Below are 57,671 nucleotides of genomic sequence, written 5' to 3'. Positions count from 1 at the left end.
GTGTCATACCCCTCTCCATAAAAGCTATATAGTAAAGCGGCAAGTGCCTGGTATTCTTCAAGCTGAAAGTTCGCGCCGATTTCTTTCTCGATCTCTTCCGCTATTGACCGAGACTGTAGCATGAGTGTGATAAGGTGTCGTTCGGCTGCTTCATGAGCATCAAACATTTTTTTCGCACTAGCTACCGTACGCGATTGAATCTCTTTATATGCTTCTTTTCTGACCGTTTTTTCTTTTTTCGCCATAAGCTCTGAAAGCTCATGCTTTAAAACCTCTGGCGAAACAGAAAAATCATCGCTAAGTTGCTTTATATAAAAGTCTCTTTCTAAAGCTTTTGGCAACTTGGCAATCTCTTTTAACATCTGTTCCATATAAAGAAGCCGGTCAGCTTCCGTTGATACATTTTTGCCACGCTTAAGGAACGATGACTTAAACGCCATCAGAGTCTGATGTCTGTTTATCACATCATGGACGAAGCGATCAGCACCCTGCTCCCGAATGTAATCATCAGGATCATAGCCTTCTGGCAAGTTAGCAACAACAACTTCAAGACCTGCTTTTTGCAATATCTCTGCATTTTTCCAGGTTGCTTGCATACCAGCATTATCAGAGTCATAGCATAATATAACACGGTCTACGTTTCTGCGTAACATTTTAGCCTGAGATTCTGTTAGAGCCGTTCCTAAAGCACCCACACCATAATCTATACCCGCTCTATGGGCGGATATAACGTCGATATACCCTTCAAATAGTACAGCTTCATTCTTCTTTTTCATCTTTGGTCTAGCACCGTGGAAGTAATAGAGTAGATTCCCTTTATTAAACACTTCAGAATCTGGACTATTTAAATACTTCGGTTCACTATCAGGATCTAAAATCCTGCCTCCAAAGGCGATTACTTTACCCTGCTTATCCCATATAGGGAACATGATCCGATCACGGAAGCGATCAAATGGCTTTCCATCTGATTCGCGCAGACCGACTAAGCCACAGTTAGCCATGTCCTCCGCCTTTAATCCTCTCTTTAACAAAAAATCTGATAAAAAGGACCATGAATCTGGACTATACCCTATTTGAAACTCATCAATCATTGTTTTAGTAAACCCACGTTTACGCAGGTACTCACGAGCTTTTTTCCCCTCAGGTGAGCTCGTTAAAATGTGATGATATAGCTTCGCTGCTAAATCATGCCCGTCATACCAATGCTTCCATTCATCAGATACTTCTGATTTGTTAACAGGAATCGACAATTCAGGTAATGTAACATTTGTTTTAGGGGCGAGCTTTTGTACAGCTTCAATAAAAGAAAGTCCGTCATACTCCATGACAAAAGAAAAAGCGTTCCCTCCTGCACCACAACCAAAACAGTGATAAAGTTGTTTATCCTGCGAAACGGAGAAAGAAGGCGTTTTTTCACCATGGAATGGGCAAAGACCGATAAAATTTCTACCTTGCTTTTTTAACTGTACATATTCGCTTATGACATCGACTATATCTAAAGAGGAACGAATCTCTTCGATTGTTTCTTCTGGTATACGTTCACTCAATGGATGTCACCAGCCTTCATTCAAACTGAGATAGCTGAGAGGCAAAAAAATCTTTTTGCTCGTCCGTCAGCTTTTTAGGACCTTTTGTATAACGTCCAGCTCTTCTCTCTTTGGCCGATTCATGTCGGCGCTCCAAGTGGAAGTCGATCGTATCATTTGTAAGGAAGACACCTCGGCTAGTTAAGACTTTTGCCTTTTTGCCTATTACCATTGTGGCTAAGCCGTAATCATCTGTTACGACTAAATCACTTGCCTGGACGCGATTGGCGATCGCCAAATCACTTGCCTCCTTATCTGCATCAACGATTACTGTTTCGATTGTGTCAGGGAATGGTTCTCTTCTGATGTGATTATAAGAGTGAATAAAGCAGAGATTAAATCCGTGTTTTTTTGAGACAGAAAGAATCTCTTTTACGACAGGACAAGCATCTGCATCGACATAAATCTTTGTTTTTTTCATCTCCATTACCTTACATTCTACATCTAACGCTAGAATCCTTCCTATTTTACAAAAAGTAAGCGAAATGTTCTACATTTAATATCATTGCCAAAAAAATAATAAAAACTCTTGACAAACGCAATTTTATTTGTTCTAATCCGAATTCTTTCAATAAATGTACTATTTATTTCGGAAATAGAAGCTTCTTGCGCGAGCAAAAGTGAAAGTCACAATATTTTATTATAAAGGTTAATTAACGATTTGACTATCTTTTTTTCAGTAAAATGACTGCCGTTACAGAATAACGACAGTCATTTCTTTATAATTACCTTTACCTTGCTACAATTAATTGATTAATAATGTTCGCTGTTTCCTCTACTGCACGTGTTGACACATCAATGACATGACAGTCAATCCGCTTCATAATCGTATCAGAGTATCGTAATTCCTCCTCAATACGATCAATCGTGGCATAGTTCGCTTCTGCTTTTAACCCCAATGCCTTTAAGCGTTCTGCACGAATTCCATTCAGCTTTTCCGGGCTAATTGTCAGCCCAATTATTTTTTCTTTAGGAATCGTGAATAACTCCGCAGGTGGTTCGACTTCAGGAACTAAAGGAACATTAGCTACTTTTAATCGCTTATGAGCTAAATATTGGGAGAGCGGTGTTTTAGACGTTCTTGATACGCCAACTAACACAACGTCCGCTCTTAAAATACCGCGCGGATCTCGACCATCATCGTACTTCACTGCAAATTCAATTGCTTCTACTTTACGAAAATAATCTTCGTCAAGCATATGGATTAGCCCAGATTCGTTTTTAGGTTGCTGTTCGAGCTTTCCAGCTAATAACTGAATCATCGGAGATAAAATATCATACGTTTTAATCCCTAGCTCTTCTGTACGCTTTTGCAGATGTTCTTTAATTTCAGGCAATACTAAGGTAAATGCGATGACAGCATCATTTTCGACCGCTGCTGTACAAACCTCATCAACCGTACCGATATCTTCCACGTAAGGAATGCGCCTAATTAGCGTGGAATCCTCATCGAACTGACTCACAGCAGCCTTTACTACAAGCTCTGCCGTTTCCCCAACAGAGTCAGAGATAACATAAACGATTAAGCGTTCTTTTTTTGCCATGAAAGAAGCCTCCCCTATTTAATCGTGTAGCTCATCTTTTGCTAAATGTACAAAAGCCTTTGTAATATTTGTTTTTGTGATTCGTCCTATTACTTCATGAACAGTTTGATCATTAACCGTACGTTCACGAACGACAGGGACACCATCAATTTGTTTACTAATAAGCTTATGGGCCACCTCAAGAATCGGGTCTTCTTGTTTGCATGTTGTTATATTAGGCATTCTTGTCATGATAATACTAACTGGAACAGACTCTAAATCCTGCTTGCCCATACTAGCTCGTAGTAAATCTTTTCGTGAGACGATTCCAATTAAAATACTATCCTGTTTAACAACAAAGAGCGTGCCGACATCTTCTAAAAACATCGTGCAAATGGCGTCATAAACAGACGCAGAGTCATTGATCACAACTGGTATGGATTGGAACTCTTGAACAGTAAGCTTTTTCATATGTTCATTAAACAGCGTACCGCCTGTTTTACCAGTGTAATAATAGCCGACTCGAGGTCGTGCATCTAAAAATCCTGACATCGTTAATATAGCTAAATCAGGTCGAAGCGTAGCCCGAGTAAGCTCCAACTGCTCTGCAATTTGCTCCCCAGTAATAGGGCCATCCGCTTTTACAATCTCAACGATCCGTTCTTGGCGCTTTGTTAGCTCCATTGCGCTGTTCACCGCCTTTTTCTATTCGGCTTACTCAGCATGAAAGACAAGGTGTGAAAATGCTGCAACAGCCTGAACTGTTTTAGCAAGCTCACTCATTTGAGCTAGTCGATTTTGACGAAGAGTTTCGTCCTCTGCCATAACCATCGTATGGTCAAAGTAATCGTTAATTGTAGGTACAAGACTCTTAAGCAATTTATAGGCATCTGCAACATTCGCCTGAAGCATAGATGCATGTACCTTCTCTTTTACCTCTACTGTCTTTTCATAAAGAGCTTTCTCATAATCCGTCTCAAATTGAGAAGGATTTACTTCCGTGTCATGACTTGCTTTCTTTGAAATATTTACAACGCGAGTATATGCCTCTACGTCTTTTTTGAATGAATCCTCTGTTAAAACACTCATGAGGAAGCTTGCTTTTGCGACGACTATATCTGGTCGTTCTAGCTTCGTCTCTAAAGCTGCCTCTGCTACATCATAACGCACCCCTAAGTCTTTTAATAGATTTTTGTATCGCAACGTAAAGAATTCAACGAGATCCTGCTTTACTTCCTCCTTAGAACGAGTGAGTAGGTTTGACTCATCCGCCACATCAATCACATTTTCTAAAAATGCAAGCAAGTCGAACGTCCAATTGTGCGCAAGATAAATAGTTAAGATCGCAGCTGTTTGACGTCGTAGGCCATGTGGATCCTGAGACCCTGTTGGAATACTCCCAATACCAAAGCTTGTGACCAGCGTGTCCACTTTATCCGCCACACTTACGAATGCTCCTGCGACTGTTTGTGGCGGATTATCGCCGGATTGCTTCGGTAGATAGTGCTCTCTAATCGCCTTCGCTACCGCTTCGTCCTCGCCAGAATGACGCGCATAAAATTCTCCCATTTCTCCTTCAAGCTCTGGGAATTCAGAGACCATATGTGTGACTAAATCCGCTTTAGAAAGGACAGTCGCTCGCTTTGCTACCTTAATTGTTGCTTCGTCTGCCTTCGTTACTGCTGTTAATCTATCTACAATTGTTCCCATACGAGCAACTTTATCTGCGATCGTTCCTAGTTCTTTGTGATACACAATCGTATCAAGCTTAGGTAAACGAGATTCGAGCGTATGCTTTTTATCTTCTTTGAAGAAAAACTCAGCATCTGCTAAGCGAGCACGAAGTACTTTTTCATTTCCTTTTTGTACGTTTTCGATATGTCTGTGATCCCCGTTTCTTACCGTGATGAAATGAGGAAGTAGATTCCCATCAGCATCTTTAACCGGGAAATAGCGCTGATGCTCTCTCATAGAGGTGATCAGGACTTTATCTGGTACTTGTAAAAAGCTTTCATCGAAGTTACCGGATAATGCCGTTGGATATTCCACAAGCTGCGTAACTTCTTCTAAAAGATCCTCATCAATTGGGACAATCCAGTTGTTCGTTTCAGAAATATCTTTAATTTGAGACACAATCGCATCCTTACGTTTCGTTGCATCTGCTAAAACATGCTCTTTTAACAGAACTTCCTCATACTCATCTGCATGAGTAAATGTCACGTCCTGCCCTAAAAACCGATGGCCTTTTGAATGGTTCGATGTTTCCACACCAGCAATTTCAAAAGGAATGATTTCTTGATCAAACAACGCAACAATCCATTTAATTGGACGTACAAAGCGGATATCTTTATCTCCCCACTTCATATTTTTAGGGAAGGGGATACTAAGAATGACTTTTTTCAGTTCAGGAAGTAGCGTCATGACGGATTCACCGTGAATAAACTTCTTCACAAACACATAGTCAACGCCCTTCACTTCCGTCATATAAAGATCGTCCTCTGTCGCTCCCTGTCCACGTGCAAAGCCAAGGGCTGCTTTCGTCCAGTTACCATCAGCATCAACTGCGATCTTTTTAGCCGGTCCTTTTGCCTCTGTCTCAACATCTGCCTGCTTCTCAGGTACTCCCTTAACTTGAATCGTCAAACGTCTAGGTGTCGAAAAAGTAGAGACTGTCTCAAATGGCAGTCTATGATCCGTCAACCATTTCTCCGTACGTGTTTGTAGCTCATTGATCGCGTTTGCTACGAATCTAGCTGGCATTTCTTCAAGTCCAATTTCAAGTAAGATTGTTTTAGTCATGAGCCTGCTCCTCCTTCTTTAACATTGGGAATCCAAGTTCTTCTCTTGTCTCATAGTATTTTTTCGCGCAGTTACGAGCTAAGTTACGCACTCGTCCAATGTAACCAGTCCGCTCAGTCACAGAAATGGCCCCTTGTGCATCTAGCATATTAAACACGTGGGAGCATTTTAACACGTAGTCGTAAGACGGGATAACAAGATCCTTCTCAAGTGCACGCGTTGCTTCTTTTTCATATGTCGCAAATAAATCAAATAGCATATCTCTATCTGCTACTTCAAATGTATAAGTAGATTGTTCAAATTCATTTTGCTTAAAGATATCACCGTACGTAAATCCATCTACCCACTCAAGGTCATAGACGTTCTCTTTGTCTTGAATGTAGGAAGCTAAACGCTCCAGACCATACGTAATTTCAACGGAGACCGGACTTGCATCAAGGCCACCAACCTGCTGAAAGTACGTAAACTGCGTAATCTCCATCCCATCAAGCCATACTTCCCAGCCGAGTCCCCAGGCAGCAAGTGTCGGAGCTTCCCAGTTATCTTCCACAAAGCGGATATCGTGCTCTTCTGGATTAATGCCAAGCTTCTTTAAACTCTCTAAATATAACTCCTGAATATTATCTGGAGATGGCTTCATGATTACTTGGAACTGGTGATGTTGATAAAGACGGTTTGGGTTTTCTCCGTACCGACCGTCTACTGGTCGGCGCGATGGCTCTACGTAAGCAACGTTCCAGGGCTCTGGTCCGATACTGCGTAAGAATGTCATCGGATTCATTGTTCCAGCACCCTTCTCCACATCATAAGGTTGCAAGAGGATACAGTTTTGCTCTCCCCAAAATTCTTGTAGCGTTAAAATCATACTTTGTACGTTCATAGCGTTCCCTCCGTATATAAATTTTAATTGCAGGTACAAAAACGAAAAAACTCTCGTCTCTATACCTCGACATGAGATATAGGGACGAGAGTTACCCGCGGTTCCACCCTATTTGCGCAAGCTGCGCCACTTTAAACGTCTATTGCTCCAAAGCGCCTTCCTTTTCTCCGTATCACTCGGCTCTCACCTTCCCGAGTTCGCTTTTGATCGGTCTGAAAAGTACTCTTCTTTATCTTCGCAACTAGTATCTATTCTCAAATAGTACGTAAAAAACTATTCCGTGTCAACGGAAGCTTGATTCATTTTCTCCATTTGATCTAAAAATCGCTTCGATTTCGCATATACACCAACGTATTCTTGGTAATACATCGTCAATGCTTCCTTCAATTCTCTTTTCGTTTGTTCCTTAAGTGTGATCGATCCAATCCGAGTTGGATTAAGCTGTTGGAACAAACGAAGAAGCTTCATTGTTTGTGGACTTACTCGTAAATGGTAGGAATCCTCGTGTAAACAGCGCCTGCATAATGCGCCTGCATAACGGATCGAAAATTGAAAAGGCTCCTCCACACTCTGGCATCTAGCACATTCGTGTAAAATTGGAGGAGAGCCAGTTAAAGAAAGTAGTTTCGTTTCAACTAAACGCACGAGTACTTCTGCATCTACACCTTCATTTATGTGATGTAACACTTGATAAAGTAGCTCATATAAATACGGACTTTTTTCTCTGTCTTCTGTTAATTTATCGAGTAATTCCACTATATAGGCGCTATATGCCGTAAGCATTAAGTCACTTCTAATTCCTCTAAAGGAATCGATAATGTCCGCAGTTGTTAACGTTCCAATTCCTTTTGATTGTTGATAGACAAAAACTCCTTGAATAAAAAGCTGAGAGCTTGCTGCAAAGCGACTTTTTGGTCGTTTAGCACCTCGCGCCATAACAGGAACCTTACCAAATTCTCTCGTATATATGGTAAGAATTTTATTTGTCTCTCCGTAATCCGTCGTGCGTATTACAATTCCTTCGACTTTTTGAATCATAATACCGATTCGCCTCCTGGAATTGTCCAGCCTCAATATAGAGTAAATAGGCATCAATATTTCCAGTTAATGAAAATAACAGCCAAAACATAATAATAGCCCCTTTCAAGAGTACATGCGTATATAAATAGCATCACCTTTAAAGGAGCCAATATGCCTTGCAATATTTAGCTACTATGAGAATGGATCAATACTCCTCTTGATCATACCCAAAATCACGTAAGTATTTAGGTTTATTTCTCCAGTCCTTTTCAACCTTTACCCAAAGCTCTAAGTAGATTTTGGATCCTAACAGTCGTTCAATATCTTCTCTTGCAAGCTTTCCTAATTGGCGTAGCATAGCACCCTGCTTCCCAATAATTATACCCTTTTGAGAGCTACGCTCAACAACAATAACTGCACCTACGTAAACCGTATCAGACGATTCTCTACGTTTAATCTGTTCAATTTCAACAGCAATAGAGTGCGGGACTTCTTCACGAGTGTGATGAAGTACTTTTTCTCTAATCATCTCTGCCATCAAAAATCGCTCTGGATGATCCGTTACTTGATCAGCAGGGTAAAATTGTGGACCCTCTTCTAGCTTCTCAAAAACTTGATCGACAAGAGTTGGAACGTTATTTCCCTCAAGAGCAGATACTGGGATAACTTCTGCAAACGGCAAGTCGTTTTGGTAACTAGCGATAAGTGGTAATAATTCATCGGGATGCACTTGATCAATTTTATTTACGATTAAATAAACAGGTGTATCAAGGTTTTTTAATCGTTCCATAATGAATTGATCGCCTGCGCCCTTTCCTTCCTTCGCATCTACTAAGAATAAGACGATATCCACTTCACGGAGTGTTGTTGTAGCAACTTTTGTCATGAAGTCCCCTAGTCTGTGCTTAGGCTTGTGTATCCCTGGTGTATCGATAAAAACAACCTGTCCACGTTCTTCTGTATAAACACCTTGAACACGGTTACGGGTTGTTTGTGGTTTATCACTCATAATGGCAATCTTTTGACCTAAAAGGCGATTTAACAGTGTTGATTTCCCTACGTTAGGTCGTCCCACTAAAGCAACAAAACCAGATTTAAAAGCTTGATCAGTCATGTAGATCCCCCTTGGAAAATGCTCCAGGCAATAGCTCGCCAACAGAAGTTTGACTGATATCTCCTCGAAGATTTGTTAAATACACGATGGTCTCTGGCTGTAGTAACTCAGACATCACTTGTCTACAAGCCCCACAAGGTGAGACTGGACCTTCCGTATCAGCTACAACTGCTAATGCATCAAATTCAGTGACACCTTCAGAAACCGCTTTAAAAATTGCTGTACGCTCTGCACAGTTACACATGCTATATGCGGCATTCTCAATATTACAGCCTCCGTAAACTTTACCGTCTTTACTTAGTAATGCAGCGCCAACTTTAAAGGTAGAGTATGGTACATAAGCTCGTTCTCGAGCTTGTTTTGCTTCGTTAATTAATGCTTCTTGGTTCATCTTTTGCACAACCTTTCCCGTTATAAGTGAAATAGTTCTAGTAGTCTTGGGAGAAATATCATACCCCCTACAACAGCGGCTGTCAATGCAAATACTAGCACAGCTCCTGCGGCGGCATCTTTTATAATTTTAGCACGTTCATCAAATGTTTGGATAACTAAATCAACCATGTGTTCAAGTGCTGTGTTTATTAGCTCTAAACAGAGAACTGCGCCTACAGCAATTACTAAGATAGCTTGTTCAAAAAACGGCACATCTAAGACTTGAGCAAGCACCATTACTAGAACAGCAATTACCGTATGAATTCGAAAGTTTTGTTCATGCTTCCACGTATGACGAATTCCCTCAGCTGCATACCGAAAGCTTTTTCTAAGCCGCTTCCAAGATACAAATGGTCGGCTATTTTTTGAGGCCATGCTGCTCCAATACTTCCTCTTGACGAGCGGTCATTTTGTCCTCGTCCTCTTTTGTATCGTGGAGATAGCCGAGTAAATGTAGGAATCCGTGAACAGCAAGAAAGCTCAATTCTCGTTCAAATGAATGCTCATATTCAGTTGCTTGATCGCGTGTTTTGTCAATGGAAATAATAATATCCCCTAACATATTAGGAAGATCTTCATGCTGAATATCTTCCTCCCCCTCATTTAATGCAAAGGACAACACATCAGTTGGTCGATCAATATTACGATAATCACGATTTAACTCATGAATTCTCTCGTTCGATACAAAAGTAATCGAAACTTCCGATTCATCTGGTTGTTCTTCCATTTCAAAAGCTGTATGAACGACGTTTGTCACAAGCTCTAATTGTTTTTCAGTAAGCGTATTTGTCTCATCAACTAAATCAATTGTATAGGTCATTTTGCTAACCCCTTTACTTTTTTTATGTCTTCTTCATCAGGGTAATCAATTCTTGAGTGGAAAGTCCCTTTAAGTGTTTCGCACATAGACTTCGAAGCAATATGAAGCTCCCTTAATGTTAAATCACACTCATCGAATTGCCCGTCCTCAAGTCGATCATTAATAATCTTTTTAACCAGCGATTCAATTTTCTCCATTGTTGGTTGTTGCATGGCACGGACGGCTGCCTCTACGCTATCCGCCACTCCGACAATAGCACTCTCTTTAGAACGCGCTTTCGGACCAGGGTATCTAAACTCTTCTTCTTTTACATCATCACCATTTTCTTTTGCTTTATAATAAAAGAACTTAAGTAATGTTGTACCATGATGCTGTTCTGCTATATCAATTAATTCTTTCGGGATCTTTTCCTGGCGTAGCATTTCTGCTCCATCGTAAGGGTGCGCGATAATAATATTTTTACTTAAATGAGGAGATAGCTTATCATGTGGGTTCTCCATTTTCATTTGATTTTCGATAAAAAATTGAGGACGCCTCGTTTTACCAATATCATGATAGTACGCTCCCACTCGCGCTAAAAGACCATTTGCACCAATAGCTTCACAAGCACTCTCGGCTAAATTAGCTACTACTACGCTATGGTGATATGTTCCCGGCGCTTCTAGTAAGATCTTACGTAAAAGTTTGTTGTTAGGATTAGAAAGCTCAATAAGGCGAGACGTGGATAACACTCCGAATCCAGCTTCTAAGAAAGGTAAAATACCAGACACTAGGATAACGGCGATTAACCCACCAGCTGCCGCAAACCCAATGTGTAACCCTATATCAATCATTCCAAATGGCACATTTTTTAGTAAAATCAAAGCACCAGCAATTAGTACACTTGTAATAGAGACAAGGGCTCCTGTTTTGAGTAAATTTACCATTCTCGTTGATTTATTCAAGAAAAAGACCCCTGCTAATCCACTAAAGAAAACAAAAATCCCAAATGAATAATCCATCATTCCTGTAGATTGCTCATTAAACATGATAGCGGCAGCAATGGAGAAGATAAACGATGTAAATATAGCCACTCGTGATTGTAGGAGTATGGTAATAAGCATAGTCCCGACAGCTACAGGCGCAATATAGGTGATACCTGCAATATCCAGTGCATATAAATAGCTAACTAATCGAAGTAATACGAGCGTGATCATATAAATGATAATGTACATAAGTAAATGCGTATTGTTAGAACGTAAAGACGTTTGCGCGTCATTCATATAATAGGCAAGCATAACAACAAGTAAAAAGATAATTAACGCTAAACCGAGTAATGGGTAAAGCGGAGATACTTCTTCAGTTAAGCCTACTAGGGTCAACTGTTCATATATTTCTCCAGTTATGACTTGCCCTTCTTCTACAAGAATTTGTCCCTCTCGAATAACCGCTGGTTCAACCGCCTCAACTGCTTCTTCGCGAGCCTCCACTGTCGCCTGCTCATCAAAGAGGAAATTAGCGGTAATCCCGTACCTCGCAACATCCACCATCGCGTTCTCAAGTAAATATCTCGTCGTTGTAATGCGAACATTTTCTTCTACTTGATTTTTTGCTTCTTCTACAGAATCAATGCTAATTTCCTCATTCATCAATTCAAAAACAGCGCTCGTTGCGGTATCTTGCGCTACTTCTAAATCACTGGCTGAAGCCGCTAGAAGTGTATAAAGAGTTGTTTCAGACAGCTGATCAACGGCTTCCATGGGAAGTCGTTCATTTAATGCTGCTAACTGATCCTCTGCAGAGTATTCTTCGTTGGAGTCTGTCTGATCGGCTAGGCTTTCCTGCTCACGAACGTCTGCTTGAATCACTCTTACTGACTGGAAGATATCATTAATTCTCTCGATTTGATTTTCTGCAAATCGTGGTCTGACGGTGTAGACGGGTGACACATTATTTGATGCCTCCTGCTGAAGTCTCTCCGTTTCAGCGCGGTTTTCGACTGTAACTGGGGAGCGAATGTCCTCAGGTGCTACGCCTCCAGATTCAATTTCAAGAGATTGAGGAATCACGTTTGAGACTAATAAAGCGTATGTAAAAACGGCAAATAATATAAATAGGAATAACCGAATATAACGGTGTTCTTTTAGTTTTTTCCACCATGCCTGTTGATCGATGGATGATCGCTTCGTAACCACCTATAATCCCCCTTTCCTATCACGTGATGAACAACAAGCGTGAATAAGGATTTCCTTACTCACGCTTCATAAATGATACTATTCGTTGTTATCGGCCTTTTGATCAGCCTTATCATACGCTTCAATAATGCGTTGAACGAGGGTATGACGCACGACGTCAGCAGCCTCTAAATAAATAAATGGGATACCTTCAACTCGCTTCAAAATAGTAGACGCTGTTCTAAGACCTGACATTTTGCCTCTAGGAAGGTCGATTTGAGTTAAGTCCCCTGTTACGACCATTTTTGAGCCAAAGCCAAGACGCGTTAAGAACATTTTCATTTGTTCTGGTGTCGTGTTTTGTGCTTCGTCAAGAATGACAAAAGAATCATCCAATGTACGGCCTCGCATGTAGGCAAGTGGCGCTATTTCAATCGTTCCGCGTTCCATAAGCCTCGTTGTGTTCTCAACTCCGAGAACATCGTGCAGCGCATCATAGAGCGGGCGTAAATAAGGATCTACCTTCTCCTTTAAATCCCCAGGTAAGAATCCTAAGCTCTCACCGGCTTCAACAGCTGGTCTAGTAAGAACGATTTTTTTTACATTGCCTTCTTTTAATGCATGTACAGCTAGGACCACTGCTAAATACGTTTTACCAGTCCCGGCAGGACCAATCCCAAACACAATATCCTTTTTACGAATTGCGGAGACATAGTGACGTTGTCCCAACGTCTTAGCTAGGATAGGTTTGCCTTTAACCGTTGTTGTGATTTTATCTTCATAAAGCTCCGTCATTTCGCTTAATAAGTCGCGCTCGACAAGTTGAGCAGCGTAAACGACGTCTCTCTCGTGAATGTGGATCCCTTTACGAATTAACTGCAACAGCACTTCTAAAACGCGCTGTACTTTATCTGCAGTCTCATCATCACCGGTAATTACTACTTCCTGACCTCTCGTAAGTAAAGTAGTCGATAGTTTTTCTTCTAATCGTTTTAAATGTCGATCGTTTGGACCAAATAGAGCTTGTACTTCATTTGCGTCTTGTACAGGTAATGCAATCGTTCGTTTATTATCTGCCAATCGTCTCATTCTCCTTGATAACGGATCTTTTTTTTGCTATCGAATCGTTAACCGTATAGTGAATTACTACCTTAACTTTACCATTCTCCATAGATTCGTGCAAAACTTTTTCCTGTAAGATCTCCCCACTATCAGTCAAGGTCTCTTGGAGCTGATCCTTAGCAGCACTTTTGGCTTCTTGAACAGCTTCTTCCTGTGCATACTCTACTTGCGTTTTTGTAAGCTCATAGTAATGATTTGTGTGAAAAGCAATAGTGAGACCTTTATCAAGAAGCTTTTTTGATTGCCGCTCTTTATATCCACCTGGCTCATTAAAAAATAATGGTATCGTATAGGAGCCAAGCTGGATCGCATACCGTGTGTTTTTCGGTCCTACAACCGTTTCATAATCATGAATAAGTGGTTGTTCCACTTTTGCAATTTCCCAAAATTCACCGATTACTTCCCCTTCAGCAGCAACTAACTGTTTATCTTCTTCTCGCCCTATATAACCTGATATCAGGATGTCATTTTTTCGGACAAACTGATCGACTCTCACTGCTGCTGTCCCAGTACCTGCGACAATCCTTTTAATGACAGCATCTCTCGTTGCGGTGAGATGTCCTAAACGTTTTTCTTCAACCTGATTTTCTTGCCTTTTTTCGATAATACGAAATGAATAAGTCGTACCAATTTTTTCTCCTCCTATAAAAGCTATTTGATCCAATTCCGCTAACGCAAAGGTCTGTAGCTCTTCCATAGATGGATGTCTCACAATAAAAGAATGCTGTTTTAAGCCCTTTTCCTCCAGAAGCTCTAGCACTTGATGGCGCAAGGCGACATTCCCACCTTCCACTTCAACCGACCAAGTAAGACTCATTAATATGTAAAGAGTCAAAGCGAATCCCACACTTCCTAATAAGGCAAATATATTAAGTTGTGAGAGTGAATGCATCATTCCAACATAGCCGTGTATACGTGCATTCGCTCCCTGATCGGTTAATAACTCCATCAAATGGTCTATATCACGGATGTGCACATGACATGTTATAGCGGTACCAGACGTTTTGACTACCGTTATACGAATTCTATGGTGTTGACAAAGTCGAACGAACGCTGCCGTATTTATTTGCTCCACATACACTTTCTTATAAAGGCTAATCATCTTGGTCCCCCTGAATCCGAACTGCTACATTCGTTATTTTCCCCTCCATCATGAGCTCTTCTTTTAAGATGGTTTTTAACACAAATTGCTCGCCATCAATAACAATTCTCCCAAACTGACTTTTAACAATCAGTCTTTGATCACTAAAAAATAGGACCTCTGAAAAATTTTCTAAATAAATATGGAGATGTCCAATTAACGTCACCTTAGGAAGGTGAAGTGCAATATCAGGAGGGATTTCCATGACGTCGGTTAGCATATGTTGAAGCATATTTCTCATTTTTTTCATATGCACGACCTCCTCTTCAGGGAAAGTATATGTAAAGGCATAAAAAAAGAGACGACATAGTTTCATGTCGTCTCTTCAGCATTTAATTATCTGTGTCTACGTGCTTTCGGTTTTCCTAATACCTCAGACCAAATAACACCCTTAATTGCATCTTCTTTAGTAATATTTTTGAAGTCTAAATCAATTTTTGACTTAGAAGCAGATAGATCCTTTTTATAAATAGGAGAATCCATTATATTATCTTGTTTAGCCGCCTCAGACTTACGCTGTTGCACCTGTTCATAGCGACGCTGTAACTCATCATTAGCCTTCGAGAGGGACGCCGTAGCTTCCTTACTCTCGGAAGAACTCTTTGATGGAGCTGGTTGCTCTTTTTTACTGCGTTCTTCCGGAGGATAAAAAATATCTCTCCAGTCAGCTTGCTCCGCTTCGCTAGGATTGCGTTCTTCAGAGTCAATAGTAGCTGTTTCGTCTGGTGAGAGGTCAGGCTGCTGACGTGCTTCATCAGCAGTGCCCCTCTTACGAAACGTACTAAACAAGAAAGCGATAATCAAGAAGAGAATAAAGGGATTTCCAAGAACTAATTCTATTAACCCTTCCACGATCGTTGCTCCCTTCTATAGTGGATTAACGACGGGGTTTTGTTGATGTTTGATCCTGTGTTTCTTCTCCATCGTCAGTCGCTTTACCAATTGATTCACGCATATCAGTATCCGCTTTTACGTTGTTAAAGTTCATGTAATCCATGACACCTAAATTACCTGAACGAAGAGCTTCAGACATAGCTAGAGGTACTTCTGCCTCTGCTTCAACTACCTTCGCGCGCATTTCTTCAACGCGGGCCTTCATCTCTTGCTCTTGTGCAACGGCCATCGCACGACGCTCTTCCGCTTTCGCCTGAGCGATCTTCTTGTCTGCTTCTGCTTGGTCCGTTTGAAGACCGGCACCGATGTTTTTACCGATGTCAATGTCCGCAATATCAATAGAAAGAATTTCAAACGCTGTACCAGCGTCTAACCCTTTCTTTAAAACGGTTTGCGAAATCATATCTGGGTTCTCAAGAACTTCTTTATGATTTCTTGCTGAACCGATTGTCGATACAATACCTTCACCAACACGAGCGATGACTGTTTCTTCACCAGCACCACCGACTAAGCGATCGATATTCGCACGTACCGTGATACGAGCTTTTGCTTTTACTTCAATTCCGTCCATCGCAACACCGGCGATGAATGGTGTTTCAATAACCTTAGGGTTTACACTCATTTGTACTGCTTCAAGTACATCACGACCTGCTAAGTCAATCGCCGCACATCGTTCAAACGTTAAATCAATGTTAGCACGTTGTGCTGCAATAAGTGCATTTACTACTCGGTCAACGTTACCACCGGCTAGATAGTGACCCTCTAGCTTGTCAGTAGACATATCTAAACCTGCTTTTACTGCTTTAATTTGTGGGTTTACTACACGATGAGGAATAACTCGACGTAGTCGCATACCGACTAGTTGAAAGATTCCTACTTTAACTCCTGCTGCCCACGCGGAAATCCATAGTCCTACTGGTACAAATGTAAATAGTACAAGTACCGCTATGACGATAACCCCGATCAAAATAAATACCGAAATATCTGGCATGTTTCTTCCTCCTTTTTAATTAGGCTATTCGGCCGATTCAACTCGCACTACAATACGAGATCCTACAGCTGAAATTACCTTTACTTTCTTCCCTTGTTCAATATATCCTCCCTCTGAAACAACGTCAAGTCGTTCATCACCAATTAAAGCTGTTCCAGATGGTCGAAGCACAGTTAAAGTTTGACCTGTTAAGCCAACTAATTCAACACGATGTTCATTTGATACGTAGCCAAGCTCAGTAGATGTTGCATCCTGTAAAATCATCTTTTTCATTGGACCGATTCGGTCTACATATTTCATCACAGTGAAAAATGCAACTAATGAAATTACGCCTGCAATTAGGACAGAATACAAAATAACCGTCGTATCAAAAGAGCTCATTACAAGACTCCCAATTATCGCTCCAAGTCCTAAAGCACCGAATATGCCAAAGCTTGGAGAAAACACTTCTAAAACAAGCAATGCTGCTCCGACAACAAATAAAATCAGTCCTTCAAAGCCAGCAAATCCAGCAACTAAATGACCATAAAAGAAAAGTAATAGTGAAGAAATCCCCATAATTCCAGGTATTCCAAACCCTGGTGAGTACAACTCCAGTATTAGCCCTAAACTTCCGATTGATAACAATATCGGAATAACGATAGGACTTGTTACAAATCTCGCAATTTGCTCTGCAAGACTAACCTCAAATTCCTGAATAGTTGCTCCTTCTAAATTTAAGTAAGCTAGTACATCATCTCGACTATCTGCAATAGCTTCCGCATAATTAACTGATATTGCTTCAGAGGCTGTTAACGTTAATAATTCTCCCTCCTCCGCACCTAACTCTGGTAGATCAATTCTCGGATCTGCCATTGCTAGCGCATATATCGGATCACGATCCCGAAGCTCCGCAGCAGCTCTCATGTTAGCAAGCCAAGCTGATTGCGCTTTATCATCTGCCGCATTACCTGAACCATCGATCACTTGCGCAGAGCCCATCCTCGTACTTGGAGCCATTAGAATTTCGTCTGCGTTTAGGGCAATATAAGCTCCTGCAGACATAGCTTCCTCTACAACGTAAGCTGTAGTAGGAATAGAGGATTCCCTTACGGTTCGAGCAATCTCACCAGCAGCATCCACTCTACCACCTGGTGTATTTAACTCAAAAACAATATGATCGACGCCTTCTTCCTCTGCTGTTTGAACAGCTCGATTCATAAAGGCTTCAAGTCCCCGTTCAACTGTTTGCTCAACCGGTACAAAATAAACCGTCTTTGATGCATTACTTTCATTAGCTGAAACGATGACAGCACTAAAGGCAACAGCGAGAAGAGTCGCAAAAAAAAGTATTCTGAACACTTTCAACGGCCTCACGCCCCTTTTCTAAAAAGCCTTAATACATGTACGATTGAGCTCAAATAAGGTTTCAACTATTTAAAAAGTTTAAAAATCCTATAGTAAGCAATTGCGTACAAGTATTAGCATGTACATTAAGTGTAAAAAACATAAGGAGTCACTGTCTAGTTATACGATTCCTCAACATGTAAAAATTACACCTTTAACAAGTTTTCTGCGATCCCTTTCGCGCTATTTAGCGCTCCTCTTCTTAAAAAGATTATAAGAGCTTCTCTTAAAGAAATAAAGGATCCATGGAAGTTGGCTACTATTTCAAAAATAAATAAAGAGACGTCACTTACTCACGTCTCTTTTAACTATTATTCGTTTTTCATTTTGATTCTTTCTTTCGTCTCTTTTGTACCTACCTCATATATAAAGGCGAAAAGGCGTTGTGTTTCATCACCGAGCTCTTCTTTATCTTTTTCATCTCGCGTTTCATCGAACGGGTGGACAAAAATATGCTCTGGCATCACGTCTCCGTCCTGTACATTAGCAACTAAATCACGGAGAACCTCTTCCTCTGCTCGTGTTACTTCTACATCATAATAAATCGCTTGTTCATCTAGTTTTGTATCCACAAGCTCTAAGTGTGTACCGGCTGTCCACTTCACGTATCTTAATGTTTTATCACTCATTTATTATTCCTCCTTTGCGTCTCCCTTTCCCATTCCCTCTGCGAGAAAAAATATGCATGAATTTGTACAAACGGAACGCAAAGAGTCCACAGCTCAAAATGAACTGTGGACTCTGATTAATTAACGTCTTATCGTTTTATGATAATGCCTGCTCGACTCTCTTTTTAACGGCGGTTCCGTCTGCGCGCCCTTTTACCTTAGGCATAATGGCACCCATAACCTTCCCCATATCCGCTTTAGACGTAGCTCCAACCTCTGTCACTGTCTCAGCAACGATGGCATCAAGCTCCGCTTCGTCAAGCTGCGCTGGCATATATTCGGACAGAATTGATACTTCTGCTTTCGTCTTTTCGACAAGATCTTGGCGTTCTGCTTGCTCAAATTCATGGAGGGACTCGCGACGCTGTTTCATTTCACGGTTTAATACAGTTAGAACCTCATCCTCTGAGAGCTCTGACCCTTTATTAATTGCTTCGTTTTGTAAAGTAGACTTTACACCACGAATAACCGATAGGCGTTGCTTGTCTTTTTTGCGCATTGCGTCCTTCATATCTTGATTAAGCTGATCAAGAATGTGCAAAGCCATAGTAAACCCTCTCCTTAGAACTTACGCTTACGAGCCGCTTCAGACTTCTTCTTACGCTTGATACTTGGCTTTTCGTAATGCTTACGCTTTTTAACCTCTGCCATCGTACCTTCTTTAGAAATTGTTTTCTTAAAGCGACGAAGAGCAGCATCGATGGATTCGTTTTTACGTACACGTGTTTCTGCCATTCTATATCCCTCCCTCCGAACAACCAATGAAAACATGTCAGAGGACATGTCATGTATGATTATAAAGGAATAGCGGTCTATGGTCAATATATCTTTCCATATTCCTACTACAGTTTTCCTTTTTCTCATCTGTTCTGCTATTGAATTAGCTAGTACGATTATTGAACGACGGCTTCGTCCCTCATCACTCGCACAAAGGACCCTTCGTTATATGGGTACCCTGCCTTATCGATTTTTACTTTGACGATTTCTCCAATCAAAGCATCATCGTCCGTCAGAAGCTTCACCTTCATATAATTATCTGTATAGCCAATTAGGTACGCGTCATTTTCTTTATCACGCTCTTCTGGGATCATTTCAAGCACTTCCCCTTCATAGCGTGACGCGTATTCTTTCGCTAATTGATTTGATAAAGCAATAAGCTTGTGAACGCGATTATTCTTCACTGCATCATCTACTTGATCTTCCATCCTAGCAGCTGGAGTACCAGTACGCTTTGAATAAGGGAAAACGTGTAGCTCTGAATAGCCAATTTCACGAATAAATTCGTACGTTTCATTAAACTCTTCTTCCGTTTCGCCAGGGAATCCAACAATAACGTCAGATGTGACAGCGAGTCCTGGTAGCGCCTTTTTAAGACGGTCTACTCGCTCTTTATAAAACGCAGTCGTATACTTACGGCGCATGCGTTTTAGTACTGTATCAGAACCAGACTGCAATGGTACGTGTAAATGACGTACGATCTTTTCTGATTGATCAATGGCCTCAATAACCTCGTCTGTAATTTGACTTCCCTCAATAGATGAAATGCGAATACGCTTTAATCCTTCTACTTTTTCTAATTCAATGAGAAGTTTAGCGAGGCTATAGTCTTTCATATCCTCTCCGTATCCACCAGTATGAATGCCAGTTAAAACGATTTCTTTGTAGCCTGCAGCAACAAGCTGATTAGCTTGCTTGATCACTTCAATTGGATCACGTGAACGTAGAAGGCCTCTCGCCCAAGGAATAATGCAGAATGTACAAAAGTTGTTACAGCCTTCTTGAATTTTTAACGAAGCGCGTGTTCGATCAGTAAATGACGGTACATCAAGCTCTTCGTAGACGCGTGATTTCATGATGTTCCCTACACCGTTGATCGGTTCACGCTCTTTTTGAAATTGTTCAATATAAGGAATCATTTTATGACGATCCTGTGTGCCTACAACAATATCTACTCCTGGTATCGCCATGATTTCTGCAGGAGAAGTTTGAGCGTAACACCCTGTCACACAAACAACCGCATCTGGATTCTTTCTTATTGCACGTCTAATAACCTGACGACTTTTCTTATCGCCTGTATTTGTAACTGTGCATGTGTTAATGACATAAACGTCTGATGTTTGTTCATAATCTACTTTTTCATAACCATCCTGCTTAAATAGTTGCCAGATAGCCTCTGTCTCATAATGGTTAACCTTACATCCAAGTGTATGGAACGCAACCGTACGCATTAGTTCTTCACCCCGATAGTTCTATTTGATAAGAAATTGCTGAGAGACCGTAAAGCGGAGCAGTTTCACTCCGAAGAATTCTTGGACCTAGTCCACAGCGAATCGCCTTTACCTCTTCAAGCTTTTTGACCTCTGCATCTGTTAATCCGCCTTCCGGACCGCAAACGAGCAGCACACGATCTCCAGGTGAAAGCTTTTGGAGAACCGCTTTAAATGAGCTTCTCTCATCCTCTTTTGCAGCTTCTTCATAGGCTACTATAACATGAGTAAAGTCGGATGCAGATGTTAAAAGCTCCTGCCAACTCACAAACGTGACATTAGGCACACGCTGTCTGTGCGACTGCTCACTCGCTTCTTTCGCTATTCTCTGCCAACGCTCGACTTTTTTATCCGCCTTCTTCGCATCAAGCTTTGCGACAGATCGCGTTGCTTCGAATGGAAGAAATGAAAAAGCGCCGAGCTCGGTAGCCTTTTGAATCGTTAGCTCCAACTTATCACCTTTAGGAAGTCCTTGTGCGATTGTTACGTCTACTGGCAGTTCAGACGATCGCTCCTCCTGATAAAGTACTCTTCCTCTCACTTCATCTGGTGCTACATCGAGCGCAACAATATAGCAGCTCCCATCTTCATTACAGCAAATAACCTCGTCATCATTCTTCATACGCATGACACGAGCAATATGCTTTGTTGATTCGTCATCCATCTTAACATAGCCATTCGTAAAATGATCATTTGGCAAAAAATATCGTTGCATTGGATCCTCCTACTCTGGCTTAGAAGCCACTATCGCAATCCAGTCTTCCATCTCCGTGATTTCGTCAATGACAAAACCTGCCTCAAGAAGAGAGTTTTTGACTAAATCTCTTTTCGCTTGGATAATTCCTGATGTAATAAGCTTTCCATTTGGTTTAACAAACGAAAATGCATCCTCTGTCATAGTAACAATCACTTCTGCTAAAATGTTTGCTACTATAACATCATACTCACCAGACAGCGTATCTAATAAATTACCCTGCGTAACCGATACCGTGTCAGTAGCGTGATTAAACGCTACATTTTGAGTAGCAGATTCAACAGCAACTTCATCTAAGTCGAGTGCTTCGACCTTATCAACACCTAATTTGGCCGCCGCAATTGCAAGTACGCCAGAACCGGTACCTACATCTGCAATACGATCTCCGTTCTTCGTGTGTCGCTCTAGCGCCTGAATACATAAAACCGTCGTAGGATGCGTACCAGTTCCAAATGCCATACCAGGATCGAGCTCAATAACAAGCTCTTTATCATGCACGGGCTTATAGTCTTCCCAAGAAGGAGAAATCGTAATAGTCTCCGAGACTTTTACTGGCTTGTAGTATTTTTTCCACGCAGTTGCCCACTCTTCTTCATTCACTTCACTAACTGTCAATGTGTTAGCACCAATATCAATATTGTAGGTAAGGAGCTGATTAATGGCCTGTTTGATTTCTTCCACAGACTCGTTTAAAAAACTATTAACAGGAAGATATGCTTTTAAAATAACACCTTCTTCAGGATAGTCCTCGGTTGATAAATCATAAATTTCTCCAAATTTATCTTCGAAGTCACGCAGAATATCATCCTTATCTTCAATAACGACACCTCCCGCTCCAGCTTCGTGCAGGATGTGACTAATCGGTTCTACTGCTTCTTGTGTCGTATGAATGCGAATTTCAGACCATTTCATGTGTCCATCTCCCTACCTGCTCATTATTCTCCAAAACTCTTAAACGCTCGTTTTACTTTAGCGAAAAAATTGTCGCTTTGCTCATCAGGCGCTTCATTCCCACTTACTTCTGCAAATTCACGTAAAATATCTTTTTGTTTGTCACTTAACTTCTTCGGCGTGATTACTTTTACTTCAATGTGCTGATCACCTTGTCCCATACCACGCACGTTTGGAGCACCTTTACCGCGAAGTCTAAAATGCGTACCCGTTTGCGTTCCGGCAGGAATTTTAAGCTTAATCTTTCCTTCTAGTGTAGGCACTTCCACTTCATCGCCAAGAGCTGATTGCACAAACGTAATTGGCATCTCACAGAAGATATCGTCACCATCGCGCTTAAAGAACTCATGAGACTTCACGTTAAAGACAACATAAAGGTCACCGGCTGGTCCACCATTAGCACCTGGTTCTCCTTGACCAGCTACACGGATTTGTTGGCCAGTGTCTACTCCCGCAGGAATTTTAATATGGATCTTTTTACGCTTTTTCACTTTTCCAGAGCCACCACATGTACGACATTTATCTTTGATTTCTTTTCCTGTACCCTCACAGTGATTACATACACGACGGTTTACAACACGACCAAACGGCGTGTTTTGTTCCACATTAAGTTGACCTGCACCACCACAATGACGACAAGTTTCAGGCGTCGTTCCTGGCTTAGCACCACTACCGTGACATGTTTCACAGTCTTCTTCTCTAGGAATTTCAATATCTGTTTCTTTCCCAAAGATCGCTTCTTTAAATTCAAGTGTCATCGTGTACTGTAAATCTGAGCCTTGACGTGGTGCATTCGGATCTCTTCTGCGACCACCGCCACCTCCACCAAAGAACATATCAAAAATATCGCTAAAGCCACCAAAGTCCTGTCCGCCAGCGCCACCAAATCCTTGATTTGGATCTGTATGACCAAACTGATCGTAGTGAGCGCGCTTATTACCATCGCTTAATGTATCATAAGCTTCTTTCACTTCTTTAAATTTCGTTTCCGCATCAGCTGCTTTATTAACATCTGGGTGGTACTCACGTGCAAGCTTTCTATATGCTTTTTTTATCTCTGCATCTGAGGCACCTTTACTAACCCCAAGTACTTCATAAAAGTCTCGTTTACTCATGTTTAAACCACTCCCGAATTTTCTCCATAACGATTATGTTATCACTCACACGTTGCCGAGTAAAGCAGGCATTTCGCTTCTTTTGACTTAGAAAAACCCACCAGGGGGAGCACCCTCTGGTGGGCGAGTAGAGAATTACTCTTTCTTTTCGTCGTTTACTTCCTCGTATTCAGCATCTACAACATTGTCGTCCTGCTCTTCTGTATTTCCAGCTTGGTCAGCGCCTTCAGCCTGCTGCTGTGCTGCTGCCTGCTCATAAAGCTTTGTCGTAAGCTCTGTAACAACTTCTTGGAGCTTGTCCTTCGCTGTTTTAATTGCTTCAGAGTCTGTACCTTCAAGCGCCGTTTTCACTTCATCCTTCGCTTGCTCTGCACGCTCTTTATCTGCTGGATCAACGTTTTCACCTAGGTCTTTTAGTGTCTTTTCCGTTTGGAAAACAAGCTGATCTGCTTCATTACGTAGATCTACTTCTTCACGACGCTTCTTGTCTGCTTCCGCATTTGCTTCTGCATCCTTGATCATTTGCTCGACTTCATCATCAGATAGACCTGAGCTTGACGTGATTGTAATAGACTGCTCTTTATTTGTGCCAAGGTCCTTCGCACGTACGTTCACAATTCCGTTAGCATCTAAATCAAAGGATACTTCGATTTGTGGCACGCCACGTGGTGCTGGAGGAATGTCCGTTAGTTGGAAGCGACCAAGTGTTTTGTTGTCCGCTGCCATTTCACGCTCCCCTTGTAATACGTGAATGTCTACAGATGGCTGATTGTCTGCTGCTGTAGAGAACACTTGAGACTTAGATGTTGGAATTGTCGTATTACGCTCGATTAGCTTCGTCATAACGCCACCCATCGTCTCAATACCTAGTGATAGAGGTGTTACATCAAGAAGGACAACGTCTTTCACATCACCAGTTAAGACACCAGCTTGGATCGCCGCACCAAGTGCTACAACTTCATCCGGGTTTACGCCTTTGTGAGAGTCCTTACCAGTTACTTTCTTGATTGCTTCTTGTACAGCTGGGATACGTGTAGATCCACCAACAAGAACAACTTTATCCACTTCACTAGCAGATAAACCAGCGTCTTGAAGCGCTTGACGAGTTGGTCCCATTGTACGCTCTACTAAATCGGATGATAAATCTTCAAACTTTGCACGCGATAGAGATAGCTCTAAGTGCTTCGGTCCACTAGCATCCGCTGTGATGAATGGTAAGCTAATTTGCGTTTGAGAAACACCAGAAAGGTCCTTCTTCGCTTTTTCAGCTGCATCCTTTAGACGCTGAGAAGCCATTTTATCTTGACTTAAGTCAATACCATTTTCTTTTTTGAATTCTTCTACAAGGTAATCAATAATTACTTGGTCAAAGTCGTCCCCACCAAGCTTATTGTCACCTGAAGTAGATTTAACTTCAAAGAATCCATCTCCAAGCTCAAGGATAGATACGTCAAACGTACCGCCACCTAGGTCATAAACAAGGATTGTTTGATCTTCTTCTTTTTCAAGACCATAAGCTAAAGCTGCTGCGGTAGGCTCGTTTACAATACGTTCTACTTCAAGACCTGCAATTTTACCAGCATCTTTCGTTGCTTGGCGTTGAGAATCGTTGAAGTATGCAGGTACAGTAATAACTGCCTTCGTCACCGTTTCACCTAAGTAAGCTTCCGCATCTGCTTTTAGCTTTTGTAACGTGATAGCAGAAATTTCTTGAGGAGTATAGTTCTTTCCTTCCGCTTCTACTTTATAGTCAGTACCCATGTGGCGCTTGATAGAAGTGATTGTGTTAGGATTTGTAATCATTTGACGCTTTGCTACTTCCCCAACTTGACGCTCTCCATCTTTGAATGACACAACAGATGGTGTTGTACGGGCTCCTTCTGCGTTTGGAATAACGACAGCTTCGCCACCCTCCATTACAGCTACACAAGAGTTTGTTGTACCTAAGTCAATACCAATTACTTTACTCATGTCAAAATCCTCCTAGATCTTAATCAATTAGATTTATGAACTAACTTTAACCATTGCAGGTCGAATAACTTTATCTTGCAAAATATATCCTTTTTGAAGCTCTTCGATTATCGTATTTGATTCATGCTCATCAGATTCCACTTGCATCACTGCTTGATGCTTGTGTGGATCAAAAGCTTCTCCTACCGTTTCCATCTGTTCGACGCCTTCATTCTTGAGTGCTTCAATCAGTTGTTTATGCACCATTTCCATACCTTTTAGTAGGCTTTTTGCATCTTCTGATTCGACTTCTACAGACAGAGCGCGTTCAAAGTTATCAACTGCTGGAATTAGACTCTCAGCAAGTGATTGAGATCTATATTTAGCCGCCGCTTCTTTTTCCTGCTTCGTTCGACGGCGGAAATTATCATAGTCAGCTTGTGTACGAAGTAGTTTATTCGTCGCTTCCTCCACTTTTGCTTCTAGCTCCTCGATTTCTGAAGGCTGTGACACTTCTTCTGCATCCGTTTCTACAAATTCTGCTTCTTCTTCTAGTACAACGTCTTGATCTTCAGTAGCTTCTTCTTCATGAACGTGATCTTTTTCGTTTGTCAATTCCTTCACCTCCCTTATTCACTTTGCTTCATGTCTGTTAGTAGCTTTGTTAAATCTTTTGAAAAATAATCCATTAAACTAATGATGCGCGGATACTCCATTCTTGTCGGACCAAGTATACCTATCGTACCCATGTGCGTTCCATCAAGCGAGTAAGTGGCCGTTACTACCGTACATTGATCAAAAGGCTCAAAGTGATTCTCATGACCAATACGGACAGTAAGCCCTGCTCCATCCGACTTGAACAGCTTCGATACGAGAGCGTCCTCTTCAAAAATGTTTAAAATATCTCGCACACGCTCCACATCATTAAACTCAGGCTGAGAAAGAATATTCGTCTTTCCGCCGTAGTACACCTTATCCTGTTGCTGCGACTCGAAAACATGATGAAAAACATCTAGCATCATGTTGTATTGAGAAACATATTTTTTCATCACCTGTTTCACTTCGCTATCAAGCTTCTTTTGTAGCATATAAATGGGTACACCAGCAAGTCGTTCATTTAATATATTGACGACTCTCTCTAAGTCTCCACCATTTATTTTACTAGGGAAGTGAACCGTTTGATTTTCAACGTAACCTGTGTCGGTAACGATAATAGCAACGGCCTGGGTATCAGAGATCGGGATGAGCTGAAGTTGCTTTAATTTAGACTCAAACACCTCTGGACCAAGAACGATGGATGTGTAGCTTGTAAGCTGCGACAAAAGCTTTGCAGACTGCGAAATAAGCATCTCAGACTCCTGATATTTCTCTTGCATAAGAGCTCTAATATCAAGTGTCTCTCTTTTCGCTACGTTTTTTGGACGTAATAAATGATCGACGTAATATCGATACCCTTTTTGTGAAGGGATTCGGCCCGCAGAACTATGAGGCTTATCTAAAAAACCTAGCTCTTCCAAATCGGACATCTCATTACGTATCGTAGCAGGACTATAGCTAATGTCCTCTCTCTTAGATACGGTACGAGAGCCGACTGGTTCCGCATGTGTTACATAATCATCTACGATTGCTTTTAAGATTAGCAACTGACGCTCTGTTAACATGTGAATCCCCTCCTGTTAGCACTCGATTAAGATGAGTGCTAAATCTATAATATAAGTTACCAAAGAGGACTCCCTATTGTCAACGAAAGAGGCACAATTAATCCTCTTCCGTTAACAAAAATTGTTCAAACACTTCGTTGCCAAGTAACATCCCTTTTTCTGTGAGCAATAAATAGTCCCCATCAAGGTCCAGTAGTCCTTTTTCCCGTAATGATGATACTACTGTAGGGAAAACATCCTCCACGTCTTTATTAAATCGCTTTTTAAACTCCGTCACGGATATTCCTTTCCGTTTTCTAAGCCCCATAAACATTTGCTCTTCCATTCTTTCCACCTGAGACACAGGATGTTCATCTAAGTATGGAAGCTCGCTTGCTTTAAGAGCCTTCATATACTTCGGAAGAGGGCCATGATTCATTCTTCTTATGCCATAAACATAACTATGTGCACCTGCTCCAATTCCGTAATACTCATTGTTATCCCAATACGTTAAGTTATGAATACTCTCCTTGCCTGTTTTAGCAAAGTTACTAATTTCATATTGGGAAAAGTGGTTTTTACCTAAAAATTCTTTTAAGTAGTCGTACATATCCGCTTCAAGCTCTTGTGGTAGTAAGGGTAGCCTACCTTTTTGCCAAAGCTGATAAAAGACAGTCTTAGGCTCCACTTTAAGTGAATAAGCACTCACGTGAGCGACAGGGAGCTCTACAAGTTTACTTAACGTATCTTTCCACTGCTCCATTGTTTGATTCGGCAGTCCAAACATTAAATCGACCGATAAATTGGTTATTCCTGCTTGTATACTCATCTGGACAGTTTCCCCAACATCTGTTGGTTTATGATCGCGGTTAATCGTTTGTAAAAGCATCGGATCAAACGTTTGTGCCCCGATTGATAATCGGTTCACACCGACCGCTTTTAACATATTCAGCTTCTCCTGATCCGCACTTCCAGGGTTCACCTCTACCGTCCACTCTACTTCATCGTGAAGGGTAAACGTTGATTTAATTCCTTTTAATAGCTTTTCAAGAGTAGGTGTATCAAGAGAGGTTGGGGTTCCTCCGCCTACATAAATTGTTCTTATCGCATGCTTTTGAGGGTACTTCTCTACCGTCATTTGCATTTCTTGAATAGCTAAATCCACATACTCCTCGACCGGCTGATTTTTTAAGAAAAATTTATTGAAGTCACAGTAGTGACAAATCTGTTCACAAAATGGCACATGTACATATAACGAAGATGGCATAATAGCTCCTTTCATAGTTAACACAAAACAAGGAAGAGAGGGTGAGCCAAACGAACGCGTTTGGTCACCCTCTCTGATAGGTCGCCTGAGAGCGACTACTTACTTCTCATCATTCATGCTAAGAACGGACATGAAGGCTTCTTGAGGAACATCTACGTTACCAACGCTCTTCATTCGCTTCTTACCTTCTTTTTGCTTCTCAAGAAGCTTTCGCTTACGAGAGATATCTCCACCATAGCATTTTGCAAGTACGTTTTTACGCATTGCTTTAATCGTTGATCTAGCAAGAATTTTATTCCCAATACTAGCTTGGATAGGTACTTCAAACTGCTGTCTTGGAATAAGTTCTTTAAGTTTTTCAACGATGATCTTTCCACGCTCGTAGGCAGAATCACGGTGTACAATTATTGATAGCGCATCAATTTTCTCTGCATTTAAAAGAATGTCCATTTTAACTAGAGAGCTAACTTTATATCCAATTAACTCGTAATCAAATGACGCATACCCTTTAGTATTCGACTTTAATGTATCAAAGAAGTCATAGACGATTTCAGAAAGAGGGATCTCATAGACGATATTGACACGATTCTCATCTAGATACTTCATATCTACGTAATCTCCACGCTTCTTTTGACAAAGCTCCATGACAGATCCTACATAATCGTTTGGAACCATCACTTCCGCTTTAACATAAGGCTCTTGGATAGACTCAATTTTTTGAGGATCTGGCATGTTAGACGGATTATCAATACGAATCTTTTCACCGTCTGTTTGCTCAACCTCATAAATTACGCTTGGCGCAGTAGTAATTAGGTCGATATTAAACTCTCGTTCAATTCGCTCCTGAATAATCTCCATGTGTAATAGTCCTAGGAATCCACAGCGATAGCCGAAGCCAAGAGCTTGAGATGTCTCTGGCTCAAACTGAAGGGCCGCATCGTTTAGTTCCAGCTTTTCAAGCGCTTCACGAAGATCATTATAATCGTTTGTATCAACTGGATACAGTCCGCAGAATACCATTGGATTAAGCTTACGATATCCCGGAAGTGCTTCAGGAGTTGGACGATTAGCATGTGTGATCGTGTCCCCGACTCTTGTATCAGCCACATTTTTAACAGAGGCTACTAAAAATCCTACATCTCCAACAGTAAGCTCTTCTTGTGAAATTGGCTTTGGTGTGAAAACCCCAACTTCTTGTACTTCAAACTCTTTTCCAGTCGCCATCATGCGAATCTTTTCGCCCGGCTTCACGGTACCTTGTACAATACGAATGTAAACGATAACGCCACGATACGGGTCGTATAAAGAGTCAAAGATCATCGCTTGTAAAGGTCCTTCAGGATCACCAGAAGGAGCTGGTACGTTTTGTACGACTTTCTCTAAAATTTCTTCGATTCCAATGCCACTTTTAGCTGAGGCAGGAATGCAATCTTCTTTAGGTAGCCCAATAACGTCCTCTACCTCTTGCGCAACACGTTCAGGCTCCGCACTCGGTAAATCAATTTTATTAATGACAGGTAAAATCTCCAAATCGTTATCTAACGCTAAATAGACGTTTGCAAGAGTCTGTGCTTCGATCCCCTGCGCTGCATCCACAATTAGTAACGCGCCTTCGCAAGCTGCAAGGCTTCTTGACACCTCGTAGGCAAAATCGACGTGTCCCGGTGTATCAATTAGATGGAAAATATATGTTTCTCCATCTTTAGCTGTATAGTTTAACTGCACGGCATTTAATTTAATCGTAATTCCACGCTCGCGCTCCAAGTCCATCGCGTCAAGCATTTGTGCCTTCATCTCACGCTGCGTTAAAGCGCTCGTCTTCTCTAAAATACGGTCAGCAAGTGTAGACTTCCCGTGGTCGATGTGCGCGATAATCGAGAAGTTACGAATCTTATCTCTACGCTGTATTCTTTCTTCTGGCTTCATTATTAATCACTCCTACGTCAACTATGCACTATTTCTTATTATAGCAAGAAGTAGGAGCAAGACTCAATTATTAGTTTTCAGGAACTGCTAAAATCGACCTAAATAATGACTTTAGCGTTGTTTCAACGCCTTCTCCTGCCGCAGAAAAAAATGTAGCAGGAGGAGGGTCTGCTGCTGACGAGCGTTCATATACCACGTTCTCTTCTACAGGTGGTGTCTCATTAACGGTATTTACGATCATCTGAGGCTCTATCGTGCCAAAATCGCTATAGACAATCCCGGCAATGAATCCAAACATAAAGATAAATCCAAGTAACAAAAAACGCATAAATAAGTGTCCCATTTAATTCTCCTCCTCCATCAATGTGAGTTGCTTTGCAAAAGCTTTAGCAAATACATCAACCGCTCGATATACCTCTTCTAAAGAGTTATCCACACCACCAATTTCAATTAATACAGCATTCTCTGATAGATCTTGATTGTAAACACCATTTCGTCCCGAGGCTTTTACAGGTGGTGCGTAAATCCCTCTACTTATCCCTGGCATGATCGTTTCTACTTCGTTGTGTAATCGCAAAGCAAACTGCTCATTTTTTTCGTAGTTTGGATTATTTTCACCAATGACAAACATGAGCTTGGCATAGGATTGTCCATTAATCGTAGCTGTCGTGATCGCTTTCGGCTGGGAATCTCGGTGTAAGTCTAAAAAGAACGTAAGGGTCGGTTCATCGGCTATTGCCTGAGTTACAACCTCTCGCGACATCTCATATGATTTAGAATATCCTAACCCTCTATCCTGTAGCATTTGACCAATATCTGTCGTCTCAACCATCGCGTTAATTCCATGCTCTTTGAGTTGGAGTGCCAAACGCTCGCCTGCGAGTGTAATATTCACATCTTTATGAAAAGCCTCAGCCCCTGCTTCGAGCTCCGGATAAAATGACTCTCGATTATGCGTATGTACAATATGAACCGTCTTACTAGTTGGTAATGATACCTCTTCTTCCTTCGTAACGGCTTCTTTCCATTGTTCAAGCTCAGCTACTCTATCTTGATTGGCTTTACGCTCTCCCATCAACGTAGAAATATCTGGTGTTGTATCTTTAGACATGGTTAAATACGTTGATCCTTCTCCAGCTTTTAGAATCTTACCAGTGTGTTGGCTTATGTGTGGAATGGCACCACCAAACAGCATGGTTTCGTCTATCGATTTCATGTAATCAATAACACGGTCAGCTAGCTTCTTTTCTGGCTTCGTTAAAGCCTGATTTTCGACCATAAGTAAAGCAAGTAGGGATTCTGCTTCAATTTGTTGAATGAGAGCGTCCACCGGCTCGATTCGCAACAGTTTATTAGTACCAAAGGATGTTATCGTCGTGATGAGTAAAAGGACACTCATCGCAATATAAAAGCTTGTCATAACGAGTTTAAGAGATTGTTTTACGTAATCTTTCAAGGGATCACCTCCTTGTACAAGCTATGCAAGGAGGTAATAGCCTATGTCAATTAGGTGAATACATACTTCGATTTTTATCTGCAATTGCAGGGTGAAGCGCTCGGTTAAGGCCATTTGCCACAATGTCTGCGACATCCTCGATAAACGCATCTACCTCTTTTGGAGTAACCATTAAGTTATGCCCTAGAGGGGTTAATGCCTCTAATATCAACTGCTTCTTTTCTTCAGAGGAAAGAAGTCCAATTGCTCCAAAGTATGTTTTACGCTTTCCTTCATCAGGAATATCTTCGTCTGTTAATTCATGAGTTCCAAATCCTGCAGGAGCAAGCTTCTTTCCTGGATCGTCCGCTTCACGTGCTTCTTTACCTAAATGCTTTAATAAAAAGTCTATTGCATCGCTCGCAATTGTCGCCGCATCCACAACTGTTGGGATTCCTACAGCAAGAACTGGAACTCCGAGCGATTCTTTCGTAAGCGCCTTTCGGTGATTCCCAACGCCAGAGCCTGGGTGAATGCCTGCATCTGATAGTTGAATTGTTCGATATACTCGTTCTATTGAGCGAGCTGCCAGTGCGTCAATGACAATAACGAAGTCTGGCTGTAATGTAGTGACAACACCTTTTACAATATCTGCCGTCTCCATCCCTGTAGTCCCCATAACACCTGGTGTTAAGACAGCGACCTTTTCAAAGCCTTGTCCACGGTCTACTTCATTCAAGTGATGGGTGACAAATAGTCGTTTACACGTGTTCGGCCCAAGTGCATCTGGTGTAACATCGGGGTTTCCAAGACCCACAATCAGGCAGTTGATATCCTTTTGAGATGTAACTACAGGAAGGAGTGATTGCATGGCTTTGACAAGCGCATTTTCTAACGCAAGCTGTTCTTCGACCTGACGGACGTTTTTAGCGTGAAGCGTTATATACGTCCCGGCTTGTTTTCCTATTCGCTTTGCTTGCTCGGCTTTAATGATAACCGTGGAAACAAGAACGCCCTCCAGTTCTTCCTCTTTCACAACAATATCTTGAAATGACTGCAAAGACTCTACCGCTAAATCCGTACGAATATTTAAGACTTCTTCTTGCATTAATATGACCTCCTAGCCGTTTATTATCAACCAAAATCTTATTGCTTTTTATGGTTCCGTTTGATACAATCCTTATTGTTGCAAAAATAGCGAAAAGTTATTACTGTGGCATCCGAGGAGGTGAAACAGATGGCAAATATTAAATCTGCAAAGAAGCGCGTTAGAACTAACGAAGATAGCCGCGCTCGTAACGCTGCAATCAAATCTGATCTACGTACTGCCGTTAAGGTGTTCAATTCTAAAATTGAGCAAAAGGAAGTAGAAGGTGCGAAAGAAGCGTTCGTACAAGCATCTAAGCGTATTGATAAGGCAGCTGCTAAGGGACTTATTCACCGTAACGCAGCGGGCCGTCGTAAATCCGCACTACAAGTACGCCTAAACGAAATCACTGCATAAGTGAATTTGTTTTAACAAAAAAAGGCAAAAAAAGCACCCCTTATGGGTGCTCAGACTGTTGAGAAAACATTCTCAACAGTCTATTTTTATATAAATTATTAGTATCAGTAATGTTTAAGAATACATACAAAAAATCATTAAATTTCAAAATAAATTAATAGCTAAACTGTATATCGATTATTCCAACTCTTAGGGAATTTTAGCTTGTTTGCATAACTAAAGCGAATCAATTGCCCATGATGCTGAACCTCATGCTCTAACAAGTCGACCAGTAATTGATAATGCATATTTGATAAGCTTTCTTGAGAAAGAAAGGACTCTAAACGAGCTCGAGACTCCGTTAAATTTCGATTAATTTCCTTTGAATCATTGAGGTTAGTTAAGCTACAAATAAACCCATTCCACTCTCCTTTCACTAACGCCTTCAAATAGCTTTCTCTCGCTCCAATTAAGCAATAGGCTTGTTCCCCGATGGTGTTCGATGGCAGGCCTCGAATCGAAAACCCGAGCTGCTCATCGCTTAAATCCAAATAAAAGTCCTCTGTTAAGAGGCATGCTTTTACTAATCTCTTCTTTATCAATTCCTCCATATCACCACTCCAAAATAATAAATTTCACCTTTGTACGTGGGTCCGTTTTTCAGATGATCCTTTAGCTTGCGCTATTACGATTCTCATTTAAGACCGTTTTAATAAAAACAACTCCACTCCAAGCTCGTCCGATACCTTCCCTGTTTTAATCGAAAAATCAAGCTCAGCTAGCTCCTTGATTAAATTCGCAAGCTCAGAAGTTTGAAAGCTTGCCACTTGTTTACTTGCAAGCTTCACCGCATAAGGATGTTGCTTAATTCTCCCAGCGATCATTTTTTCTCCATATCCTTGCTTCACCAATTGTTTTACTTGATACAAAATACGAAATTGGCGAACCATGAGTGAAAGAATTTTAAGTGGTGCTTCTTTTTGTTTTAGTAGGTCTCTATAAATACGCATGGACCTTGTCGCATTTCTTTTTACAACAGCGTCAACAAGCGCAAAAATATCCTGTTCAAACGAACGAGGTACTAAAAGCTCCACTTCTTTTTTAGTAATGGTTGTCTCATCTCCATTGTAGAGAGCAAGCTTTGACAGCTCTGAAGATAAAAGCAGCAGATGATCACCTACTACCTCAATCAAGTAACTTGCGGCCTCACGTTCGATTGTCACACCTAACTCTTTTGCTTTCTCTGCTATCCACTGCATGAGTTCCTTTTGCTCAAGTGGCGCAGCATGGAGAACTGTTGCAGATTTTTTAAGTGATTTCACTACTTTCTTTCGTTCATCTAGCTTTTCGGCACCAGTTGTAAGAATAAATACGGTTTCTTCAGGCGCATGATCGACGTACTCGACAAGCTTTTGAATGGTATGCTCAAAAGACAACTTCTGTTTAGCACCCGTTAAAAATCCTGCATCTTGTGCAATGACTACTTTCATTCCGCCCATGAAAGGAAATGTATAAGCCTCTTCGATAGCTTCATCGATGCTCGTCTCTGTCATATCATAGCGAACAAGCTTCATATCGTGCTCATCAACGTGTAAGACAGAATTAATCACCTTTTGGATAATATCCTCAATCAAATAAGTTTCTGTCCCATATAGTAAATAAATTGGAGCAATATTGCCCTTTTGTATATCTGAACTTACCTTTAAATAAGACATTTTACTACCCCCTCCATACACTTCGTCTATTTTATCACAGCTATCCCTTTCAATTGTTCACAAACTTCACGAAAACGTTCTCGTTAATAGATGGATTTTTGCTAGTAAATCCAGTATACTTTTTAATGACAGGAGGGATAAGAATGAACGAATTTGAAAAGGATGTACAATATAACAAAAACGATGCAATTGATAGTGGAATTGGGTTCGTCGTTTCTTTTGTTTTTTTCTTCCTCATTTTTGCTGTCGGACAAGCAATTGATCTTCTTTTATAATTAATAGTCCGGATAAAAAGCTGCGCCTTTCTAATAGGTACAGCTTTTTTTCGTTTTATGCAAGCATTGTACCGCGATACCAGATTCAGATACTTTAACGGTAACGCTCCCCATCGAATCCGTCCTAGCAATAGGTATGTTACGAGCCTCGTACCGTTCTATAACTTCTTTATGGGGATGCCCAAAACGATTCCTTTCTCCAACAGTTAGAAGTCCAAGCGCCGGATTAATCGAATCCAAAAAACTCTCGGTCGAAGAGCTTTTGCTACCGTGATGAGCAATTTTTATGACATCAATCTCTAACTCCATTTTTTCAAGCGCAGCCTCTCCTTGTGCTTCCGTATCTCCCGCAAATAAAAAAGTGGTGTCGTAGAACGTTGATAAGAGAACTAAGGAACGATCGTTCTCATCCACAGCATGTTCATCCGAATAAATAATAGTATGATCTTCATATTCCCCCTTAAAAGACTGCCCTGATACTACATAAGTGATTGGTATTTGTCGCTCTTCAAGACATGCCAACTGCGCCTTTGCCTCTGATGGAATATCTCGACTTAACGGATATATTGCTCTTTTAAATGTGACCTTTTCTAGTAATGCACAAATCTCTCCAATATGATCTACATGACCATGTGTTAAAAAGAGCGTGTCGATTTCTTGAATTCCTCGATACGTTAAAAAAGGAATGATCGTTTTTTTAGCCGGCCCGGTCGGTTTGTAGTCATCATTCCAGCTCATAACCCCGCCTGTGTCTATTAACATCGTATGACTGCGCTTTGGGCCCTCGATGAAAATGGCATCCCCTTGCCCTACATCCAGCATATGTACATAAGCTGCGGAATCAAAACGAGGAGATACAATCATCCATGCAACTATTACACCAACAGCACCCATTGCTACAAATTTCCCTTTCTTTCTTGCACAGAAAAAATAGAGGATACTAACGCACAGTGCAAAGAGCGCACCACTATCAGGTCTCCCGGTTAACAAAATGTGAGATGGAAGTGCATCGAAAACGTAAATGATAAGGTTCATTATATTTACAGCTACATCAAGTAAATCAAAGAGCAATGTTCTCTTTGTCCACATAAAGACAATAATGGCAATAAAACTTAGCGGGAGAAGAATTATAGAAACAAGTGGTATTAAAAGCATGTTAGCAGGTATAGAGAGTATTGAAATCTCACCGAAATGCCATAGAATAAAAGGCAGCGTTATAAGCTGACAGTATAAGCTCACTATAGCAACTGTTATTGCCTTAGAATGACCACTTAACTCATGTTTACTCAAAAGCAGCATACCAGTCGTTAAAAAGGATAGCTGAAATCCTAGTTGATACACATACCCCGGATTTAATAGCAGTAACAGGAGCCCAACTAAACCTAACAAATCTAAACCGTGCAGTTTGATAGGTAACTTCGCAAAAAGTAGAGCAAAAAATGCCGTAGAACCAGCCCTTAAAATAGACGGTCCTGCTCCTGCAAGTATGATATAAATAGGGATACTTATCATAACAATCATGTATGTTCTCTCTTTTTGGATACCTAGTCGATAAAGGATTAGAAATAACGCGGCTAATATAATACCTACATGTAGACCAGATACAGCGAGTAAATGGATAATTCCAAGCACTTGAAATGTATATAAGTAATCGCTATCCATGTGTGACCGATCTCCGAAAACTAGAGCCCTCGCAATTGGAATAGACTCATGAGACAATTCATCAAGCTTTTGCAGCTGCTGATTTCTAAACCGATGGACTGCATGAAATCGAGAGGAATTCATGCACGTACTTTCTAATAGTTCCCCAGTAAGATATATCCCCTTATTACTTAAGTACGATTGTTCATCGAACTGATAGACACTCTTTCTAGACAAAGGTTCCTTGAGACTAACTGTCGCCTCACACCACGCACCTACTTCAAGCTCTTCAGATGTGTATAGTTGTACTAACTCACCTGATTTGGTTTTAAATTCGATACGATTGTCACCTGACCTCATCGCCTGAAGGGATTGGACAGTGCCTTCGATATTTGGCGTATCTTTCAAAAGAACTCGTGGGGACTGACCTTCATGATAAATAAAAATAAATACAAACACACTCACAGCTAAGTAGATGGATCTGCTCGGTTTAAGCATGATGCTTATTAGCAACGAAATTCCCAGTATGATACTAATTAGTACATATTCCATAGCTATAATAGTGAGTAGTGCTACTATAAAGCTATAAAAAAATCGAAAGCCCACACGTCTGCCTCCTACCTAAAGAAGTCTGTGCGTACTTTCGATGTCAATGTTATCGAGGGTTCGTGTAAAGCTCATTCGCCTTCGATTTTAATTCTGTAAGATCTTCCTTACTAGCACCTAAAGAATCTAATTTAGCTAGCAATTCAGCTGTGAACGACAGTTTTTCTCTGTTTTTAGTATCAAGAATCATTTCTTCTAATTCTACTTGCTGATATGCAACACCAGCCTGCTCAAAAAGCTCCAAGGCGTAAGGGTGATTTTTGTAATCTTCCGCATAATACACTTTTTGTATACCAGCTTGGATAATTGCTTTTGTGCAATTTACACAAGGGAAATGGGTTACATAGATTTCAGCCCCCTCCGTTGCTACACCAAACTTTCCACATTGTAAAATGGCGTTTAGTTCGGCATGAATCGTTCGCACACAGTGATGATCAATAACATAGCACCCCTCCTCCGAGCAATGCTTACCACCTGAAATAGAGCCGTTATAGCCTCCCGCAATGATACGTTTGTCACGTACAATTGTCGCTCCTACCATCAATCGTGTACATGTACTTCTTAACGCAAGTAAATGGCTTTGTGCCATAAAATATTGGTGCCAAGAGATTCGTTCCATTCATTCGACGTCCTTCCTATGTATAACTTAATTTTAAGTGTAGGGGTCTGCTGGAAGCTCGTCAATGCTTTCTTACTTAATATCAATGAGGTCTCTTAGAGACTCTAATGATTTTTCGCCAATTCCAGATACATAGACGATATCCTCAACACTTTGAAATGCACCGTTCTCCTCTCGATATGTCACGATTGACTGAGCTTTAGAAGGTCCAATTCCAGGCAACGTTTGTAGTTCACTGTCTGTCGCTACATTGATATTAATTTTATCAGTACCTGATGATGCGCCAGTAGCGTCTTGAGATAACTGCTGGAGTGGTCCATCATCACTTCCCCCTACTACTATAACCATCTCATCACGGAGTTTTTCAGCCAAATTTAAGAATGCCGCATCCGATTCGTCGATGAATCCACCTGCTCTCATGATGACATCTAACACTCGTTCTCCCTCTTCTGCTTCGTAAATCCCCGGCGAGCGTACATTCCCTTTCACATCAATAATAAAGTGTAAATCATTTTCAAGAATACCTACTTCAGGCTCTAAGTTCTCATTGCCCGCTTTCTCTAACTCCCACTCTTGAGAAATTACTTCATTCGAGGATTCACGACTAAAAACTAATGCTACTATGCCAATTATGAGAATACCCACGACAATAGCTATTCTTTTTTTATACTCATTGAACCAAAGCTTACTAATCGACATAAAAAACCCACACTCCTATGCTAATCTGATTCCTCTAGCAATAAAAGTATGGGTGTAAGAGTCGTTCTGTAAGGTTTATAGAGGTTCTATAGATCAACTATACAACAAGAACGAATGTTTGTATATTATTTTTTTACAGCTTTAAAAAAGATTCTATCATCATTTTGATGAACGGACGCTCGACCAAATTCACTAGTGATTTCAATATCGATAAAACCAGCATCCTTTAGCCAGCGCTCATAGCTAGATGCAATAAAGGTGCGCTGGTACTGATCTTCATCTTTTCTCATATACGTCCCATTAGCTTGCTTAATAAAGAACGTTAACGAATGATGGACACTTAAAGGTTCTTCGCCAGGTTCACAGAACCATAGATATGAGATCTCTTCTCCATTTTCGCCATAAAGCTGGTGATCAAACACATGCTCCATTTTATACGGCGAATGAACATCGAATAAAAAGATGCCGCCCTTTTTTAGCGATAACGCTATATGCTTGAATGTTTTTTCTACTTCCTTTTCGGAAGTTAAATAATTCAGCCCATCGCAGAATAATGTGACGGCGTCAAGATCGTTAAAGCCAGCAAGCTCGGTCATGTTTTGTCGATAATAAGGAATGGAGAGGGATTCAACGCGAGATTTCTCTTCCGCAATCGTCAGCATTTCCATGGAGAGATCCGTTCCACTTACCTTGTACCCTTGTCTTGCGAGCGATCTAGTAAACGTACCAGTGCCGCAGGCTACATCAAGAACACTACTGTTTGCTGGGATTCTCGAAGTCGCGTACTCTAACCATTCTGCGTATGGAGCATCCTCCATTAGTACATCATACACGGATGCAAAGTGCTCTTCAGACATACAGTCGCCCCCAACGTTTTATTGTAAGACTTCTTCGACGTTCACTTCGCTTGCGTCGCCCCACAGCTTTTCAAGCTGATAGTACGTTCTTTCGTCTTTGTGGAAAATATGGACGACGATATCTTCTAAGTCAATTAAAACCCAACGAGCGTTCTCTAAGCCTTCTAGACGCTTTACATTTAATCCTGCTTTTAGTGCTTGAGTTTTAATTTCTCTTGAGATGGCTTCTACTTGGTTTTCTGAATTTCCGTGACAAATAACAAAGTAATCAGCTACAGGTGATACACCATCCATATTTAACGCTGTAATCTGATTTGCTAATTTATCATCCGCGGCACGTAAAACTAAATCTAATTTTTCTTTTGCATTCATGTATTAATCACGATCCTTTTCTAATGTTGTAATTAAAGAGTTGTATGCTTTAAACGTATCTGGGTAGATCGATCGTTCTTTTGATACTAAGTGAGCGATCGTTTGCTTTAACGCAAGCATACATCCTCTCTCGAGGCTAGTTTTAGCAGCCTCTCTTGCTAGCTCCGCTCCTTGAAACGTTCTGCCAGGTTCTATATAGTCTGCCAAAAAAACAATCATTTCTTCTTTGGACATATTTTTTTTCCCTGTCGTATGGTACGTAATTGCACTTAGTACTTGTTTATTCGTTACTTGAAGCTCTTCTTTCACATATTCTGCTCCGACAAATGCATGTAAAAGCTCGTCTCCGTAATCTAAAAGATTATTAGGCAAACTGTCCGATTCCTTCACCCTGTTTTGCATTTCTGCAATCGGTCGATACTTTGCATAATCGTGCAGTATTGCGGCTAAGCGTATAACGTTTAGATTTCCACCGTACTGCTTTTGGAGCTCTGTCGCTGTCTCTACCACTCTAACAGTATGCTCGAATCGTTTGCGTTTTAAAGCACTTTCAACTGCGTGAAGCGCCTTTGATTCATTCATTATTGTTCTCCTTTAAAAGCGCTGCAACGTTTGGAATAACTAAATACTCATTGAACGTGTCATTGGATAAAGATTCCCGAATCATTGTAGAGGATACATCCAGTTGCACTCGCTCCAATATAGTTAGGTCACGAAATGTGTCTTGTCCACCTACTTCATATCCTGGCCTTGTCATTACGATAAATGGGAGTAGCTGTTTTAATTCATTCGCTTTATACCACGAATCAAAATTCTCCACACTATCTCCACCCATAATAAAATGAAATGCTAAAGAAGGGTGTTTCTTCATGAGATGATGCAACGTATCCACTGTGTAGGATACCCCCTCACGTTCTATCTCTTCTAAGCATAACCGAAAATGTGGAGACATTCGAACAACTTGCTCTACCATCTTGACACGTGATCCTTCATCGGTATTTGACTTAGACTTATGCGGAGGTATTGCATTAGGCATCCACCACACTTCATCAAGCAGGCAAGTAATTCTCGCTTCTTCTGCTAAAATGAGATGTCCAATATGAGGCGGGTCAAACGTCCCTCCAATTATCCCTACTTTTTTAGTCATAAGTATACCTTAATTAGGTAAATCAATTTGTTTATTTTCTTTTGACTCCTTATAAAACACTAGCGTACTTCCGATTAATTGTACAAGATCCGCTTTTGCACCTCGTGCAATTTGTTCCGCAACCTCGTCTTTATCCTCAGGGCAGTTTTGTAAAATCGTCACTTTTAATAATTCTCTTGCTTCTAAAGCATCATTTACTTGAGTAATGAGGTTTTCATTCACTCCAAATTTCCCTACTTGTACAATCGGTTTTAAATCATGTGCTTCTTTTCGTAAATATCGTTTTTGCTTTCCTGTTAATGCCATGTTATTTCCCCATTTCATTAAGCTTTCTTTTTACTGCCAATTCCATTACATCACGAGGTGCCTGCTTACCTGTCCACTTATAAAAAGCTAATGCACCTTGATTAATAAACATTCCTAAACCGTTATGAATCGTTGCCCCACGCTTTTCTGCCTCAAGTAAAAATCTTGTTTTACTAGGTGTATAAATTAAATCACTGACAACAGTTGTTTGCGAGAGTGCCTCTAACGACATCGGCATCTCTGATTCATATGGTTTCATCCCTAAAGATGTTGTATTAATAATAACATCGAACGCTGTGAGCTTCGATTGTGCTTTCTCAAGTCCAGAACCAACCGAATCAGACCACTTGGAACAGACTTGAGCTAGCTCTTGTGCTTTTTGAGGAGTCCGATTAACGATCATCATATGTGATACGCCACGCATCGCGAGAGTTACTGCAACACCGCGAGCAGCACCACCTGATCCAATAATTAAAACTCTAGATTCAGTTAAAGGTTTTGTAAGCATTGGCAACAAAGACTCTACATAGCCATCTCCGTCTGTATTAAATCCAATCAATTTGTTTGCAGTCTTATCATGCACGATCGTGTTGACTGCACCAATAACTGCTGCTTTTTCGTCTAATTCATCAAGAAAAGGAATAACATTTATTTTATGAGGTAACGTCACGTTAACCCCACTTAAACCAAGTCCACGAATACCAGCAATGGCGTCAGATAGATAAGCCGGTTCGACTAAAAAAGGGATGTATGTTGCATCAAGTTGCATTTCCTTATATATAGCCTCGTGCATAATTGGAGATAAACTATGCTCTATCGGATGTCCGAGCACGCCAAAAACCTGTTTCATATGGTTGTGCCCCTCTCTAAGTTAAAAGATACTAGGTCGAATTGTTACGTGAACACCTTTAGGCGCATGCGTTCTCACTATACTGCCTTCTCCGCTAACGGTAACCCAGCCTAGTCCGGAAAACACGATATCCAGTTTTTCTTTCCCAATCTTCCATTCTTTCATTTGAAGGTCTGGAAAATGCTTTGTGTCACCAGGTGGCGTTAACATATCACCTAGATGCTTTTCGTAAAGCTCGTCCGCTTTTTCAAGCTTCGTACGATGAACGTGAAGCTCATTAGACATATAGACAATAAATGACTGCCTACTTCCACTCATAAAATCTAGTCTTGAAAGACCACCAAAGAATAACGTTTGCTCCTCATTTAACTGGAACACCGTTGGCTTTACTTCTTTTTTTGGTGCAATAATCTTTAATTCTTTTTTAGTGACAAGGTGCGCCATTTGGTGGTGGTTTATAATTCCAGGCGTGTCAAATAGTGATGACCCATCATCAAGTGGTACATCAATCATGTCAAGCGTCGTACCCGGTACATTTGATGTTGTAATAAGCGCCTCATCGCCTGCACCAAGCTCTTTTAATAAACCATTGATAAATGTTGATTTCCCAACATTTGTGCAGCCTACGATATATACGTCTTTCCCATTTCTATATTCATCAATTGCCTGAGCAACGTTCATCATAGCTTCTCCGCTCTCTGCACTCATAAGCATGACATCTACAGGCTTTAAACCATTTTCTTTAGAAGCTCGCTGCATCCAATTTATGACTTTATTACGCTTCACTGACTTAGGTAAAAGATCTACTTTGTTACCTACAAGTAGGACATCATTATCACCAACAAAACGATGAATACCTGGTAGCCAGCTACCATCAAAATCAAAAATATCAACAATTTTTACGATAAGTGCTTTTTTTCGCGAAAGTGTATTAAGTATTGCTAAAAAATCATCATCTGTTAACGATACGTCCTGAACCTCGTTATAATGCTTTAAACGATAGCATCGCTGACAGATAATCACTTCTCGCTCTAATGAGGATGGTGGTGCATAACCTAATCCTTCTTTATCCTCCGTTTGAATTTGTACACCACAACCAGAGCAAATTATTGTTTCTCCCATTCAATCATTCCCTTTCTCTTCATCATGCGAAAGACCGATCGCTCAATGCGTCGGTTAATTTTTGTGAAAAATCCATCTGTTTTTGCAACTGGCACCACTAATATAGTGTGTAATCCAGCTCTATTTCCTCCAAAAATATCTGTTAAAAGCTGGTCCCCAATAACGACCGTTTCTTCCTTCGTTAAATTCATAAGCTTTCTCGCTGTTTTAAATGCTTTGCTTAGCGGCTTTCTTGCACTATGAATAAACGTGATATTATGAGGCTTTGCAAATTCTCTTACTCTTCTTTCATTGTTGTTTGAAACAATCACGATTTGAAAGCCAGCGTGAGTTAATTTTTCAAACCACATCAGAAGTTCTTCTGTAGCATCAGGGCGATCCCATTCAACAAGTGTGTTGTCTAAGTCCGTAATAATTCCTTTGACACCATTCTCTTTTAATTCTTGAATCTTTATGTCATATACACTAGGTACATATTGATCCGGCATAAATTGTTTTAACACATTTCCCCCTCATTTCTCCAATGTGTACTATCCTTATTCTATCAATCATTTAAGCTCGTACAAGTAAAACAGCAAAATTGATGGATAAAAAAATATTTCGACATTTTTTTATTGACATATATGTGGATAAGTTTATTCACAAATTACACGTTTACTTTTCAAGGTTTTAGGAAACAATACTATCGTTGTCCACAGGTAGAAATGAAAAATTGTGGATAATAAGAACGTTTGATCCCCTAGTGAATATATGATATATTTACCATCAACAGTAAAGAATGAGGTGATAGAGTGAATATGTATCCCTTTGAGAATCTGTCGGACAGCCTTTTAATTGAAACGTACCAACGCGCAATTAATTATCAACTATCTAGAGATTTCCTTTCATTAATTGAGGACGAATTAGCCCGTAGAGGATTACTCATGCCACTTACCATGCAGGCATAATAAGAATATACTGCCTAGGACTTAATGGCTCGTTCTGATTATCAGTAGTGATAGAATCACTATAAGGATGATCAAAGAAGCCGTTTCTACATACACCAATATGCAAGCATGCTGTAAACAGTAATAAACTAAAGAATATGATGACACTTAATCCAATTTTCGTATTGATTGTCATACCGATCACCTCATTATTATAAGGTGGTCATTTTTTTTGAAATTATTCACTTCTAATTATTTCTTCTTTTTTCAAGACCTTTCCTACTATTCACCTTTTACAAGGTTAGAGGCATCCACATTCATAATTTTTTTTCGACTAATTTTGCCGAGTTTCTACATATATATAAAAGAAGGACTAAATGGCTACTCGCAAAGGATTAAAGGATGCAACCATCAATTATTTATATTATAATTTAAAAAGCAATTATGAGTTTCTCTAGCCGATATAAGAGGAAGAGTTATTCTTCACGCTACATTCTGTTTTGATCCGTGGTCAAAACAGTTTTTTTCAAGTTAAGGAGCTCATTATTGAGACTGACTCACATGCGTGCACCGGCATATGAGTCAGCCTCATCATTTTAACTACTAAAAAGGGGGTAAACCTGTTGTCCATGCTTCATTTCATACCACTCGCGCCTTTTATTGTGGCAATCTTTATTCCAATTCTCTATAAAGCATTTCGTCACATCCACACTGGGTGGTTTGTATTACCATTACCAATACTATTATTTATCTATCTCATACAGTATCTCCCTTTTGGCGGAGAACCTTTAACACCAATCATGGAAACCATTGCTTGGGTTCCATCATTAGGCATTAATTTTACTGTATATCTTGATGGTCTTAGCCTTTTATTTGCTCTTCTAATTACAGGTATAGGAGCGTTAGTCGTTCTTTACTCGATCTATTACATTGCAAATAAGAGAGAAGAACCATTAAACAACTTTTATGTTTACTTACTCATGTTTATGGGTGCGATGCTCGGAGTTGTGTTATCCGATAACCTAATAGTTCTTTATGTTTTTTGGGAACTAACTAGTTTAGCTTCTGCACTTCTAATCGCTTATTGGTTCCACAAAGAAAAGTCTCGTTACGGTGCCCAAAAATCGATGCTTATAACGGTTTCTGGTGGATTTGCAATGCTTGCCGGATTTACGCTTCTTTATAATATGACTGGAACTTTTAGTGTAAGAGAGATCATTGCATCTGTAAGTGAGATCTCAACCGACATGCTTTTCATACCGGCAATGATTTTAATCTTGCTTGGTGCATTCACTAAATCAGCGCAATTCCCATTCCATATCTGGTTACCAGATGCAATGGAGGCACCTACTCCAGTTAGTGCATACCTCCACTCTGCAACAATGGTTAAAGCGGGGATTTATTTAGTGGCTAGATTTACTCCTGTCTTTGGAGGCCAAGCCGAATGGTTTTGGATTGTTACATCCTTCGGACTGCTTACACTATTATGGGGTTCCGTATCAGCTGTAAGGCAAAAAGACTTAAAGGGAATCTTAGCGTTTTCTACCGTCAGTCAGCTTGGTTTAATCATGAGCTTACTTGGTATCGGCTCTGCCGCATATCAGTACGAGGTTATTGGCGGAGAGTCGATTGCAACCGTTGCTATCTTAGCAGCAATGCTCCATCTCTTTAACCATGCGACATTCAAAGGAAGCTTATTCATGGTCGTTGGTATTATCGATCACGAGACGGGAACAAGAGATATACGTAAATTAGGCGGTCTCATGACAATTATGCCAATTACATTTACGATCTCATTAATTGGTGTAGCTTCCATGGCTGGTTTACCGCCATTTAACGGCTTCTTAAGTAAAGAAATGTTCTTTACTGGTATGCTAAGCGGTGCATCACTTGATGTATTTAATGTGCAAACATTAGGGTTTATTTTCCCAATCGTTGCGTGGGTAGCAAGTGTATTCACTTTTCTTTACTGTATGATTATGTTGTTTAAAACATTCACAGGAAAGCATCAGCCTGAGAAGCTCGAAAAAGAGGCTCATGAAGCGCCATTTGGTCTTCTTATCTCACCAATAATTTTAGCTTCTCTCGTTGTACTGTTTGGCTTATTCCCGAATCTACTTGCTTACACAATTGTGGATCCTGCCATGCAGGCCATCCTGCCGGGACTATTACAAGAAGGCGAACAGTTTTATGTAAATATTTATCACTGGCATGGATTTAATGCCGAATTGTTCATGACTATGGGAGTCGTGTTCTTTGGAGCTTTCTTATATGTAAACCTGAAGAAAGTTCAAGAGACAGCCTTTTATTTAGGCGAACGCGATCCATTAAACTGGTTTTATGATAATGGACTAGATGGGTTGATTACTGGATCGACTGCTGTGAATAACGTCCAAATGACAGGTAAACTTCGTGATTATTTCACGTTCATGTTTGCTTTCCTTATTTTAAGTGTTGGGTACATGCTTATTAGAACAGGTTCTTTTGCCTTCGATATTCAAAATGCAGCAATGATATCACCATATATTTATCTCGTTGTGGCAGCGATTATCATTTCTACAATAGCATTACCGTTTATGAACAATCGAATTACAGCTATCGTGCTTGTTGGTGTGGTCGGATTCTTAATCGCATTACTATTTGTTATCTTAAGAGCTCCTGACTTAGCATTAACACAGTTACTTGTTGAAACCGTGATGGTAGTTCTACTATTACTAGTGTTTTATCACCTACCCGAGCTCAAAAAAGAGAAGTTCACACCAGCTTTTAATGTCTCTAATGCTGTCATTTCGATTGGTGTAGGGCTTGTCGTAACTATCACTGGACTTGCTGTTCATGCCTTCAGCAATGAGAATCCTATGAGCCGCATTTCCGATTATTTTGTTGAGAATGCCTATGCACTTGCCGGTGGAAACAATATCGTAAACGTTATTTTAGTCGACTTCCGTGGGCTAGATACACTACTTGAAGTAGTTGTTTTAGGAATTGTTGCATTAGCAGTTGTAGTTCTCATTAAGTATAAGGCTAAGGAAGGTGAAGATGTATGAAGACAAGACCGTTACAATTCCAAGTAGTAACACGTGTTGTAGCATTCATTATTCTAGCCTTCTCTGTCTTCCTCTTCTTCGCAGGACATAATAATCCTGGTGGAGGTTTTATTGGTGGCTTAATGACTGCAGCTGCACTTGTGTTGCTATACCTTACATTCGATGTAAAAACTATTAAGAAGGTTATTCCCTTTGACTATGCCAAAATGATCGCAGCTGGTCTTACATTAGCGATTGTTACAGGAATGGGCGGCATGGTCTTAGGACAACCATTCTTAAGTCAATATGACCGTTATATAACATTCCCATTCTTTGGAGAATTTCACGCAACTACTGCTTTACCGTTTGATTTAGGTATTTATCTAGTTGTTGTTGGATTTACCCTCCTAGTCATACTAACGATTGCGGAGGATGGTAGCTGATGGAGATACTTATGATTATTACTGTTGGCGTCCTCGTCACAGTTGCAACCTATTTATTGTTATCTAAAAGCATGCTTAGAGTTATTATTGGTGTTATGATTTTGTCTCATGGGGCACACTTAATGCTACTCTCACTTGCAGGCTTAAAGGAAGGGTCGCCTCCACTATTAGGAGAAGAGGCTGCTTCATACGCTGATCCTCTTCCACAGGCATTAATTTTAACAGCCATTGTAATCGGCTTTGGTATTACTGCGTTTATGCTCGTTCTGGCCTATCGAACATATAAAGCGCATAAAACCGATAATCTGGATGAATTAAGGGGTACAAAAGATGACTAATTTAGTAATTCTACCAATACTCATACCACTACTAATTGGTGTTCTTTTAATCTTTTTTAAGAACCATAAAAGCATTCAGCGTGTAAGTAGTGTATTAGCCGTAACAGCGATGATCATAGCATCGGGTTACCTCTTATACATTGTTTACAACAACGGAATTCAAGTAATTGAGCTCGGAGCTTGGCCAGCTCCATTCGGTATCGTTCTCGTAGCGGATTTACTTGCTGCATCACTCGTCTTTTTAGCAAGTATTCTTGCTTTAGTTTGTTTATTTTTTGCATACCAAACTTTCTCTGCAGAGCGCGAAAGAAACTATTTTCACCCGTTTTTCCTATTTTTAATGCTTGGGGTTAACGGATCCTTTTTAACAGGTGACTTGTTCAACCTATTCGTTTTCTTCGAAGTGATGCTCATTTCGTCCTTTATCTTAATCTCTATGGGGGCGAAAAAATATCAGCTTCGCGAATCATTTAAATATGTGGTGATCAATACCGTATCCTCCATGTTCTTCATTATCGCTGTAGCTTATATTTATGGCGCGGTCGGAACACTTAACATGGCTGATATTGCATCACGTGTTGGTGAGCTTGAACAAGCGGGAGTGTTAACAGTTATTGGGGTTGTTTTCCTCTTTGTCTTTGGTACAAAGAGTGCGATCTTCCCTCTTTATTACTGGCTACCGCATTCTTACTTTGCTCCTCCAGCTGCCATCGCAGCTTTATTTGGAGGATTGTTAACAAAGGTTGGTGTGTACACGTTACTTCGCACATACACACTAATGTTTAATCAAGATACGGCTATTTTCCAAATTCTTTTGATCATCGGTGGACTCACGATGTTTATCGGAGTATTAGGTGCCGTATCACAGTTTGACTTTAAACGAATTTTAGCGGTCCATATCGTCAGTCAGGTTGGCTATATGATTATGGGTATTGGTATCTTCACACCACTCGCTATCGCCGGGGTTTTCTTCTTCCTCGTGCATAATATTGTTGTTAAATCTGCTTTATTCCTCTATGCAGGCATTGCAGAAAAAATAACCGGAACATCGCACTTGAAAGAGATGAGCGGTTTATTAAAAACACACCCTTATGTAGGTTGGCTTTTCTTCATTGCAGCGATCTCCTTAGCTGGCATCCCGCCTCTAAGTGGATTCTTCGGTAAGTTTGCTCTTATTGTGGCTGGTTTTGAAGCAGGACATTATTTTGTCATAGCTGTCAGTCTCATTACAGGTGTCTTAACTCTCTTCTCCATGATGAAGATCTTTATGACCTCTTTCTGGGGTGAAGTAAAGATACCGAATCCTAACTTTAAGGATGTAAAGGTAACAAAGCTCATTTTACCTACACTACCACTCATTTTCTTAACGATTGCTTTAGGGGTTGCAGCGGAACCCTTTATTCAATTCTCTCTCCTTATTGGAGAGCAATTAATGAATCCGTCTGAATATATCGATTCTGTGTTGAAGGAGTAGTTGCCATGGCTTTTCAAATTCTCTTGAATATTGCCTTAGCGCTCATTTGGATGATGCTTCGTGGTACGTATACGTTTCCAGATTTTGTAGTCGGTTATATAATCGGATTACTATTACTCATCGTACTGCGCCGCTTCCTAGAATTTGAGTTTTATTTTAAGCGCGTTGTTGCTATGGCAAAACTCATTTTATTATTCTTGTACAAACTAGTGCTATCTAATATTGATGTTATTAAAATTGTTTTAAGCCCAAAGATGGATATCGAACCAGGTATTATCGCCGTTCCCACTAAGCTCAAATCTGATTGGGAAGTGACACTACTTGCAAACTTGATATCTCTTACGCCAGGAACTCTGACAATGAACTTCTCAGAGGATGGACGAACGCTTTACATTCACTCTATCCATGTCCCTGACAAAGATGCTGCGATTAAAGAGATTCGTGATACTTTCGAAAAAGCTATTTTGGAGGTGACTAACTAATGCTTGATATTGTCATCGCCATTGTACTTGGGCTACTCTCCCTATCGATTCTTATCTGTACCGGTCGAGCATTAATTGGTCCTACGATGTCAGACCGAATCGTAGCATTGGATACGATAGGTATAAACTTGATTGGTTTCATTGCCATCCTCATGATTGTTCAAGAGACAGCCGCCTATTCTGATGTTGTTCTCTTAATTGCTATATTAGCTTTCATAGGGTCCGTAGCAATTGCGAAGTTTTTAGAAGGGGGTGTTGTCCTTGATCGAGGTGATAGTTAGTATCTTTCTGATTCTGGGTGCCTTTTTAAGCGTACTTGGATCTATTGGAATTATACGATTTCCTGATGTATATGGACGACTCCACGCAGCAACTAAAAGTGCAACCTTAGGCGTCATTTTTGTCGTTGCTGGCGTATTCCTTTACTTCTTAGTGGTAGAAGGTATTGTAGTTGGTAAGCTTCTTTTAACCATTCTCTTTGTCTTCTTAACAGCACCAGTTGCTGCATTTATGATCGGACGTTCGGCATATAACGTCGGAGTAAAAATGTGGGATCGTTCTAAGCAGGATGATCTTGCTCGAGATCTTGAAAAGATGAACAAGGAAAAACCGAAAAAAAGTGATTTTTAATGATTCAAGAACCGTCATGTATATGGCGGTTCTTTTTTTATTTTCTTTGCTAACTATAAATCCTCTCTCACATACTGTCCCCTTAAAAGTGATATACTTTTAAGCACTAAGATTAAACGTTTTGCTCGGTTACTTACTGATTTTTCTACATCGCTTATTAGAAGGAAGGTCTTCACATGAAAGTAATTTTAACTCACTCGAACGCTGACTTTGATGCACTCGCCTCCCTCATAGCAGCTTCTACTCTTCATCCTGATTATCAAATCGCTCTGCCAACTCGTCTAACATCTGAAGTCGCACACTTTCTAGAGATCTATAAAGACATGTTTACTTCTATTTCGACGAATGATCTGGTCCCTAACGATGTGTCTCATATTATTCTTGTAGATACTCATGAAATGCCTCATATTGAGCAGTACGATCATGCCTCCTTTATTATTTATGACCATCATGAGCCTTTCACTCATGATTTTGCTACATGCTACTGCGAACCAGTTGGAGCTACTACTACTCTTCTTGTCGAGAAGATAATTGAACAACATATAGAAATTAATCCTTTACTGGCAACTGTTTTTGCCCTTGGCATCTATTCAGATACAGACTCTTTTCGAATTACGTCGACAACAAGTCGAGATATGCGTATAGCAGCACATTTGCTCGAAAAAGGAGCTAACCTAGAAGTTGTGAGCCAGTTTAAAGAGGTAGCTCTTACCGAGGATCAGCAGGATCTTACGATGAAGATGATGGATAACGGCAATATTTACTCCATTAAAGGGATGGACGTGTTTATTAGTCAACATAATCAGTCTCACTATACTGGTCATCTAGCCCATATAACGAAGAAAATGCTTCAGTTAACCGGTGCAGACGCTTGTATCAATATCGTAACAATGGGTTCTAAAACGTTCGTTACATGTCGTTCTGTATCTGAGCTGATTGATTTTAGACCACTACTTACTCCTTTTAATGGAGGTGGACATGCGCAAGCTGCTGCTGCAACGTTAAAAAATGAGGATGCACAGAAGTTCTATTCTCACTTGATGCGAAATTTACAAGATACTATTGTAACTGGTTTACTAGCGAAAGATATTATGTCTTGTCCTGTTAACGTTGTTTCTCCCAAAGCATCTATTGAGACGGCTTCAAAAATGCTTCTCAGATACGGGCACTCTGGCTTCCCAGTAGTTGAAGAAGAGCGGGTTGTGGGCGTTATATCTAGACGAGATATTGATAAGGCCATCCACCATGACCTTGGCCATGCACCTGTCAAAGGATTTATGCAGCGAAGTCCTATTACAATAGATAAGATAAAAACATTGGCTGAAATAAAAGAGCTTATGATCACAAATCATATTGGAAGACTGCCTGTAATTGAGGACGAGAAATTAATTGGAATTATTTCGAGATCAGATGTGATCGCTGCGATGCACAAGCTCGAGCCCAAAAAATCATTGCAACCAAGCGTGATAAAAAGACAGGTAGCAAAAACGATGCAAAAAAAACTATCCCCTCTCTACTTCTCTATTTTACAATCGATTGGGCATGTAGCTGATACAAATAAAATTGATACCTTTTTAATTGGTGGCATTGTAAGAGATTTGTTTTTAGATGTTCAAAATGAAGATATTGATATCGTAGTAGAAGGCGACGGAATTGCTTTTGCGCATTCACTCAAAGAGACATATGGAGGGAGAGTAAGATTTCACGAGGCATTTAGAACTGCCACGTGGGAACATCCTGAAGGTGTAGCCATTGATATCACAAGCGCACGTGTGGAATACTACGATTTTCCAGCAGCACTTCCAAAGGTGACATTGTCCTCCTTAAGAGAGGATATGTACCGACGTGATTTCACGATAAACACCCTCGCAGTTTCCTTGAATAAAAATGTGTTTGGAGAATTAATTGATCATTTTCAAGGTCTCGCTGATATCCGCAAAAAAACGCTACGTGTTCTCTATAATCTAAGCTTTGTCGAAGATCCAACGCGATTACTTCGAGCAGCGAGATTCAGTGCTAGATTTTCGTTTACGCTCGATGCTCAGTCAGCCCAGCTTGCTCAAGAATCAAAAGAAATGCTTAAAGAGGTGTCTGGGGATCGCCTTCACGATGAGCTACTTAAATTAGTGTCAGAGCTTAATATAGTCAAATCTGCTGATTCATTAAAGTTTCTTCATATTGATCAAGAGCTAATAGGAAAGCTTCCTGATCAGTCTACCTTGAAGCAGAGAGAGCGTGCTTTTAGAAGGTATGTAAAGATATTATCGTTAGAAAATGAGCTTCTCGACTTTGGTAAAATTCTTTTACTTTGCTCTAATTCGAAGCTTGATCATCTTTTACGCTTTACGATGAAACGTACAGAGAAAAAACTTTTAACAAACGTTAAAGAGTGGATAGACTTTATGCAATCGAAGAGAGAGACGTTAGAGATTCATGAGAAAGGTCATAAAACGCAAGACCTTACTCTAATCCTTGCCTCTATTATGCTAAATCCTAATGGCTCAAAGCTCTCCTCTTATACCTATTTAAGAAAGCATACTATCACGTTTACAGGTGCTGATTTAATCGCAAAAGGGATGAATCCAGGTCCTTCATTTAAAGTAATATTGTCTTACTTAAAAGCATATGCTATCGACCATCCAACTTTATCTCGTGAAGAACTACTAGTGCGTGCAACTTCACCTGATTTAATTAAAAAAAACGAGCAGAAATAAAACATCTGCTCGTTTTACTCTAATATAAGTTGCACATCGTTAGCATGATAAATCTGCACTACAGACAAATCACTGTGCTTTCGTAAATCTACTACTTTTTGGTCAATTTTTACTAATGGGCTGTCGATATGATCGAGGTCAAATCGAATGACCGTCCCTGTTTTACCATTATTTAACAAGACTGAATTACCGCGATATCCGTTAAGAATATGATTGATAAACGGCAGGCTAATACTCGCTTGAAGCTTGCCATTGAATGTATCGTCTTTTAATATTTGCAGAGTATCAAAAGGACTAAACTTGCCCCTATACGCCCTATCAGAAGAGATGGCATCATACATATCTGCAATAGCAATAATTTGAGCAGAGAGCGGAATGTCGTCTCCAACAAGCTGATATGGGTATCCAGAGCCGTCTAATCGCTCATGATGATACAAGGTAGCGTCCATGTGCTCTTGTGTTACGCCATTCATCTTCTCTAAAATAGCTTTGCCATAAAGAGGATGCTTCTTAATCTCGGCAAATTCAGCGTCTGTTAGACCACTGTCCTTTGTAAGAATGGTACTATCGATATGTAGTTTACCAATATCATGCATCAGTCCACATTTAGCAAGCTCTAAAACCTCTTCGTCACTAACTTTTAAGATACGCCCTATAGTCGCAGCAAAGAGTCCAACATTTAAAGAATGCCGGTATGTGTATTCATCATGACCCCTAATATTATGTAGCTCTAAAAATAAATAGGGCTTTTCCAACACATTTTTGATGATTGGCATAAAAGGAATCATAAACTCACGAAGTGCAGGTGCTTCTCTATTAATTACAGCTTTAAACACGTTTTTTAGTTCAGAGATATTTGAATCATATTTTTTATAAAATGAATCATTCTCTTGATGATGATGCTTTCGTATACAAATATAGTCTATATAATGGTTCTTAAGTAGCTCTAAATGTTGACTTTGCAAGATTGTTCCTTTATTTAGCAAAAGCTGACCAGAAGCCGTAATAATATCCTCTTCAATTGTTAAACCTACTAGTTTATCATTCCATTCCTCTTTCCCTATCCTTATCATGTGCACTCCCCCGCTTCTACAAGAGGTTTATCTTGTATGACCTTTGATTACTAATATTATACATAAACTAGCAAAAAATATCTAATCGAAATGTAGTTTTTTGACGAAACCAATACTTTTTACTCACTACTTACATCATATATAACTACCTTTTGCATAATAACGAAAATATGTGGTAGATTTATAATGAGAAACATGGAGAGGATGAATAACATGAGTGTTCATATTGGAGCTAATCAAGGAGAAATTGCAGAAAGTATTCTTTTACCGGGGGATCCACTTCGTGCAAAGTATATCGCGGAAAACTTCCTAGAGGATGTCACGTGCTATAACGAAGTAAGAGGTATGCTAGGCTTTACAGGAACGTATAAAGGTAAGCGTGTTTCTGTTCAAGGAACGGGCATGGGTGTACCGTCCATTTCTATTTATGTGCATGAGTTAATTAATAGCTACGGTGTTAAAAACTTAATTCGTGTTGGTACATGTGGAGCGATTCAAGAGGACGTTAAAGTACGCGATGTCATTATCGCAATGAGTGCAACGTCTAACTCTGGCGTCAACAATCATTACTTTAAAGGAATTGACTTTGCCCCAACCGCAAATTTTGACTTACTTCGTCGAGCATACGAAGGCGCAGTTGCGCAAAATATGCAAGTAAATGTAGGTAGCGTATTTACAAGCGACGTCTTCTATAACGAAGACAAGGAGCTAATTCCAATGCTTGCTCGTCATCAAGTGTTAGCAGTGGAAATGGAAACTTCTGCACTGTACACAATTGCTGCTCGCTTTGGTGTGAATGCATTATCAATCCTTACTGTATCTGACCATATTTTAACAGGTGAAGAAACGTCTTCACAAGAGCGTCAGGAAACATTTGATGATATGGTTCATGTAGCACTTTCAGCTGCTATCTCAGAATAATTTAGATATTTAATCTTATTTAAAGGGGCGTGTATCTTCATTGATACACGCCCTCCTTTGTTTAATAAATTAATTCAATGAACCCTTCTCGTGACACTTTTCCAAAGTAATATGTCATATCAATGGTCTCAAGAGCTTCATGGATCGCATTTTTGTCGTATTTAACCCCAACAAGCTTCTCCTCCACAACGCTTATATCTCCCATACCAAAGAAGTCACCGAAAATCTTACATGCCTGAATCGTACCTTTCGATACATCAAGGCGCACGTCAATTGTTCCTGCTCCTTCAAAACGTTTTGATCGCTTTAGATCGAATTTAGGAGATTTGCCGTAGTTCCAGTCCCAGTTTTTATAACGCTCTTCTGCTAACGCATAGATTTCTTTCCACTGTTCCTTTGTAAAACGATACGTTTCGATATCCGTCTCCTTAAAGACGTATGCAAGAATGATTTTTTTCAGCTCATCCACTGTTATAGCCTTTTGAGTAAATTCATTAATATTAGCAACTCGAGCTCGTACAGATTTTATTCCTTTTGAGCGGATTTTTTCTTCATTTACATTAAGAGAGTCTACGATGTTCTCCATCTCAACATCAACAAGAAGTGTACCATGACTAAACATACGACCTTTTGTTGTATACTGCGCGTTACCTGAGATTTTTCTTTCTCCTACCTGAATGTCATTACGGCCACTTAGCTCCGCTTCTACACCTAGCTGACGCAATGCCTCAATCACTGGCTCCGTAAACTTGGCATAGTTTGAAAAGCTATCACCATCATCTTTAGTTAGAAAACTAAAGTTTAAGTTGCCTAAATCCTGATAAACAGCTCCCCCACCGGATAATCTTCTTACTACGTAAATATCATTTTCATCTACGAATTTTTTATTGATTTCTTCGTGTGTATTCTGATTTTTTCCGATAATAATACATGGCTCATTTGTGTAAAAAAGCAGATATGTCTCATCTACTGGCAAGTTTTTAAGTGCGTATTCTTCAAGAGCTAAGTTAATTTGTGGATCTGTCACATTCTCATTATCAATATAAATCATGTATATACCTCCTAAATAATCATCTCTAGTCAGTTTATCACAGATTAATTTAACTCCGCATGCATAATAAGGGGACTTCCGCTAAAAATAGGCTTAACCTAACTAGAATGGAGTATTGCAGATGAAGAGGTGGTTTAAAAATACTGATGATAAGAACCAGTCAACCGACACCCGCAAAAAACCAGCTCCAGAGCCGGTTAATGCAGATATGGACCGGAATAGACGCTATATAAAAGAGGAGCTGCATTATTCCGAGGACTTACATGAACGCACGCTATCCTTTGCAAACAAACAGGCCGGGGTCTATTTTTTTATCGATTCCGTAACTGATTCCGATAAGTTGTCAAACACACTACGTAGCATTTACAATCGTCCGTTGAAGAACCCTGATGAAGTCATGTCCTCGATTAACTCTATTCAAGTAGTCGATCTGTCACAGGCGGTTGCCCGTCTTATTCAAGGCGAAACGATTCTTTTCTTTCATGACCACCCAGTATGTTTTAGTATCAATACTCGCTTAGCAATTCAACGGGATGTCAGTCAACCAGAATCCGAACAAATTGTCCGTGGAGCGCATAACGGATTTGTAGAGAATATTGCAACAAACGTGTATCAGGTTCGACATCTAATCCAACAACCTTCACTAACAGTTCGTTATGAATATTTAGGAAAGGATAAACATACAAAAGTTGCTATCGTCTATGTAGATGGACTTTGTGACATGCATATCTTAGAGGAAACAAGAAATAGACTACGAAATATAGACACCGCTCGCTTAATTAGCTCTGCAGTCGTAGAAGAACACCTAGAGGACCATCCCTATTCTCCACTTCCACAGTATATGAGCACCGAAAGACCTGATAGATGCGCTCTTAACCTGCTACAAGGTAAAATCGTTCTTTTTATTGAAGGAGAAGCCATTGCTTTAGTATTGCCTGTTACGTTTTTTTCTTTTTATCAGTCGAACGATGATTATAATAGTCGCTGGTACGCGGGCACTTTTTTTAGACTGTTACGCTTATTTAGCTTCATCACTGCCGTTACCTTACCTGGGATTTATATTGCGA

General features: G+C 40.3%; 63 protein-coding genes and 1 other annotated feature (2 of these 64 only partly in view). Of the genes, 13 read left to right on the top strand and 50 right to left on the bottom strand.

What is annotated here, in order from left to right; genetic code table 11:
• From dnaG to gpr, 34 genes are all read right to left on the bottom strand, one after another.
• On the bottom strand, nt 1-1,547 hold the 5' portion of the coding sequence (dnaG, locus tag FLK61_RS07750) for a DNA primase (RefSeq protein WP_176008907.1). It extends 259 nt beyond the left edge of the window; 1,547 of the gene's 1,806 nt are visible here — the first part of the coding sequence; the start codon lies at nt 1,545-1,547; its stop codon lies off the left edge, out of view.
• Nucleotides 1,548-1,563: 16 nt separating this feature from the next.
• Complete coding sequence (locus FLK61_RS07745) at nt 1,564-2,013, bottom strand: YaiI/YqxD family protein (RefSeq protein WP_176008906.1); 450 nt, start codon at nt 2,011-2,013, stop codon at nt 1,564-1,566.
• Between the two features lie 304 nt (nt 2,014-2,317).
• On the bottom strand, nt 2,318-3,130 hold the full coding sequence (locus tag FLK61_RS07740) for a pyruvate, water dikinase regulatory protein (protein WP_176008905.1): 813 nt from the start codon (nt 3,128-3,130) through the stop codon (nt 2,318-2,320).
• Between the two features lie 18 nt (nt 3,131-3,148).
• The gene (gene ccpN, locus FLK61_RS07735) at nt 3,149-3,793 is read right to left on the bottom strand and encodes a transcriptional regulator CcpN (protein ID WP_176008904.1); all 645 of its coding nucleotides are present in this window, start codon (nt 3,791-3,793) and stop codon (nt 3,149-3,151) included.
• A 30-nt stretch (nt 3,794-3,823) separates the two neighbouring features.
• Complete coding sequence (gene glyS / locus FLK61_RS07730) at nt 3,824-5,908, bottom strand: glycine--tRNA ligase subunit beta (protein ID WP_176008903.1); 2,085 nt, start codon at nt 5,906-5,908, stop codon at nt 3,824-3,826.
• The gene (gene glyQ / locus FLK61_RS07725) at nt 5,901-6,788 is read right to left on the bottom strand and encodes a glycine--tRNA ligase subunit alpha (RefSeq protein ID WP_176008902.1); all 888 of its coding nucleotides are present in this window, start codon (nt 6,786-6,788) and stop codon (nt 5,901-5,903) included. The genes glyS and glyQ overlap by 8 nt, the downstream gene beginning before the upstream one ends.
• A gap of 77 nt (nt 6,789-6,865) precedes the next feature.
• Nucleotides 6,866-7,033 (bottom strand) — a binding site (T-box leader).
• A 28-nt stretch (nt 7,034-7,061) separates the two neighbouring features.
• Entirely contained in the window at nt 7,062-7,826 is a 765-nt protein-coding gene (gene recO, locus FLK61_RS07720) for a DNA repair protein RecO (RefSeq protein ID WP_176008901.1), read from the bottom strand.
• Nucleotides 7,768-7,917, bottom strand: a complete 150-nt coding sequence (locus FLK61_RS20325) for a YqzL family protein (protein WP_176008900.1) — start codon at nt 7,915-7,917, stop codon at nt 7,768-7,770. The genes recO and FLK61_RS20325 overlap by 59 nt, the downstream gene beginning before the upstream one ends.
• Before the next feature lie 96 nt (nt 7,918-8,013).
• Entirely contained in the window at nt 8,014-8,922 is a 909-nt protein-coding gene (gene era / locus FLK61_RS07710) for a GTPase Era (RefSeq protein WP_176008899.1), read from the bottom strand.
• Nucleotides 8,915-9,322 (bottom strand): cytidine deaminase, encoded by a 408-nt coding sequence (locus FLK61_RS07705; RefSeq protein ID WP_283811897.1) that lies wholly within the window; start codon nt 9,320-9,322, stop codon nt 8,915-8,917. The genes era and FLK61_RS07705 overlap by 8 nt, the downstream gene beginning before the upstream one ends.
• Nucleotides 9,323-9,333: 11 nt before the next feature.
• Nucleotides 9,334-9,729 (bottom strand): diacylglycerol kinase, encoded by a 396-nt coding sequence (locus tag FLK61_RS07700; protein WP_176008897.1) that lies wholly within the window; start codon nt 9,727-9,729, stop codon nt 9,334-9,336.
• Nucleotides 9,713-10,174 (bottom strand): rRNA maturation RNase YbeY, encoded by a 462-nt coding sequence (gene ybeY / locus FLK61_RS07695; protein WP_176008896.1) that lies wholly within the window; start codon nt 10,172-10,174, stop codon nt 9,713-9,715. The genes FLK61_RS07700 and ybeY overlap by 17 nt, the downstream gene beginning before the upstream one ends.
• Complete coding sequence (locus FLK61_RS07690; RefSeq protein WP_176008895.1) at nt 10,171-12,348, bottom strand: HD family phosphohydrolase; 2,178 nt, start codon at nt 12,346-12,348, stop codon at nt 10,171-10,173. The genes ybeY and FLK61_RS07690 overlap by 4 nt, the downstream gene beginning before the upstream one ends.
• 78 nt (nt 12,349-12,426) lie before the next feature.
• A complete protein-coding gene (locus FLK61_RS07685) occupies nt 12,427-13,407 on the bottom strand; it encodes a PhoH family protein (RefSeq protein ID WP_249777699.1) in 981 nt (326 codons plus the stop codon).
• Nucleotides 13,397-14,551 (bottom strand): sporulation protein YqfD, encoded by a 1,155-nt coding sequence (locus FLK61_RS07680; RefSeq protein WP_176008893.1) that lies wholly within the window; start codon nt 14,549-14,551, stop codon nt 13,397-13,399. The genes FLK61_RS07685 and FLK61_RS07680 overlap by 11 nt, the downstream gene beginning before the upstream one ends.
• Nucleotides 14,544-14,840, bottom strand: coding sequence for a YabP/YqfC family sporulation protein (locus FLK61_RS07675; protein ID WP_176008892.1), 297 nt, complete (start codon nt 14,838-14,840; stop codon nt 14,544-14,546). Before FLK61_RS07675 ends, FLK61_RS07680 begins: the two co-directional genes overlap by 8 nt.
• 86 nt (nt 14,841-14,926) lie before the next feature.
• A complete protein-coding gene (locus FLK61_RS07670) occupies nt 14,927-15,442 on the bottom strand; it encodes a hypothetical protein (RefSeq protein WP_176008891.1) in 516 nt (171 codons plus the stop codon).
• 25 nt (nt 15,443-15,467) lie between these two features.
• Nucleotides 15,468-16,475, bottom strand: a complete 1,008-nt coding sequence (gene floA, locus FLK61_RS07665) for a flotillin-like protein FloA (RefSeq protein WP_176008890.1) — start codon at nt 16,473-16,475, stop codon at nt 15,468-15,470.
• A gap of 24 nt (nt 16,476-16,499) precedes the next feature.
• Nucleotides 16,500-17,816 carry an NfeD family protein gene (locus tag FLK61_RS07660; protein ID WP_347338993.1) on the bottom strand — a complete coding sequence of 439 codons (1,317 nt, stop codon included), beginning with the start codon at nt 17,814-17,816 and terminating at the stop codon, nt 16,500-16,502.
• Between the two features lie 356 nt (nt 17,817-18,172).
• Nucleotides 18,173-18,490, bottom strand: a complete 318-nt coding sequence (locus tag FLK61_RS07655) for a hypothetical protein (protein WP_176008889.1) — start codon at nt 18,488-18,490, stop codon at nt 18,173-18,175.
• Nucleotides 18,491-18,626: 136 nt separating this feature from the next.
• Nucleotides 18,627-19,070 carry a GatB/YqeY domain-containing protein gene (locus tag FLK61_RS07650; RefSeq protein ID WP_176011174.1) on the bottom strand — a complete coding sequence of 148 codons (444 nt, stop codon included), beginning with the start codon at nt 19,068-19,070 and terminating at the stop codon, nt 18,627-18,629.
• A gap of 20 nt (nt 19,071-19,090) precedes the next feature.
• The gene (gene rpsU, locus FLK61_RS07645; RefSeq protein WP_176008888.1) at nt 19,091-19,264 is read right to left on the bottom strand and encodes a 30S ribosomal protein S21; all 174 of its coding nucleotides are present in this window, start codon (nt 19,262-19,264) and stop codon (nt 19,091-19,093) included.
• Between the two features lie 158 nt (nt 19,265-19,422).
• Nucleotides 19,423-20,757: a tRNA (N(6)-L-threonylcarbamoyladenosine(37)-C(2))-methylthiotransferase MtaB gene (gene mtaB / locus FLK61_RS07640; protein WP_176008887.1), complete on the bottom strand. Its 1,335-nt coding sequence runs from the start codon at nt 20,755-20,757 to the stop codon at nt 19,423-19,425.
• A 7-nt stretch (nt 20,758-20,764) separates the two neighbouring features.
• Nucleotides 20,765-21,511: a 16S rRNA (uracil(1498)-N(3))-methyltransferase gene (locus FLK61_RS07635; protein ID WP_176008886.1), complete on the bottom strand. Its 747-nt coding sequence runs from the start codon at nt 21,509-21,511 to the stop codon at nt 20,765-20,767.
• Between the two features lie 9 nt (nt 21,512-21,520).
• Nucleotides 21,521-22,462 (bottom strand): 50S ribosomal protein L11 methyltransferase, encoded by a 942-nt coding sequence (prmA, locus tag FLK61_RS07630; protein WP_176008885.1) that lies wholly within the window; start codon nt 22,460-22,462, stop codon nt 21,521-21,523.
• 23 nt (nt 22,463-22,485) lie between these two features.
• Nucleotides 22,486-23,616 (bottom strand): molecular chaperone DnaJ, encoded by a 1,131-nt coding sequence (gene dnaJ / locus FLK61_RS07625; protein WP_176008884.1) that lies wholly within the window; start codon nt 23,614-23,616, stop codon nt 22,486-22,488.
• A gap of 135 nt (nt 23,617-23,751) precedes the next feature.
• Nucleotides 23,752-25,587, bottom strand: a complete 1,836-nt coding sequence (dnaK, locus tag FLK61_RS07620; protein WP_176008883.1) for a molecular chaperone DnaK — start codon at nt 25,585-25,587, stop codon at nt 23,752-23,754.
• Nucleotides 25,588-25,620: 33 nt separating this feature from the next.
• Complete coding sequence (grpE, locus tag FLK61_RS07615) at nt 25,621-26,190, bottom strand: nucleotide exchange factor GrpE (protein WP_430708799.1); 570 nt, start codon at nt 26,188-26,190, stop codon at nt 25,621-25,623.
• A gap of 5 nt (nt 26,191-26,195) precedes the next feature.
• Nucleotides 26,196-27,227: a heat-inducible transcriptional repressor HrcA gene (gene hrcA, locus FLK61_RS07610; RefSeq protein ID WP_176008882.1), complete on the bottom strand. Its 1,032-nt coding sequence runs from the start codon at nt 27,225-27,227 to the stop codon at nt 26,196-26,198.
• Nucleotides 27,228-27,324: 97 nt separating this feature from the next.
• Nucleotides 27,325-28,473 carry a radical SAM family heme chaperone HemW gene (gene hemW, locus FLK61_RS07605; RefSeq protein WP_176008881.1) on the bottom strand — a complete coding sequence of 383 codons (1,149 nt, stop codon included), beginning with the start codon at nt 28,471-28,473 and terminating at the stop codon, nt 27,325-27,327.
• A 99-nt stretch (nt 28,474-28,572) separates the two neighbouring features.
• A complete protein-coding gene (lepA, locus tag FLK61_RS07600) occupies nt 28,573-30,399 on the bottom strand; it encodes a translation elongation factor 4 (protein WP_249777696.1) in 1,827 nt (608 codons plus the stop codon).
• A gap of 70 nt (nt 30,400-30,469) precedes the next feature.
• A complete protein-coding gene (locus FLK61_RS07595) occupies nt 30,470-30,742 on the bottom strand; it encodes a hypothetical protein (RefSeq protein ID WP_176008880.1) in 273 nt (90 codons plus the stop codon).
• Nucleotides 30,743-31,855: a stage II sporulation protein P gene (spoIIP, locus tag FLK61_RS07590; RefSeq protein WP_176008879.1), complete on the bottom strand. Its 1,113-nt coding sequence runs from the start codon at nt 31,853-31,855 to the stop codon at nt 30,743-30,745.
• A 46-nt stretch (nt 31,856-31,901) separates the two neighbouring features.
• Entirely contained in the window at nt 31,902-32,942 is a 1,041-nt protein-coding gene (gene gpr / locus FLK61_RS07585; RefSeq protein WP_176008878.1) for a GPR endopeptidase, read from the bottom strand.
• Nucleotides 32,943-33,071: 129 nt separating this feature from the next.
• On the opposite strand from gpr, the gene rpsT reads away from it, so the two are divergent.
• Nucleotides 33,072-33,338, top strand: coding sequence for a 30S ribosomal protein S20 (rpsT, locus tag FLK61_RS07580; RefSeq protein WP_176008877.1), 267 nt, complete (start codon nt 33,072-33,074; stop codon nt 33,336-33,338).
• 161 nt (nt 33,339-33,499) lie between these two features.
• Here the strand turns inward: rpsT and FLK61_RS07575 are convergent, their stop codons facing one another.
• Complete coding sequence (locus FLK61_RS07575) at nt 33,500-33,928, bottom strand: hypothetical protein (protein WP_176008876.1); 429 nt, start codon at nt 33,926-33,928, stop codon at nt 33,500-33,502.
• 87 nt (nt 33,929-34,015) lie between these two features.
• Complete coding sequence (gene holA / locus FLK61_RS07570; protein WP_176008875.1) at nt 34,016-35,032, bottom strand: DNA polymerase III subunit delta; 1,017 nt, start codon at nt 35,030-35,032, stop codon at nt 34,016-34,018.
• 143 nt (nt 35,033-35,175) lie between these two features.
• On the opposite strand from holA, the gene FLK61_RS07565 reads away from it, so the two are divergent.
• Nucleotides 35,176-35,307, top strand: coding sequence for a YqzM family protein (locus tag FLK61_RS07565; protein WP_176008874.1), 132 nt, complete (start codon nt 35,176-35,178; stop codon nt 35,305-35,307).
• A 30-nt stretch (nt 35,308-35,337) separates the two neighbouring features.
• Here FLK61_RS07565 and FLK61_RS07560 read toward each other — a convergent pair whose 3' ends face one another.
• The 11 genes from FLK61_RS07560 to FLK61_RS07510 form a co-directional block, all read right to left on the bottom strand.
• On the bottom strand, nt 35,338-37,554 hold the full coding sequence (locus FLK61_RS07560) for a DNA internalization-related competence protein ComEC/Rec2 (RefSeq protein WP_176008873.1): 2,217 nt from the start codon (nt 37,552-37,554) through the stop codon (nt 35,338-35,340).
• Nucleotides 37,555-37,603: 49 nt separating this feature from the next.
• Entirely contained in the window at nt 37,604-38,173 is a 570-nt protein-coding gene (locus tag FLK61_RS07555; protein ID WP_176008872.1) for a ComE operon protein 2, read from the bottom strand.
• A 72-nt stretch (nt 38,174-38,245) separates the two neighbouring features.
• A complete protein-coding gene (locus tag FLK61_RS07550; protein ID WP_176008871.1) occupies nt 38,246-38,872 on the bottom strand; it encodes a helix-hairpin-helix domain-containing protein in 627 nt (208 codons plus the stop codon).
• Between the two features lie 125 nt (nt 38,873-38,997).
• Entirely contained in the window at nt 38,998-39,729 is a 732-nt protein-coding gene (locus tag FLK61_RS07545; RefSeq protein ID WP_176008870.1) for a class I SAM-dependent DNA methyltransferase, read from the bottom strand.
• An 18-nt stretch (nt 39,730-39,747) separates the two neighbouring features.
• Entirely contained in the window at nt 39,748-40,101 is a 354-nt protein-coding gene (gene rsfS / locus FLK61_RS07540) for a ribosome silencing factor (RefSeq protein WP_176008869.1), read from the bottom strand.
• A 3-nt stretch (nt 40,102-40,104) separates the two neighbouring features.
• Entirely contained in the window at nt 40,105-40,683 is a 579-nt protein-coding gene (gene yqeK / locus FLK61_RS07535) for a bis(5'-nucleosyl)-tetraphosphatase (symmetrical) YqeK (RefSeq protein WP_176008868.1), read from the bottom strand.
• Nucleotides 40,676-41,248, bottom strand: coding sequence for a nicotinate-nucleotide adenylyltransferase (gene nadD, locus FLK61_RS07530; RefSeq protein ID WP_176008867.1), 573 nt, complete (start codon nt 41,246-41,248; stop codon nt 40,676-40,678). The genes yqeK and nadD overlap by 8 nt, the downstream gene beginning before the upstream one ends.
• A 9-nt stretch (nt 41,249-41,257) precedes the next feature.
• Nucleotides 41,258-41,554 carry a ribosome assembly RNA-binding protein YhbY gene (gene yhbY / locus FLK61_RS07525; RefSeq protein ID WP_176008866.1) on the bottom strand — a complete coding sequence of 99 codons (297 nt, stop codon included), beginning with the start codon at nt 41,552-41,554 and terminating at the stop codon, nt 41,258-41,260.
• Between the two features lies 1 nt (nt 41,555).
• A complete protein-coding gene (gene aroE / locus FLK61_RS07520) occupies nt 41,556-42,404 on the bottom strand; it encodes a shikimate dehydrogenase (protein ID WP_176008865.1) in 849 nt (282 codons plus the stop codon).
• A gap of 21 nt (nt 42,405-42,425) precedes the next feature.
• Nucleotides 42,426-43,526, bottom strand: a complete 1,101-nt coding sequence (gene yqeH / locus FLK61_RS07515; RefSeq protein WP_176008864.1) for a ribosome biogenesis GTPase YqeH — start codon at nt 43,524-43,526, stop codon at nt 42,426-42,428.
• Nucleotides 43,511-44,029, bottom strand: a complete 519-nt coding sequence (locus FLK61_RS07510) for a YqeG family HAD IIIA-type phosphatase (protein WP_176008863.1) — start codon at nt 44,027-44,029, stop codon at nt 43,511-43,513. Before FLK61_RS07510 ends, yqeH begins: the two co-directional genes overlap by 16 nt.
• Nucleotides 44,030-44,323: 294 nt before the next feature.
• On the opposite strand from FLK61_RS07510, the gene sda reads away from it, so the two are divergent.
• Nucleotides 44,324-44,473, top strand: coding sequence for a sporulation histidine kinase inhibitor Sda (sda, locus tag FLK61_RS07505; RefSeq protein ID WP_176011171.1), 150 nt, complete (start codon nt 44,324-44,326; stop codon nt 44,471-44,473).
• Here the strand turns inward: sda and FLK61_RS07500 are convergent.
• Nucleotides 44,457-44,648, bottom strand: coding sequence for a hypothetical protein (locus FLK61_RS07500; RefSeq protein ID WP_176008862.1), 192 nt, complete (start codon nt 44,646-44,648; stop codon nt 44,457-44,459). The genes sda and FLK61_RS07500 overlap by 17 nt on opposite strands.
• Nucleotides 44,649-45,075: 427 nt before the next feature.
• Between FLK61_RS07500 and FLK61_RS07495 the strand changes: the two genes are divergently transcribed.
• The 8 genes from FLK61_RS07495 (at nt 45,076) to FLK61_RS07460 (ending at nt 53,559) form a co-directional block, all read left to right on the top strand.
• Nucleotides 45,076-47,499 (top strand): Na+/H+ antiporter subunit A, encoded by a 2,424-nt coding sequence (locus tag FLK61_RS07495; protein WP_176008861.1) that lies wholly within the window; start codon nt 45,076-45,078, stop codon nt 47,497-47,499.
• On the top strand, nt 47,496-47,921 hold the full coding sequence (locus tag FLK61_RS07490; protein ID WP_176008860.1) for a Na(+)/H(+) antiporter subunit B: 426 nt from the start codon (nt 47,496-47,498) through the stop codon (nt 47,919-47,921). Before FLK61_RS07495 ends, FLK61_RS07490 begins: the two co-directional genes overlap by 4 nt.
• Entirely contained in the window at nt 47,921-48,259 is a 339-nt protein-coding gene (locus FLK61_RS07485; protein ID WP_176008859.1) for a Na(+)/H(+) antiporter subunit C, read from the top strand. The genes FLK61_RS07490 and FLK61_RS07485 overlap by 1 nt, the downstream gene beginning before the upstream one ends.
• Entirely contained in the window at nt 48,252-49,733 is a 1,482-nt protein-coding gene (locus FLK61_RS07480) for a Na+/H+ antiporter subunit D (RefSeq protein ID WP_176008858.1), read from the top strand. The genes FLK61_RS07485 and FLK61_RS07480 overlap by 8 nt, the downstream gene beginning before the upstream one ends.
• A 5-nt stretch (nt 49,734-49,738) precedes the next feature.
• Nucleotides 49,739-50,215, top strand: a complete 477-nt coding sequence (locus FLK61_RS07475; protein WP_176008857.1) for a Na+/H+ antiporter subunit E — start codon at nt 49,739-49,741, stop codon at nt 50,213-50,215.
• Complete coding sequence (locus FLK61_RS07470) at nt 50,215-50,496, top strand: Na(+)/H(+) antiporter subunit F1 (RefSeq protein WP_176008856.1); 282 nt, start codon at nt 50,215-50,217, stop codon at nt 50,494-50,496. Before FLK61_RS07475 ends, FLK61_RS07470 begins: the two co-directional genes overlap by 1 nt.
• On the top strand, nt 50,471-50,845 hold the full coding sequence (gene mnhG, locus FLK61_RS07465) for a monovalent cation/H(+) antiporter subunit G (RefSeq protein WP_176008855.1): 375 nt from the start codon (nt 50,471-50,473) through the stop codon (nt 50,843-50,845). The genes FLK61_RS07470 and mnhG overlap by 26 nt, the downstream gene beginning before the upstream one ends.
• 176 nt (nt 50,846-51,021) lie before the next feature.
• Nucleotides 51,022-53,559 (top strand): CBS domain-containing protein, encoded by a 2,538-nt coding sequence (locus FLK61_RS07460; protein WP_176008854.1) that lies wholly within the window; start codon nt 51,022-51,024, stop codon nt 53,557-53,559.
• A 14-nt stretch (nt 53,560-53,573) separates the two neighbouring features.
• On the opposite strand, the gene FLK61_RS07455 is transcribed toward FLK61_RS07460, so the two are convergent.
• The gene (locus FLK61_RS07455; protein WP_176008853.1) at nt 53,574-54,632 is read right to left on the bottom strand and encodes an HD-GYP domain-containing protein; all 1,059 of its coding nucleotides are present in this window, start codon (nt 54,630-54,632) and stop codon (nt 53,574-53,576) included.
• A gap of 213 nt (nt 54,633-54,845) precedes the next feature.
• Between FLK61_RS07455 and deoD the strand changes: the two genes are divergently transcribed.
• Nucleotides 54,846-55,553 carry a purine-nucleoside phosphorylase gene (gene deoD, locus FLK61_RS07450; RefSeq protein ID WP_176008852.1) on the top strand — a complete coding sequence of 236 codons (708 nt, stop codon included), beginning with the start codon at nt 54,846-54,848 and terminating at the stop codon, nt 55,551-55,553.
• 61 nt (nt 55,554-55,614) lie between these two features.
• On the opposite strand, the gene lplA is transcribed toward deoD, so the two are convergent.
• A complete protein-coding gene (gene lplA / locus FLK61_RS07445; protein ID WP_176008851.1) occupies nt 55,615-56,604 on the bottom strand; it encodes a lipoate--protein ligase in 990 nt (329 codons plus the stop codon).
• A 121-nt stretch (nt 56,605-56,725) separates the two neighbouring features.
• Here lplA and FLK61_RS07440 point away from each other — a divergent pair, with 121 nt between their 5' ends.
• Nucleotides 56,726-57,671, top strand: partial view of a spore germination protein gene (locus FLK61_RS07440; RefSeq protein WP_176008850.1) — the 5' portion only. 521 nt of this gene lie beyond the right edge of the window; only the first 946 of its 1,467 coding nucleotides appear in the window; the start codon lies at nt 56,726-56,728; its stop codon lies off the right edge, out of view.

The organism is Paenalkalicoccus suaedae (assembly GCF_006965545.2).
GTDB classification, from domain to species: Bacteria; Bacillota; Bacilli; order Bacillales; family Salisediminibacteriaceae; genus Paenalkalicoccus; species Paenalkalicoccus suaedae.
The sequence above is the reverse complement of the archived record's forward strand: the minus strand, read 5'-3'. Positions and strand labels throughout refer to the sequence as shown.

Bases quoted from the DNA above. Each gene is read 5' to 3' on its own strand.
- FLK61_RS07745 (WP_176008906.1), bottom strand. From the start codon at position 2,013: ATGGAGATGAAAAAAACAAAGATTTATGTCGATGCAGATGCTTGTCCT.
- FLK61_RS07740 (WP_176008905.1), bottom strand. From the start codon at position 3,130: ATGGCAAAAAAAGAACGCTTAATCGTTTATGTTATCTCTGACTCTGTT.
- ccpN (WP_176008904.1), bottom strand. From the start codon at position 3,793: ATGGAGCTAACAAAGCGCCAAGAACGGATCGTTGAGATTGTAAAAGCG.
- glyS (WP_176008903.1), bottom strand. From the start codon at position 5,908: ATGACTAAAACAATCTTACTTGAAATTGGACTTGAAGAAATGCCAGCT.
- glyQ (WP_176008902.1), bottom strand. From the start codon at position 6,788: ATGAACGTACAAAGTATGATTTTAACGCTACAAGAATTTTGGGGAGAG.
- recO (WP_176008901.1), bottom strand. From the start codon at position 7,826: ATGATTCAAAAAGTCGAAGGAATTGTAATACGCACGACGGATTACGGA.
- FLK61_RS20325 (WP_176008900.1), bottom strand. From the start codon at position 7,917: ATGTTTTGGCTGTTATTTTCATTAACTGGAAATATTGATGCCTATTTA.
- era (WP_176008899.1), bottom strand. From the start codon at position 8,922: ATGACTGATCAAGCTTTTAAATCTGGTTTTGTTGCTTTAGTGGGACGA.
- FLK61_RS07700 (WP_176008897.1), bottom strand. From the start codon at position 9,729: ATGGCCTCAAAAAATAGCCGACCATTTGTATCTTGGAAGCGGCTTAGA.
- ybeY (WP_176008896.1), bottom strand. From the start codon at position 10,174: ATGACCTATACAATTGATTTAGTTGATGAGACAAATACGCTTACTGAA.
- FLK61_RS07680 (WP_176008893.1), bottom strand. From the start codon at position 14,551: ATGATTAGCCTTTATAAGAAAGTGTATGTGGAGCAAATAAATACGGCA.
- FLK61_RS07675 (WP_176008892.1), bottom strand. From the start codon at position 14,840: ATGAAAAAAATGAGAAATATGCTTCAACATATGCTAACCGACGTCATG.
- floA (WP_176008890.1), bottom strand. From the start codon at position 16,475: ATGCCAGATATTTCGGTATTTATTTTGATCGGGGTTATCGTCATAGCG.
- FLK61_RS07655 (WP_176008889.1), bottom strand. From the start codon at position 18,490: ATGAGTGATAAAACATTAAGATACGTGAAGTGGACAGCCGGTACACAC.
- rpsU (WP_176008888.1), bottom strand. From the start codon at position 19,264: ATGGCAGAAACACGTGTACGTAAAAACGAATCCATCGATGCTGCTCTT.
- mtaB (WP_176008887.1), bottom strand. From the start codon at position 20,757: ATGCGTACGGTTGCGTTCCATACACTTGGATGTAAGGTTAACCATTAT.
- FLK61_RS07635 (WP_176008886.1), bottom strand. From the start codon at position 21,511: ATGCAACGATATTTTTTGCCAAATGATCATTTTACGAATGGCTATGTT.
- prmA (WP_176008885.1), bottom strand. From the start codon at position 22,462: ATGAAATGGTCTGAAATTCGCATTCATACGACACAAGAAGCAGTAGAA.
- dnaJ (WP_176008884.1), bottom strand. From the start codon at position 23,616: ATGAGTAAACGAGACTTTTATGAAGTACTTGGGGTTAGTAAAGGTGCC.
- dnaK (WP_176008883.1), bottom strand. From the start codon at position 25,587: ATGAGTAAAGTAATTGGTATTGACTTAGGTACAACAAACTCTTGTGTA.
- hrcA (WP_176008882.1), bottom strand. From the start codon at position 27,227: ATGTTAACAGAGCGTCAGTTGCTAATCTTAAAAGCAATCGTAGATGAT.
- hemW (WP_176008881.1), bottom strand. From the start codon at position 28,473: ATGCCATCTTCGTTATATGTACATGTGCCATTTTGTGAACAGATTTGT.
- lepA (WP_249777696.1), bottom strand. From the start codon at position 30,399: ATGAAGCCAGAAGAAAGAATACAGCGTAGAGATAAGATTCGTAACTTC.
- FLK61_RS07595 (WP_176008880.1), bottom strand. From the start codon at position 30,742: ATGGGACACTTATTTATGCGTTTTTTGTTACTTGGATTTATCTTTATG.
- gpr (WP_176008878.1), bottom strand. From the start codon at position 32,942: ATGCAAGAAGAAGTCTTAAATATTCGTACGGATTTAGCGGTAGAGTCT.
- rpsT (WP_176008877.1), top strand. From the start codon at position 33,072: ATGGCAAATATTAAATCTGCAAAGAAGCGCGTTAGAACTAACGAAGAT.
- FLK61_RS07575 (WP_176008876.1), bottom strand. From the start codon at position 33,928: ATGGAGGAATTGATAAAGAAGAGATTAGTAAAAGCATGCCTCTTAACA.
- holA (WP_176008875.1), bottom strand. From the start codon at position 35,032: ATGTCTTATTTAAAGGTAAGTTCAGATATACAAAAGGGCAATATTGCT.
- FLK61_RS07565 (WP_176008874.1), top strand. From the start codon at position 35,176: ATGAACGAATTTGAAAAGGATGTACAATATAACAAAAACGATGCAATT.
- FLK61_RS07555 (WP_176008872.1), bottom strand. From the start codon at position 38,173: ATGGAACGAATCTCTTGGCACCAATATTTTATGGCACAAAGCCATTTA.
- FLK61_RS07550 (WP_176008871.1), bottom strand. From the start codon at position 38,872: ATGTCGATTAGTAAGCTTTGGTTCAATGAGTATAAAAAAAGAATAGCT.
- FLK61_RS07545 (WP_176008870.1), bottom strand. From the start codon at position 39,729: ATGTCTGAAGAGCACTTTGCATCCGTGTATGATGTACTAATGGAGGAT.
- rsfS (WP_176008869.1), bottom strand. From the start codon at position 40,101: ATGAATGCAAAAGAAAAATTAGATTTAGTTTTACGTGCCGCGGATGAT.
- yqeK (WP_176008868.1), bottom strand. From the start codon at position 40,683: ATGAATGAATCAAAGGCGCTTCACGCAGTTGAAAGTGCTTTAAAACGC.
- nadD (WP_176008867.1), bottom strand. From the start codon at position 41,248: ATGACTAAAAAAGTAGGGATAATTGGAGGGACGTTTGACCCGCCTCAT.
- yhbY (WP_176008866.1), bottom strand. From the start codon at position 41,554: ATGGCATTAACAGGAAAGCAAAAACGATATTTACGAAAAGAAGCACAT.
- aroE (WP_176008865.1), bottom strand. From the start codon at position 42,404: ATGAAACAGGTTTTTGGCGTGCTCGGACATCCGATAGAGCATAGTTTA.
- yqeH (WP_176008864.1), bottom strand. From the start codon at position 43,526: ATGGGAGAAACAATAATTTGCTCTGGTTGTGGTGTACAAATTCAAACG.
- sda (WP_176011171.1), top strand. From the start codon at position 44,324: ATGTATCCCTTTGAGAATCTGTCGGACAGCCTTTTAATTGAAACGTAC.
- FLK61_RS07500 (WP_176008862.1), bottom strand. From the start codon at position 44,648: ATGACAATCAATACGAAAATTGGATTAAGTGTCATCATATTCTTTAGT.
- FLK61_RS07490 (WP_176008860.1), top strand. From the start codon at position 47,496: ATGAAGACAAGACCGTTACAATTCCAAGTAGTAACACGTGTTGTAGCA.
- FLK61_RS07485 (WP_176008859.1), top strand. From the start codon at position 47,921: ATGGAGATACTTATGATTATTACTGTTGGCGTCCTCGTCACAGTTGCA.
- FLK61_RS07480 (WP_176008858.1), top strand. From the start codon at position 48,252: ATGACTAATTTAGTAATTCTACCAATACTCATACCACTACTAATTGGT.
- FLK61_RS07475 (WP_176008857.1), top strand. From the start codon at position 49,739: ATGGCTTTTCAAATTCTCTTGAATATTGCCTTAGCGCTCATTTGGATG.
- FLK61_RS07470 (WP_176008856.1), top strand. From the start codon at position 50,215: ATGCTTGATATTGTCATCGCCATTGTACTTGGGCTACTCTCCCTATCG.
- FLK61_RS07460 (WP_176008854.1), top strand. From the start codon at position 51,022: ATGAAAGTAATTTTAACTCACTCGAACGCTGACTTTGATGCACTCGCC.
- FLK61_RS07455 (WP_176008853.1), bottom strand. From the start codon at position 54,632: ATGATAAGGATAGGGAAAGAGGAATGGAATGATAAACTAGTAGGTTTA.
- deoD (WP_176008852.1), top strand. From the start codon at position 54,846: ATGAGTGTTCATATTGGAGCTAATCAAGGAGAAATTGCAGAAAGTATT.
- lplA (WP_176008851.1), bottom strand. From the start codon at position 56,604: ATGATTTATATTGATAATGAGAATGTGACAGATCCACAAATTAACTTA.